The following is a 57,671-nucleotide window of genomic DNA, read 5'->3' as shown; positions in this document are numbered from 1 at the left end:
GCTTTCGGCAACCCATACACCTTGCCATCAACGATTTGTGATTGCATCGCAGAGTCGGTATATATATCTTGTGTTGCTTGGTCCACGTCCAATTCTTTCAGTAACCCTTCCGTGACGGCAGTGCCAATCTGGTCACCAGGAATGGTGATCACATCCGCGCCAGTTCCCGCTGGACCATCTAATCGTAAATCTTCGATCTGCCCTCCATAAGCTTTCTCTACAACTTTGATTGTTACATCATGTTCTGCTTCAAATTGCTTCACAGCATCTTCGATACCAGCTGATTTAGCCTGGTCTTCCCAAACCAATAAGTCATAATCGTTGTTGTTGGCCGCCTTTGTCCCAGAAGTATCTGTACTATCTCCTTGCGGTCCACATGCCCCTAGCCCCAATGCTGCTGCACTTAATAATAAAATTCCTAAACTTTTTCTTACCATATCCATCCACCTTTGCTTTATTTTATGTAACCGCTATCTTCATTTCTTATAATAAATTATTTTACTTTAATTGTAAATAGTTTTACTAGATAAATTTTATAAATTTAGTAAATTTATTTAATTAATCGCTGAATAAATCGCAAACATTGCAGGAATACCACTTAGACAAAAAGATATTTTCAACCGAACCTAAACCAAGTAAAGCTATTTAGTAAATTTCTTTACTTCCTGCGTGAAATCCTCTATACTAAGTCTCGAGGTGAAAAACCATGGTAACCATCAAAAAAATTTCGGAACACTCAGGCTATTCGCAAGCCACTGTTTCTCGGTTGTTGAACGGCGATGACTCTCTCTCTATCACACCGGAGACACGAAAGAAAATTATCCATACTGCGCTTGCTTTGGGGTATGATCGCTCAAAAATAAAAACCACTCTTGAAAAAATCGCCGTTGTATTCTGGCTTACAGAGCAAGAAGAACTACAAGATGTTTATTTTCGCCAATTAAGAATCACTTTAGAAAAATATGCCAAAATCAACAATCTAGAAATTCAATTGATTACCCATGAAGATCAGGTCTTAGAAATACTCAAACAAGTTTCAGGATTTATCGGGATCGGCTCTTTTGACAAAGAAGAGTTGCGTCGATTTAAATCTGTTTGTTCAGCTGGCGTTATTCTCGAAATCAATCCCGAGCCAGAATTGTTTGATACGGTCAAACCTGATACTGACAGAATCACAAAAAAAGCCTTAGATCTTTTTCTAGAAAAAGGCTATACCGATATTGGCTTTATTGGCGGTGCATTTTTAAACCCCAATACACATCAAGAAGAACAAGATAGTCGCGAAATTATTTTTCGTCAAAAAATGAGCACAAAAGATCTACTGAACGACAATTATATTTTCTCAGCTGGAAAGTTCACGGTTGGCCAAGGATACCAGTTGACTATCGATATGATCAATACACTAAAGGAAGAGTTGCCAGAAGCCATCTTCGTCGCCTCTGATACAATTGCCGTAGGTGTATTGCAAGCCCTGAACGAACATTCGATCACTGTACCAGATCGACTAGAATTGATAAGCGTCAATGACAATGACATCGCTAAATTTGTTTCTCCCCCTTTAACCACTTTCCGCATTGATGTGGAAGAAATCGCTAAGACATCAATTGATATGCTGGTGGATCAAATCGTCCATCCGCGAAGTATCACCAAAACAGTTTTGTTGGGTCTAGAACTAGTCGTACGTAAAAGTTTTGTGCCTGAAAATAAAGCAGATTAATTTTTCCAATATAACTAGCATGGCTCTAGAAAAAACCAGACAGTAGAGATTGTCTACCGTCCGGTTAGCGTTCTAGCCATGCTTATTTTATTATCTGTTGATCGACCGCGCGAACCTTGCTGCTGTGTGTCGCTTTCCACGAATGGTATTCGACAATACTTCGATGTTTTCAATTCCATAGATGCCCATATTTGCATCACCAATATGCTGGATATCAACGCCTAAGATCTTATTTCGCAATGCAATTTCTCGTATAGTTTCAGGATCAGCACTTTCTTGGCTTGTCCCAATTGCGCTCATCACCAACACATCATGTTGATGCGCATACCCAATAGCATCCGCTAAAACAACTTCCGAAATCCCTGGAACTGTCCCGATGGCAGGAACCAAAAGGATATCTGCGCCTGCAGAAACGATTTTCTCGACTGTTTGTTGGTCCACTACAGGTTCATTGACCCCAGCTCCATGCATCTTCCCTGCAATAATCAAGCCATCAAAATGTGTTTTGGCCGCTGCAATACTGCCGATGATTGCTTCATTTGAAACCCCCACCCCAGGATTTCCAGTCAAACAAATAAAGTCAAAGCCTAATTGATTTGCTCGCTCAAAGCTTTCTTTCGTTGCCTGTCTGCCTTCTGCGATTTCAGTTCTGTCCTCAGCCATCAGCGCATTCGGATCAATAGGTTCCAAATTCAATCCTATCGGCAAACCGACCAATTTCTTTAAATCACGAATCAAATGCTCTTTGCCTGTAGTTTTGATTTCTGAAGCGGCATTTTCATTGTACATGCCTAAAACAACTGGATTAGCGGTATCAAATCCATTTAATAAAATCATATCAGCACCATACGCCCGCGCAAATTCGCTATAGGTAATGTTGTGTTCTAAAGGCGGATGCAATACGACATTCTCTGATAAAATGATGCGTCCTTCGCTCGCTTTGATACTTTGTTTTAGTTCGTCTTTGGTCATTTTCTCAACTTCACTTGCTGTTGCACTCAATAATCGTTTTACCATGATGATCCTACTTTCTATAAGTTAATTGATTTCTTTATCTAGCTGCGCTTTATCCATGATCAGGAAGAAAGGCAAGTAACATAATACATCAACAGCGATCAAAATAATCTGCCAAATCACACCTGAAATGTGTCCCGTTGCCAAAAAACCGCTGATCAATGGTGGCGTTGTCCAAGGAACTGCTACACCGATTGTTTTATGCAATAATCCCGCGCTCATGGCAAAGTAAGCAATCACTACATTGACAACTGGTGTAAAAAGAAAAGGGATCAAAAGGGTCATATTCAACATAACCGGCAAACCAAACATGACCGGCTCACTGATATTAAAGAGATTTGGCACAGCAGCGATGGGTTTTAATGCTTTAGATTGCGCACTCTTTCCGAAGAAAATCAATGCAATCACTAAACCTAAGACTGCACCGCCACCACCAATATAAGCAAACATATCAAAGAATTGAGAAGTTAAAATATGTGGCAGTTCTTGTCCACTCTGGAAGGCAACGCGATTGGCATCCGTATTGGCCAAGAAAATAGGACCAGTAACCGAGCCAACGATATTCCCACCATGAATCCCCATAAACCAGAATAAGCTATTCAAGAATACCGTAAGAATCGCCCCAGCTAGTGTGCCGCCAATGAAACTTAAAGGCCCAGCCAAACTTGTTGCTAATAATAAATGGGCATTTTCAAATGAGGATAAATCGATCATAAATGCGACTATAAATGCAAGTAATAATATCACTGTGCCTGGAATCAATGCAGCAAAACTACGGCTAACTGCCGGAGGAACACTTTCAGGCATTTTTATGACAATGTTACGCCGGACAAAATATTGAAAGATCCAAGCAGAAATCAGTCCCACAACAATCGCAATAAAAATACCTTGACTGCCCATAAATTTAACTGGAATACCTTCGCCAGCATCAGCAATCACATTCGGAGTCAAAATCAACCAAGCTGAAATTGAAATGACACCAGCACTCGCACCATCGACATTATATTGTTTGGCCATACCGGAGGCAATCCCAAATGCAGCAATCAACCCCATAATCCCAAATGAAGAGTTGACCACGTGGTTAAACATTGCTAGGAGGCGACCATCATACAATCCTGCCAGCCAATCGGTCCAACCAGCAATTGGAAAACTACTTATAATCAGAAAAATACTGCCAATAATAATCAAAGGCATCGCAAGCGCAATACCATCACGAATCGCAATCAAACCCTTAACATTACCAATTTTTACTGCAATCGGCATCAGTCTTTTTTCCATCCAAGCTTCAATTTTTTTCATCTCTATCCCTCCATTTTCCAAACCATGCGATAGCCTACCAATTCAAGATGTATATCCTCCTTTCATCAAATTTACTTGAACACAAACCGAGTGAAGAACCTTGCAACGATCAAGATTCAATGACACACGTTGTGCATAAGAACAAGTCTATAGAAACCATTGACTTTAATCAATTTAAAAAAATAATCAAAAGGACAAATTCCTAACATTGTTCATTTTTACACATGAAAAATGAGCGAAATCCTAAATATAAGTTTGTATGAACTATATCTTACGTACTTTTTTTACAATTATTTAGGGTATTTCATTATTTTCGTCTAATCATATTTTTTAATTCACAAAAACGCTTTCATTTGTAAATTGCCTATTTTTCCAATCATGTTGACCTATTAAATTAAACCTCACACTCTCCATGAAAATTTCATAAAGAAAACATCCGTGTCGAGCAATTACAGGCAATTTATTGTCTGCACAAAAGCCAGACCTACTATTGGCAGGTCTGGCTTTTTCTGCGCTCATTCACTCAGAATGTGTGGGTTAGATAGCCATTTACTGCGCGTCATCGACTCTTCCCTTCATTGGCACTGCGAACAGCATGACCTCCCCATCAAGACAGCCCACTAGTCCTCTTCTGTCCAAGACAATCCATCTAGGATCGCCATCAATTTCTGAACATCTTGATTTAGCACTGCACTCTTCAAATACGCATATTGGATATAAAATATTTCTTTGTCCTCAGGAACCAAAGGAATCTTGACCAGCCCATCCATCTCTTGAAACGCGGGAAAATCAGTCATCAGGGTGATGCCAATATTGGACCTTACCAGCTGACCAATTGTCTGAACATCCGAAAAATAAAATTGGACTTCAGGTTTCTTTGACGACTTCTCCGCCAGATTCTGAAAAGCTAGCCCATGTGTATAACCTTTTTCCAGAAGAATAAACGGATATGCGGCTGCTTGTTCGAAGGAAATTTCTTTTTGCGCCGCTAATTGATTATCTTTTGACGCAAAAATAAAAAATTCCTGTTGATGTAGTAACTTCACATGAAGATTTGGATGAACCAGCGGATTGACGCTGCCCAGCAGGCTAAAATCGATTTTTCCAGATAATAATTTCGAAAACAACTCATTTGATCCCCCAGAAACCAAATGAAAATTAGAAATAAAACGAATGATTTCTTTATCATCTAACAGTTTCGAAAAGACTTTAGAACGAATGATGGGTGGAAAACCAATATGGGTACGGTTGTTTTTGGCATGTTCAATGGCGCGATCCAGCGTCACAAATTCATCCAAAATATAGCGCACATGGGCCTTCAAAATTTCCCCTTCATTGGTCAATGCGATGGATCGATGAGAAGCCTCCCGGGCAATCAAATCACAGCCATAGTGTTCTTCCAAGCGTTTGACAGCATAACTGACCGTTGGTTGACTCACAGAAAATTTATGTGCCACTTGCGTAAAAGACAGCAGTTCAGCTAAAGCGCTAAAGTATTCTAAATCACGTATATTCATCCTCTGATTTCTCCTTTGATTGATTGCGCTCATTCTAACATAAAAGTTGTTTTGTTATAAATAATTTTTATTATACCACCGTGAGTTGACTATAATTCTGCGGAAGGATTAAAGTAGCTAATGGAAATGAGCGCATGACCAAAAATAGACAACACGGAGGAACATAATGAACGCACATGATATTTTAAATAACCCATTTTTAAACAAAGGAACAGCTTTTACGTTAGCAGAACGTAAAGAACTAGGTTTGATTGGTTTGCTGCCACCCCATGTTCAAACCATCGAAGAACAAGCAGAACAAGCGTATTTGCAATATGTGACCAAAGATTCTGATTTAGAAAAACGTCACTTCCTGATGGAAATCTTCAATACCAATCGGACATTGTTCTACTATTTGTTCAACCAACATATTGTTGAATTCAATCCAATCGTTTACGATCCAACAATTGCGGATACGATCGAAAATTACAGCCGCTTGTTCGTTGATCCTCAATATGCTGCATACTTAGATATCAACCATCCAGAACATATCGAAGAAACACTAAAAAATGCTGCCGGCGACCGTGACATCCGCTTGATCGTTGCTACAGATGCGGAAGGCATTCTAGGTATTGGCGACTGGGGTGTGCAAGGTGTTGATATTTCTGTCGGTAAATTAATGATTTATACAGCTGCTGCTGGTATCGACCCTGCCTCTGTTTTACCTATCGTGATCGATGCAGGAACCAACAGAAAAGAATTGTTAGACGATCATTTGTATCTTGGCAACCGTCAAGAACGTGTCTATGGTGATACCTACTATCAATTTATCGATCAATTTGTACAAACTGCAGAAGCAATGTTCCCTAAACTTTACTTGCACTGGGAAGACTTTGGCCGTTCGAATGCTGCCACGATTTTGGACAAATACAAACAAACGATCCCAACATTCAACGATGACATCCAAGGTACAGGTATCGTCGTTCTCGGCGGTATCTTCGGTGCACTAGATATTACTGGCGAAAAATTGACCGATCAAGTCTACTTATGCTATGGCGGAGGTTCAGCAGGTGCCGGTATCGCTAGCCGTGTCCATGCCGAAATGGTCAGCGAAGGACTTTCAGCAGAAGAAGCCTATACCCACTTCTTTATGGTTGACAAACAAGGTCTTTTATTCGATGATATGTCCGATCTAACACCAGCCCAAAAACCATTTGCCAAAAAACGTGCAGACTTCGCAAATGCCGGTGATATGACACAATTGGTCAATGTGATCAACGTCGCAAAACCAACGATTTTAGTCGGCACATCCACCCATGCTGGTGCCTTTACCAAAGAAGTTGTGGAAGCAATGTGCGAAAACACAGCGCGTCCAGTGATTTTCCCAATCTCTAACCCAACCAAAAAATTGGAAGCAACTGCTGAACAAGTTATTGAATGGTCTGACGGTAAAGCATTTGTTGCCACTGGTGTCCCTTCAGGAACGATCCAATACAAAGGTGTTGACTACCAAATCGGTCAAGCAAACAACGCGTTGATCTACCCAGGATTAGGTTTAGGTATGTTGGCATCAGAAGCATCACTATTAACTGATGAAATGATTGGTGCCGCTGCGCATTCATTAAGTGGTTTGGTTGATTTGAACCAACCAGGTGCACCTGTATTGCCACCATTCGAGTACGTCGCTGATGTATCGATCAGAGTAGCTGAAGCAGTAGCAAATAAAGCCAAAGAACAAGGATTGGCCCAATCAGAAGAAACAGATATGGCCAAAGCTGTTCAAAATTTGAAATGGTATCCAACATACTAGGAAGGTCTGAACAATGAAAAAATTAAAAACGATGACGATTTCGGGAATTAGTCTTCCCTTGTATCTATTTTTCATGGTGGTCATATTTGGTGCCATCGCTTTAGACAAGCTGCCATTAAATATGGTTGGTATCACCATATTGCTCGTTGCTTTGGGTCATCTACTGTATTTCATCGGTGAAAAACTACCGATCATGAATTCCTATCTTGGCGGTGGATCAGTTTTCACCTTGTTAGGTGCTACTCTTTTAGCCTCCTTCAATATCGTACCCGATAAAGTCATTGACGCTGTCAGTGACTTCATGGGCAACGGTTTTGGTTTCCTTGATTTCTATATTGCCGCTTTGATCTGCGGCTCGATCTTAGGCATGAACCGCAATTTGCTGGTCAAAGCCTCAACTAAATTTATACCAGTTGCTTTGATCACAATGGTGGTTGGCTTTTTCGCGGTCGGCTTAGTGGGGATGCTCTTAGGCAATGGATTTGCTGATTCTGTGATGTATGTCTCCTTACCCATGATGTCTGGCGGTATGGGCGCAGGAATCACACCACTGTCACAAATTTATGCCGATGGCTTAGCAAACGGCAATCAAGCTGCGATATTCTCGCAATTGGCTCCGGCTGTTACCTTCGGGAATATTCTTGCCATTATTGGTGCCTTATTTATCTCAAAAGTCTTTGCCAAAACCAAATATAACGGTCATGGTACATTGATCAATGCCACCAAAGAAGAATTAGAAAAACCAAAAATCACCCTCGATGCCCAACAAATTGGGGTTGGGATGCTGTTTTCATTCTCACTATTGGTCGTTGGTGCGATTTTAAGCAACTTTTTCCCTAAAATCCATGAATATGCCTTTATGATCGTGATTGTCTTTATTTTGAAAGCATTGAACATTGTCCCTAAAAAACTGGAAGAATCCGTGGTCATGTTCAACAATGTGATCATGACCAATTTGACCCATGCTGTATTGGCTGGGATTGGTTTGGCCTTGATTGATTTGTCCACACTGGCTTCTGCCTTTACTTGGCAATTTGTCGTACTTTGTCTGACAAGTGTCGTATCCATGGGTGCTGCTAGCTGGTTCTTCGGCTGGTTATTGGGGATGTATCCTGTTGAAACATCGATTGGTGCAGGAATGATCAACAACTCCATGGGTGGAACCGGCAATATCGCTGTGTTATCCGCTTCCGAAAGAATGGAAATGATCGCATTCGCCCAAATGGCGAACCGTTTATGCGGCGCAATCGTGCTGATTCTAGGCGGGATCTTGATTCGTTTCTTTTATGCTTGATCAATTAAGACCGATCGAGATATGAACAAAGAGGTGCTGCTATCCAATAAGGATAGCAGCACCTCTTTTGTTACGTGATCTATCACATCAATCAATGCTTTTATCAAGGATCGAGCGCAACACTTTTTCTCTTAGTTCAATGGCATTGATGTTGTTCTTTTTCTCGTAACCTTGCACGAGCAGATCACAAATATACAGTTGTGAGACCTTCCCCGCCAGTGAACCACCATTCAAAAACTCATCAATGGCTGTCTGTAAAACCAAATCTGCCGAACGGCCAATTGGCGAATGGATATAGTTGGTGACGGCAATCACCTTCGCACCATTGCTCTTGGCAATAGTGATAGAGTCAAAAGTATCTTTCGTTTTACCAGATAAAGAAAAAGCAATGACTAGGTCTTTTTCTGTTAACAATGATGCCACTTGTGCCTGAAAATGGGGGTCCGTGATTGCTTTGCCTTGAATCCCTACCCGAAGAAACATACTTTCCAGATCTTGACTTGTGTTGCCACTCGCCCCAACCCCGAAGATATAGACGTGGGCAGCTTGACCGATAGATGCAATTGCCGCATCTAAAGTATCTTCTTTCAACAATCCCACTGTCGCCCGCAGTACTTCTGTAAGATTGCTTGCGATCTCATTGTAATACTTTCCCGTTAATGGCTGCGCCTGTTTTTGCGAAAAGTCCTCTTTCGCAATTTCAATTTTTAAATCAGCAAAGCCAGAAAAACCAATTTTTTGGCAAAAACGGATAATTGTTGCATCTCCCACTTTCGTATGCGCTTTGATATCACTCATAGTATTGTAAATAATTTGTTTACCGGCACTTAAAATATAGTCGGCCACTTTTTTTTCTGATTTCGTCAATAACGGATAGTGCTCTCTAATCAGATAAACAATATGCATATAAAACTCCTTCATTCCCTTTTATTCTCACTCCATTATACTCCATTAATAAAAAATAATCTCCAAAATTATCCATTTTCAGGTTTACAAGTATGAAAGCGCGTGCTATATTTATTTCGGATATATCATCCAAAATAAATTATATATTGGAGTTTTAAGGAGTATGGACAAACATGATTTTTTAGCAACTGTTTCAAAGGGTCTAATTGTTTCTTGCCAAGCACTACCCGGTGAACCATTTTATACAGAAAAAGAAAGTCTGATGCCTTATTTTGCATTAGCAGCGCAACAGGCTGGTGCAGTTGGCATCCGTGCAAATTCGGTCAGAGATATTTTAGCGATCAAAGCGCAAGTTTCATTGCCGATGATCGGTATCATCAAACGTGATTACCTTCCTGAGAAGCCTTTTATCACAGCAACGATGCGAGAAGTCGATGAACTGGTGTCGACTGGTGTCGAAGTCATTGCGCTTGACTGCACAATGCGCAAGCGTCATGACGGTTTATCGATCAACGACTTTATCGCAGCAATCAAGGACAAATATCCTGCACAATTATTCATGGCCGACATTTCCACATTTGAAGAGGGATTAAATGCCCATCAAGCTGGGATAGACTTTGTTGGCACAACCTTGAGTGGCTATACCGAAGAAAGTCCACAGCAAAATGGACCCGATATCCGGTTGATTCAACAACTGGTACAAGCAGGGATTGACGTGATTGCTGAAGGAAAGATCCATTCCCCTCAGGAAGCAAAGCAAATCAAAGATCTTGGTGTTTCAGGCATTGTTGTTGGTGGGGCTATCACTAGACCACAAGAAATCGCAAAACGCTTTATCAATCAACTGATATAGCGAAATAGGAGGAGAAAAAAATGTTTAAGAAATTTTCAAAGTTAGGGCGCGCGTTTATGCTGCCGATTGCTATTTTACCCGTTGCAGGTTTGTTGTTAGGATTAGGCGGCGCTTTAACAAATGAGAGCGCTATTCAAGCGTATCCGTTTTTATCTCAACCATGGCTGCATACGATTTTGACGATTATGAGCGTTGCAGGCAATGCTGTGTTTGCCAACTTAGCGCTGATTTTTGCGATTGGGATTGCAGTAGGTTTGGCCAATGGGGATAAAGGAACAGCTGGTCTGGCTGGTGGTGTTGCTTATTTGGTCTATACAGCAACGATCAGTGGTTTTTTGACACTTTTTTCTGCGGAAGGTGCCACCTTGGACACCGGCGTCGTAGGGTCGATTGCCATTGGCGGAACTGTCGCTTTCTTGCACAACCGCTACCGAAAAATTGAATTGCCGCAGTTTCTAGGCTTCTTTGGCGGCTCTCGTTTCATTCCTATCATTTCAAGTCTAGCTGCCATTGTGATTGGTGCTTTCTTTTATCTGATTTGGCCCCCAATTCAAAATGGCTTGGTGATTGCTGGTGAACAAATTGCGCAAATGGGCAGTTTGGGGACTTTTTTATACGGCTTCTTACTCCGTCTAACAGGTGCAGTTGGCTTGCATCATACGATTTATCCATTATTCTGGTATACCTCTTTAGGCGGAACCGAAATGGTCGCTGGCCAAACTGTATCTGGGGCGCAAAATATTTTCTTTGCACAACTGGCTGATCCAAATCATACAGGTTTGTTCACCTATGGTACGCGCTTTTTTGCTGGCAGATTTGCTACTATGATGTTCGGTTTGCCTGCAGCATGCTACGCGATGTACCGAGCAATTCCCAAAGAGAATCGCAAGAAAAATGGTGGACTGTATTTCAGTGGTGCCTTGACTTCTTTCCTTACTGGTATCACAGAACCTATCGAGTATATGTTTTTATTTGTTGCGCCATGGTTGTATGTTATTCACGCATTTTTGGACGGACTATCATTTTATTTCGCAGATTTATTGAATATTCGTGTGGGAAATTCCTTTTCTGGCGGACTGATCGACTTTCTATTGTTCGGCGTGTTGCAAGGAAATGATCAAACCAATTGGTTGAAACTCATTCCTTTTGGTCTAGTATGGGCAGTTGTCTACTTCTTTGTCTTTACCTTCTTCATCAAGAAATTTAAGGTTGCCGTACCGGGAATGCTTGAGGATGACACTGTAAGCGCTATACATGTACCAAGCCATAATTCCACGTTGCATGAAGAAGCTCTGATCATCATTGATTCCCTAGGTCAAGAACCGAACATTCAATCTGTTGAAGCCTGTGCGACTCGCTTACGGGTAGCGGTAAAGGATGGTCAAGTCGTCAATAAAGATGCCATCAAACAATTGGGTGCAACAGCAGTCTTTGAAGTAAACGGTGGGATTCAAGCAGTATTCGGCGGCAAAGCAGATCTGCTCAGTCAAGAAATCAACCAAATTCTAGGTCATGATAATTAGGAGGTTTTTGCAGTGTCATTTTTCAAAAAGAAAAAAACAGAGAAACTCTACGCCCCTTGTACAGGAAAAGTGACACCAATTTCCGATGTCAATGATCCCGTCTTTTCACAAAAAATGCTAGGTGACGGCTTTGCCGTCATTCCAGATGATTACCTGATTTATGCACCCCTTGCTGGGAAAATCACAACGATATTTCCAACCAAACATGCCATCAATATCAAAAGCAAGACAGGCATCGATTATTTGATTCACATTGGACTAGACACCGTTGAACTAAAAGGCGAACCATTCACGATCCTCGTTGAAGAAAATCAACATGTCACAACAACAGAACCATTGGTAAAAGTAGACTTTGATAAGATCGTAGCTTGTGAGAAAGATCCAACCGTCATCGTGGCTTTCATTGAACAAGCCCAAATCAGCGAGATAACAGTACAAGACAAAACTGTGGATCATGGAGAAGTTTGCGGAGAAATCAAACGCACGTAACCAACCATTTTAAACGCCAAGTGACCGTATACCTGACATGAGGCGGCTTACGGTCACTTGGCGTTTTCCATTTTTCATACACGTTCAAAATCCATTGATTCCAGTGTCGTTGGTTTGGCGCATTTTCTATCTATTTCAATATTCACCGCTTACCACTAACACCCCAGATAGATTTACGCCATCCCACCATTCACAAACACCACTTGACCATTGATCCACTTCGCTTCGATCACATGATAAACGGCTTCCGCAATATCCTTTGGTTCGCCTAAACGCTCCATCGGGTTAGCCAAACTCAACTGATGAACCAATGCATCCGATTTCCCCTCTAAGAAAAGCGGGGTAGCGGTAGGCCCTGGTGCAATCGTATTGACCCGAATCTGTTTGCCACGCATTTCTTTGGCCAATATTGGGGTCATCGTTTCAACCGCTGCTTTCGCTGCAGCATAGGCGCCATATTCGACAAATTGCAGTCTAGTAACTGAAGTAGAAAAATTGATCAAGACCCCTGCTTCAGCCAAATGGGTCGCAGCCAATTGCGCGATGACAAACGTACCGCGAACATTGGTACGCATAACTTGATCAAATGTAGCCATATCTAGATCTGCGATTGGTGATAAACGCATGATGCCTGCTGTATTCACAATGACACTTAATTTGCCTAATTGTGCTTCAACAGACGCGATGCCTTTGGCCATCTCGACCTCATTTGCCACATCGCCTTGCATCAATGCTGTTTTGACACCCATCTCTTCAATCGTGTTGACTAACTGATTGGCTTTTTCTTGGTTGCTGCCAAAGTGAATGCCTATATCAAACCCTTTCTCAGCCAGATAAACTGCAACAGCCTCACCAATCCCGCCAGTCGCCCCTAAAATCAATGCATGTTTTGTCATCTTTAATCATCCTTCCAAAAAAGTTACAAATTTTATTTTTTGTAACCACATAGTAGCACAAACTTGTTACAAAGGACAAATTTTGTAACTTACTTGAAGTTTGCTATAATCAATTGAAAGAAGAACCAACACGTAAAGGAGTATGGAGATGAAATTATCAAAAGCGTTGATCCTTGATACTGCAGAAAATCAGATTCTCAAGAACGGCTTCCAGCAAACCACGCTGTCTGATATCGCCAAATCACTTTCAGTGTCCCATGCGGCACTTTACAAGTACTATAAAAATAAAGAAGACTTATTTGAAAATCTCGCTCTGCGTTGGTTGGAGACATCGATGTCGCCTATTTTTTCTTGGGTGCCGCAAGACCATGCCGCGAATCTTCATGATTGGCTATGGCTGATCACCAATACGAAAAAAGAGCTGCATCATTCAAATCCTAAGATGTTCAGACTGTATACCGCATACATAGAGAATAATGAACGGCTAGTCACAGCCCACGTCCAAAATTTAGCAGCCAAAGCAGAAGCAATCGATCCATCTAAGGACGGTGCTGCGGTTATCACTGCTTTCACCTATTTCCATAATCCATACTTCGCGGAACGTTGGGATAAGGAAAGTTATCAAGAAGATTTTGAGGCATTATGGGCATTATTTGCCGGATGAGACTTTTAGTACCCTTCATTTGACGCAGTTTCTTTCACTTTTCCCAGAAATAAAGAACCAGCAAGACCAAAACGGTCTGCTGGTTCTTTGTTTCTATAGGACTTCTCTATAGACCAAAATTGACATTCAAGAGCACATGCTGTGCAATGTTTATCATTTCTTTTTTTGACACTTTGCCTAACACCTCGACATTGCGTCCGCCATGGGGGCTATAATCTAATGATTTTGCAAACGATGTTCATTTTTTCATGCCTTTACTATTACAAATCATAAACCAGTTCTTTTGTCACACCACCATCTGTTTCAACAGTGACGATGAACTTCAAGTTATTCGTATACCAGCCAAAACGACTAGACAAGGTTACACCAAATTGTTGGCCAGAGGCAATTTTAAATTCAACGTATTACATTCTTATAATCAGTGGAGGATTGTGTTTTTGTAAGGTATTGATAAAATAAAATTTTTACGTAGAATAAGCTGATTCCATGGTTTGCTGGAATCCGATGAAACCAAAACAAAAGAAAACGCTACATCATTTTTTTTCGCTGCATGACATCCATAACCGACATATCTTTACCAACGATACCAATCATTTTTATAATGAATTTTCATTATTTGAATAACTTTTAAATTTCATGATGTCTTCTTCCCTTAGATAAATCATCGATTATCTAGTTCTTTGGGTAATGCCTCATAATTTAGATCGCACATGACTCACATACCGACCATATGATGTTCATTATTTCTTTCCTATTTGTAACAAGCGCACTTTTGACACAAGTACTACGAATGAATGGCCCTCAATTCCCCCAACTGCTTTTTCTCACTTGCTCATGCTTCAAATAGGAGAAATAGGAGTATACATTTCAACCCCATATCTTCAAATCAGTTTTTTCAGAGTTACGTGAAAATCGCACTTATTTATTTTCAAAAAAATTTGTTATTATATTAGAAATTGAAGTAATTTGACGCATAACATGTAATTTCCAAAAGATATTGTTACTCAACATGTAAAACTACGCGATTATTTAAAATCAATGTGTCGATATCCTCAAAAGTAGGTTTAATACATAATGAAGGGTTTAATGTTTGTTCATATTTATAATATTTGAAGTAGGAGGTATCTGATCGATTGAAAAATTTCCAGTTAAATTTTGTATCTGATAAAATGACGTTGCGCCTCATTCAAATATTAAATGAGTTAGAACATCACGCAATCTGTTCCACCCAACGATTAACAATAGTTACAAAAAATACAGCGCGAACAATCATTACAGATATCAATTATCTCAGAGACTATTTAGGCAAAGTTGCACATATTATTTCTTCAAAACAAGGGTACACATTGAACATACATAATTCCGAAGAATACATTGATAAAAAAAGCAGCATTTTAGAAGATGAACCTTTGTTTGTTATTCTTGAACGCATGTTTTTTAATGAATTGTTATCAATCTATGAATGGGCAGATTATTTTCATGTGTCTGAAAGTACGATGATCAAATATCTGAAAAGCATCACGAAAGAAGTCCAAGCATTCAATATAACGCTAGATCTAAATCCCGTGAATTTAAATGGTTCAGAAGCTGACATCCGCTACTTTTATTTTGCCTTTTACTATGAGTCAGACATTACTCCCCACACCGTTTTTCCATCCATCGCTGTCCAAGAGTCTGTTCTTCAAATCAGCAATCAATTTGCAGCAACGGAAGAAACAGCATCATCCTTCGGTTTCTTTAGCTATTTGCTCTACTTATCCATTGAAAGGATTCTTTGTGGTTTGGAGGTGACCATCCATCCAGAATTAAAGGCATTGGTCCAGCAAGATCCGGAATATGTCAACATTTTACCCGCAGTCAAAACCATTGAAGAAACTTTTCAGCTTGTTGTACCAGAAGACGAAATCGTTTTCATGTATGTATCGATCCTTTGTCGCAGAAAAATCGATTTTCCTCAGCAAGAAGAATATTTTTGCTTACGATACAATAAGTGGGGGGAAATAAAAACCCTTGCCAATGAATTTCGCACAAGCATGACTGACCATTCGCTGAATAAAAAGCAAGATCTCGTACTTTTGGAGGCATTTTTTACATCTATCAAGTTGCGTTGTTTACTATCTGAAAACAGCAATAAAAATATACAAGACACCAATGACTATGCCAAGGCTATTTTTCCCCATGCTTATCAAAAAAACAGAATATTTTTACAAAACAGCCAACAATTTAGCACCTTATTTCATCACACATTATTAGATGACATTTGCACGAGTTTGACACTTTACTCAGAAACGATCAAAGAACAGTATTGGCATACGACTTTAAATATTGCTTTCGCGATTGAAGGCAATGAATATATCAATCAATATATCACCTCTTGGGTCAAAAAATATTTTGGAAAATTGCAAAATATTCATATTCTTGGACCTAGTGAGCTATGTGAATCATTTATTAAGGATAAGCAAATCGACCTCTTAGTGACAAACTATCATGAATATCTTTCGTTGCCTTTTTTAAATTTAGAATGCTTTCTACTAAAAACAGTTCCTGATTCAACGGATTGGGCAAGACTCCTACAAAGAATAAATCCAAATATCTTGCCCAATTTCCCCCGTATCGATGCCTCCATTCTAGTGACTTAATCGCATAAAAAGTATTCATTCAGTTTTAAAGATACACTATCAGATATTTCTCTATCTGATAGTGTATTTTTATTCTTTTTCTTAAATAAACAAATATAAGGGATTTCACAAAGCATTCATGCTGAATGTCCGTGAAATCCTTTTATATATTATTCGATACAATCTGGAGGGACAGCGTTAAATGAGTAATTGATCGTTGTTGTGTATCGTGCGCCTCTTGTCTTTGACCCACTAGGTATTTCTAAAGAAATACTACTGTCTTTCGTTGTCTCATCTCCAAAACTATAGTACCATGTGCCTTTGTCGCTATTCATATTCGTACTGATCAATTGAATACTATCGCCGCCTGGCATTAATTTACCACTCGTTCGTACAATACCAAAGTTGTTTTCACTGGCTGATTGTCCTGTGCTTGAATGCACGCGGCCATTTTTCCAACTTAATTGTGCGCCAGTCAATTCGTGGTTATCCGTGTCATTCGTACTTGAAAATTGATTACATTGACTTACATATAAACTCCAGCTCGATATTTCTGATGTCGCTCTAGCATCAGTTATTTGAACAAAGTTTGCTTGTGTGGCTGTTTCCTCACCTGCTTGCGTTGAAACCGGTAAGGCACCATAAGTCATTGCTTTAGAAGTTAACGGATGTTGTCCAAAGTCCCAATTTGTTGCTCTATCGATCGTAAGTTCACCTTCAACCATCTCACCGACAATCAAGGTAGCCGCCGGTGGGAACGCAGCATCTCTAAAGTCAAGTGTTTCTACAGGGTTGATATTCCCTATATCGTTGTTGGTAATTGGCGGTGCAACAACACCTGCACGCAGCGCAGAACCATGTTGATCACGCAAGAAAACTTGGATCTCATCACCAACCGATAGGGATAGGTGATCAATCGGGATCGCAAATTGATTGTCATACCCACTCACGTCGATAGCATCGATCGCGACAGGCTGTCCATTATGGGTGATGGTAATCTCGACTTCAGGATTATCCGTTGTTCCTGTTAACACCGCAGCATTTGCTGGTATCGTTGTGCCTGCAAAGGTAGCGGGTGTTGGCGGAACGATTGGAAAGACAGTGACCTTATCCACATCAAAAATATGTTCAAAGCCATCTTGAATGGCGCCAGCCATTACCTCTAAGTCGGAGACGCGGACAACATCTCCAGCTTGCAAATAATCATCCAATTCTATTTCAAATAACCCACCACGTGCTGCTTCACCGTATATGCTGATGCCAGGACGCTCATTTGTGTGTCCCTGGGTAAATGTTTCAAACGTTTGGATCGTTTCGCCATTGCGTTCGATTTCAACAGTGACTTTGACTTCATCTTGCCATGCAGGTCTAGAATCATAGATCCCAACCGGCATGTCGACTTGCCCATGGATTTTTTTATCTGCATTTGTCGGCACTCTTAGTTCAGTCAAAATCGACCAACGGGCATTATTTGAGCTCAATCGGGCATAAGAAGCCATTCCAGATTGACCAAATGCTTCAAAATCAAATCCATCTTGTGGTTCAATCGAAGAAAGCACCGCTAAATTTGAGCCTGTGAAGGTATAATCCAAATTGCTATAAGCTAAGTGAGGATCACCATCCAAATCGGCCCCTTTCTTCCACACAGCAAAATCACTCGATTTTGCTTCTAGAATAGAGCCTGCCGCATTGCTGAATACATTTCCACCGCCAACACGATTGTTTCGGTAGTTCATGAACAATGGATTGTTAAAGTAGATTTCCGTGATCTTTCCACGGAAGATCCCAGCATTTTCAGATTCGGTTCGACCAACCGCTTCAAAGTAACCAAGATTGTTGACTTCGATACGACCATCCCCACCATCTTCCCCACTGCCTGACACTGGGCCAATCGTACCAGCAACTTTGGCTTCACTCATATCAAGCGCTGGACCATAGTCGGCATAAATTCTGACTTCCGATCCAGGATCAGTCACCGTAAATCCATTTTTCGTACCAGATGTATAGTGAATCCCTTGATTGCCGCCACCAGCGTTGCCGTCATGGGGTATACCACTACCTTCATTCACAATCAAGAAGCGTCCTCCATTGCTGACTTTGACTTGATTGTCGCTGCCCCACATGCGGATCGCAGGAGCCATTTGTCCAGATCCCCCAGGATTTCCACCGTTTTTGGTAACGGACATCACACCCCCATCTATATTGAAGCGATAGCCACCGTGGGTCGTGCCTGTATTGTTTACACCAGAGCGCATAAATCTTAACGTTGCATTGGCATTACGATCATTATAATCAGTTTCCCCTGCAAGCTCTCCTGAAGCTTCCGCTTCCAATGAAAAGTTTGCGCCACTCCGTACATTCAGTTTTCCATTTAGTCCTTGCACTACCATTGCAGAGGAGGAATTCGCTGAAAACTCGACCATTGCACCATCTGAAAGATCGACAATTGGTTCTTCTACACTGATATCCTCATCTTCTTCCCCTAACTTCACAGTAGACACACCATTTAAGATGGACGCAACATAATTACTTGAAGCCGCTAAACGCGTACCCTCGTTTTTAGCTATCATTTTCACCCGATTACCGTTTAACTGGATGGCAGTTGCAGACTGTGTCGCAACACGCACATCGCCGCCTTCAGATATTTCAAATGAAGCGTCATCGCCTTGCAACCTTATCCCTCTTTTAATTCCAGAAGTGAGTTCAATATCAACACTAGAACCTTTGGATACATTGAAGGATGTTTTATCTCCTAATATATAGATGAAGTTCCTATCAGTAGAAGTATGTTCTTTTTGTACCTCTTTTGATGTTAGATCAATCGACGTTGTGCTATCACTGCTAGGTAATGTTGCAGACAGCTTGGAATGATTTGATAGATCTACGCCACTTTTCATCCCCTCTATCAAAATATTGGGTTTGTCACTTTCTGTACTAAACACAGTCATAATACTCTCATTGTCTAAAGCAAGTCTAGCCTCTAACCCTTTTAAAGAAACGGCCTGACCTGCATGATTAGATGTTGTATGCAGCTGCCCGTTATCCAGCATTATTTTTGCATGATCACTGTTAAGATCGATGGCAAAACCACTATTCGTTTCCACATTTACTGTCGCATGCTTGATCTCGATAGTGGCATTTTCTTGAATCAATTGCATGCCTTTTCCTGACCCATTCGTAACGGTTAGATTCACTTCTGATTCATTCGTGATTTCAACAGAGGCATCTTTCTTCCTAAACAACAGCAAACCATTCGCAACGTTCGTTCCTGTCAGTGCCCCCGTCATATTGACAATAGATCCATTCATAATCTTTAAACTTGACTGCTCGCCATCAAATTGATTCATCCCGTTAGTCAAATTCCCAGTATTCGTTACGCTGAGCTGACTATTATCCACGATCATTTCGGATTCATTTGAAAGGAGTATAATTCCGGCTCCAGTATCTGAGGTCAAGTCTACATGACTATTTTCAATATGAAGAATAGGCAGACTACCGGACATTGTGATGCGATCACCTGAGGTGGATTTCACAGAGACGTTTTTGGCATCTTGAATGTGGATGTCTGATTTGCGACCCAATAGATGAATCCCTCTACCGCTATTCGTAACAATCTCTACAGTAGCATCTGTCCCAAAAAGCAAAGAATTTTCGTCTTTCCCTCCATAAATAGATGTTCCTATGCCAGATTGTGTTTTTAATATACCCCCATTCGAAACGGAAAGAGAAGAAGAATCTCCATCAAAAATGATGTTATGCCTACCTGTATTGGTCGTGACAAGTTCTCCTCCATCAATCTCAATCAATGAATGCGCACCTCTCATAGCAATATTATTTCCTAAAACGGCATTCGACGTGCTTGAACCTGAACCCTCGGCCTGAATGTCAATTTTACCGCCGTTTTGAATGGCAAGTGTTGCGTTTTGCTGCGTAAATTGAACGGCGTTTTGCTGCTCAGATCGACCGTCTAATTTCATATGCAAATGCGCACCATCTTTAACAATCATCTTTGCATTTTCTCTTGTAAACGCCAAACCCGTATGTTGAACACTTGAAAGTTCCATCTTGGCATTGTTCTCCATGATAAATTCTTTGGTTGTGATGAAAGCCCCATTCAGATCCACCGTACTCGCAAACATACTTGTACCATCTGTGATTCTCGTTGTTGCTTCCGGGATTGTCGCAATTCTAAAATTTTGAATACTAGACTGAGATTTCGCTATACCAGCTAATTGAAGCTCCCAGTTTTCAGCGGCATTTTCACTGATGATATAAGCAGCCGAATCTGTTTTGTCTAGAAAGATATTTTCGAGTCTAAGTGTCTTGTTTTCTGTTGTATTCATTAAGCGTAATTGCGCGGTTCCTAAATCTAGGGTATATTGATTCTGGCCATCAATAATCAACGGCCGCTGAATATCCAAGTTTTCAGAACTAACAATGAATTGAATATTTATATCATTTTCTAAGATGATTTTTGACACACGTTGATCAGAGAGTGCTTCCATAAAATCGTGACGGTTTCCCACTGTACTCGAACTGCCATCAAACAGTACCGCATGCCGATTCGCAAGGTCTTCACTGCCCTCAACGACTGGCGCAGCATCATTTTCTGGTACTGCCTGTAGTTGTTCGCTTGAAGAATTTGTGTCTATTGAACGAACATCGACAGTGGTTTCTCCATCGCCTACTGTGATAGGAAATGACCCTTCTGCAGCAAAAACCACAGGTAAAGCAAATCTTTTTGTGGCTTCAGCTGCAGTCAACGTCCATTGATTGGTTGCTTGATCCTTGGATGCCTTTAGATTAAATGGTAAATCTTCCTCACTCATGTGTACATGTTCTGGAAGCTCAAAGGAAACTTCATTGACTTCCACCGTACTCTGAAATGGGATCGTCGTAATCTCGTTCTTCGTGACAATGAATCGATTCTGTGCAAACGAAAAAGAAGCCGCTGCCGTATCTTCGACAGGTTGCTCTTGATTCGACATAAGATTGAAAGATAACCCATTAAAATCTATCGTTTCTGCTATTGCTATTATTGGGTTCCCTAGAGAAGAAATCGCTAACACAGTGAGCGTTGCTTTCGTGACCCTTCTCCGTACTTTATGGTTCATAGGCTTACTCCTTATTATGATTTCTTTCCTCAGAAAGAGGATCATGATCGATTGCTTGACTTTGTGTTAAAAGTTTCTTGTTTTTGTAGGTATTGTAGGCAAGCCAGCTGATGATTACACCAACGGTCACACCTGCGATGATCCACCACCAATTGGTTTGTTCAATTGAGACATCTGACCGATTCAGTCTTCTCGCTTCCTCCGCAGTGACTTCAAAAGTTTCTTCCCAAGTCCACTCATTCTTTCCAGAACGTGCTGTCATATCCAGCACATAGGTACCGCTGACAAAACGCGCGCCATTCAAGGGTATTGGAAATTTGAAATTGGAATTCGGCGCCATTTGCATCTTCTCTTCAGCAGCTTCATACAATACTTCATCAGAATCTGCCAGACGAACAGACGCTTCAACCTGTAATTCATTGGTAAATGTCGGCAAGAAATTTTGAATATTGGCACTAAAGACATTTCGATAATTGAGCTGATCCGCAAATACAGTCAAGAGTTCAAGCTCCGGTGTTATCGTTTGGGTGCGAGAATTGCTTGCTACAACCCCCACAACGTATGAAAATGTATTTTTGACGACCATCCCGTTATCCGCATCGTCTTCCGGATCATCTTCCGTTTCTTCATACAATCTGATGCCCCCAACCATCAATCCAGTGACTTCTTCTTTAGGCATATGTAGCTTGACGACAACTTCTTTTTCTTCAAAGGCATCAAATGTGATGGCTTCACTTGGCGGTGCCAAAAGATCTTTCATCTCATGGACAAGGGTTGGATCTGGTTCCTTACTATCCGCACCATATTCCACCACACCATGTACATTGGTGTAGGCAGTATGAACCGTCACATTGACATCGATGGGGTGGTCTCGGACATTTCGTATCACCAAAACCAAGTCCTCTGTTTCTTCCGGCAATAGTTCCACGTCAAAATAGCTTTTGCCCTCACCAAATTGTGTTGCCGGCGGGACTGCGCGTACACTGAAATTCAGTTCCCCATTTGCAAAAACATCTGAAGAAAAACTCACTATTCCACCAATAAAGCAGACAATAAAGAGTAAAACTTTGACGAGCGGAATACGCAGTAGTTTCATCATGTAAAAAAAAATTCCCCTTTCAAAAAAAGCAACAATGCAAACGAACATTGCACTGTTGCTATGTGTTGTGATCATCGATTGTTCTTAGCACACATTAGATAGTATCTTCAACGATATTTCCTGGTGTACTTGTCAAAGTCCAGTCTAAAATTGTTTTATATGCTTCATCTGTATAGGTACGTGTGGAACCTGGTACATGTAATTGAACGGCAGGATTGGATGCATGGCCTTTAACATCGAGATCTTTATAATCAAAATTTTGTTTTGATCCCCACATCACAGTACTTAACCCAAATCCATTATCTTCAGAAGCACTCATGATCGTTCTTGTTACCTTAGGCATTAACGTGAAACCATTCTTATGAACGGTAAGCGCGTCTTCTTCATTGCTTGTATTTTGTACAGTTGCATCTTTGAAAGTGATTTGTGCACCAGTTAATACTCTGGTACCTGCCTTAAAATCTTCAGTTTGTGTGACTGACAAGCCCCAGCCCGTCAATTCAGAACGCAAATCTCTAACTTGTGCAAATTGTGGACGTGCAGCTGTGCCCGCTGCCTCATTTACCCAATCAGCATCCATATCAGGTTCTGGATAATCTTCTGAATCTGGGTCAATATCAAACCACCAAGCCGCTGCATTGTAACTTTGATTCAATGCTGAATTCGGACGGGTCCCAAAGTCATAGTTGCCTACATATGCCATGGCAAACGCACCTTGTTGGGTACCAGGAATAATCACTTCTTCTGGTCCAGGTTCTGGATCAACTGTTTCACTGTTGTCATCATCGGCCTCACGGAATTCTACTGTACCTTCTGTGTTTAATGACCGATCCTCTTCCGCAGCACGCGCTACGATACTGCCACCTACTAAACCTGCTGTTAATGCCGATACTGCTGCTAGTTTTACAAATTTCATCTCTTCATTCTCCTTTAGTTCGTTCTTATGTTTCTTTCATTGGATAACTGTAATTGGACATTGTTCTTTTTGTTCCTTAATGCCTTTCGTGTGACGAATAAAATAAAAATAATGCCGACCAACCAAAGTACATTACTGATTTGGTTCAGTTGGGGCAATTTTCCGCCAGGTTTTGTACTTGATCCACCATCAGGCTGCTTTGGCTTTTGATCATCCTTCGGCATTACAACCTGGATTGTAGGCGGTTCTGGCTTAGGATCTCCTTCATAGTCGACCTCCCCATAGAAGCTGACAATGCCATTGGTCTCTATGACCGATTCTTCCTCAGCAAAAACGGGTGTTGCACAAAAGATCACCCCAAAACATAGTAGAAGTGCATAAAACAAACACCTCAGTTTATTTTTCACATTCATATTTCCCCCTTTGACTAAACACATTCCGTAATATAATAAACCACCATTTAAAAAATAACGCAAACCGCATACGCTTTTTGTCACTGGAACAGTAGTTATACTAATTACACTTATCATTCTAGAATGTAGTGTACACCTTATCAAATAAGAAATTTCATATTTCTGTGCAATTACATGCGTTTAGCCACCTCCACTGATTTGATATAATCATAGTGAATTTTTGTAGGTAAAAACCTTTTAAAAATAACACATTAACCTAATTTCATAGTAGAGGAGTTTCACTATTGCAAAATTTTCAACTAAATTTTGTGACCAATAAAACAACTGTTCGATGGTTGAAGATGTTGAATACACTTGAAAAAAGCACAGTCTGCAGTGCGACGGAATTGGCAAAGATTTCGCATAGTACATCAAGAACGATTGGGAAAGATGTCCATCACATTCGTGATTATTTCCAAGACGCTATCCTGCTGAGATCCACTCATCATGGCTATGTTCTTATCCAACTGTCCGTGACTGCCTACGAAGAAAAAAAGGCGGCTTTGTTGTCAAACGAACCTTTATTTATTATTCTTGAAAGCATTTTTTTCTCAGAATTACATGCTTTAGATGAATGGTCAGATAAACTATATCTTTCAAAAAAAACTTTGGCAAAATATTTAAGTAATCTCCAAGATCAATTAACGCATTTCGACCTTAGGCTAAGCAAGGATCCGGTCAATATCATTGGAAACGAAGCCGATATTCGTAAATTCTTTTGTACGTTGTTTTACGAGTCAAAAATTACACCACACACCGTTTTCCCCTCACTTGCGGCCCACCAAGCTGTCAATGAAATGAGTCATTTATTCGAGAACGAAAGCTATCAGAATACGTCTTTCTCCTTGTATACCTATCTCCTCTACATTACCTTAGAACGTTATCTCCAAGGACATACGGTTGTGATCAGTAAAGAATTGCATCATGCACTGAGACATAGTGTACAATTGTTTCATTTTCAGCAAATCAACGTAGTGATCGATAAGTACTATGACTTGAAACTTTCTGAAAACGAACTGATTTTTTTGTTTGTGAGCATTATTACCCAAAGAAAATTAAGCAATGTCACGATTGAACAGAAATTCTGCTTGTCTTATAATCATTGGTCTCACATCGGTGCATTGACCAATGACTTTGCACAACTTCTTGCACTATCACCTCAGCACGATAAGCGTAGCCTTATTTTTTTGGAGTCCTTTTTTACAACGGCAAAACTCAAAGAATGCATGTCCGTTTCTGCCAATCGTAATACCGAGGATATCAACTTATTCATCCAGCAAATTTTTCCAAATGAATTTTTACGCTATCATGAATTTCTTGCAAATAACACCAATTATTTGGCTATATATTCCAAAGCGTATCTGACTGATTTTTGTTCCAACTTGGTTATTTATATTGAAACGATTCGCCTCAGATATTGGCGAAAAAAACAACATATCGCTTTTATTTTCGAAGGAAACAATAACATCACTCAATTTATTGAAGCATTGTCTGACAAATATTTCGACGTACATCATCGCATTTTTTATCCACATTCCGGTGAGGTCAATCAGTCCTATTTGATCAACAATCACATTGATTTGTTGGTCACCAATTATCCTGAGCATATGAGAGAATTTAGAGATGTCACTGACTGTCTCTTGTTCAAAACGGTTCCTGATGCGGCTGATTGGAATCGTTTGATCAAACAACTGAATCCAAAAATCATGAATCAATATCAAATCGTTGATAAAGCACATGCCGATTACTATCATTCGCCCGAATAAATATCTCAAAAAAAACGTCATTGCAATGATTGATGCAATGACGTTTTTTGAACAAGTAATAGATGCTCCTTTAACGTGATTCTGTTAATGGAAATGTGTCCGTAAATTGCTGCGCACCCATACCTGCTGAATATTCTCTATAACCCTGGAAGCCCAAGAAATTTTGTGTGAAACTGGTAAGGTTCGATTGAAGTACTTGGCTTCCGTTAGCAGCTGTCAATTGTGCTTGAAGCTGTGCGGTCCAATATTGTGATGGTGACCAACTGAAATTATTGTTGGTCCAGAAGGCATTTCTTGCCGCATTGATTTGGATATTCGTTCCCAGTGCATGCACCAATGGACTGTACATTGCACCCGTACCTGTTTGTGTCAAATGAATTTGGTATGGATTATCGATCAAGAAATAACCAGAACCCGCCATACGAATCACTGGATTAGTCCCACTGTGAGTAGCGATCAGTGAGCCATATTGTCCTACGTTCAAGCGACCGTTCGTCGTGACTTCGATTGGTGTCAACTGGCTGGTCCGAACATTCAAACTACCATAATTGACAATATTCAATTGATTGGTTTCAATTGCTTCATTTATGACAACGTTTGAACCCGAAGGAATCTGAATAGACCCTGCTGTTCGAATAAATGGATGTTGACGAGATTGTGTATTGTTATTTCCAACTACAACATTACCTGAAAAAGTTACACTAGAACCCCAATCGCCTTGAACGAAAGGTTGTTTGATTTGATTCCCATTTGTAATGATTGGCGTATTTGAATTCGACATAAAGGTGACAGAGCCACCATACCCGACATGCATTGAATGGTTGTCATTCATATTGATCGTTGAATTATTGATGAAATTGATCACCAATGGTCGATTGACCGTATTTAACTTCAGAAGCCCACTATTAAAACTGCTTGAAACATTGATCACACCGACATTCGGATTATTGACAGCTGTCCGAAAGGCAACCCATGTTTTGACTGTCGATGTAGATGTCGCCGCAACTGAAGAGCGCCCTGCTGTACCTTCCAACACTTCTTCTCCTGAATTCATTGTGATGGTATCACCGTAATCACTCAGTGTTTCCCCATCACTCAAAATAATCCCTGTGACATCTTCTACTACATTCACAGACTGTGTTTGTGTCAACTCTTGCGCCGACGCATCACCTATTGATAATGGTGCCAATAATAACATACCGCCTAAAACAACCGAACTAAGTAACCGAACATTCTTCATTTTTGATTCCTCCATTCCTTTAATAGTTTTCAGATTAAACAATTTGCGATAAGGGAACAACGTTATTTTTTCACTTTACTGTGAAATTTCCTATTCGACGACTTCTCATAAACGTCAACAATTCTATAAAAATGCACAATGCACTTGAAGAAGTTTCGCTTCATGTGTATTGTGCATGTATGAAAATGTAATGTTCTATATTATGTTTCATCGATTTTTTTAGTCTTTGGAGGAAGATTATTCAAAAGAATGGATAAAAAAGGGCATACTTAAACACTTGTCTGTTCCTTACGTTCCTTTAGGAATATTTGTTTACTGGCAGCCATGTTGCGTGCAAAAAAAATGATGGATGAATGGCCTTGTTCTTTCAAATTATATCCACACATTTCATGATTAAAAAAACCAGAATCTGTATGACTGAATTCAATGATTTTTTCATAGGAAATTGTATCAAAAAAACCGAATTTTTCTTTTTGTGTATACAAACTTTTCACTATACACAGCTTCGAGTCTAAATCGATCAATTCACAAAGGTTGTACCAAAAATTGTCCTCGCTGATTTGTTCTGTGATTTGAATAATACGCTGTTCACATGTACACCAGTACCTATATAGGCTCTCCGATTTATCTTTCAGACTAATGACATCAATTCCACTACGCATCAATAATAAATAATCTTTCGTTGATTCAACAATACATTCATTCATATAGAAACGATTCCTCTCAAAAAAATTCATCCTGCAATCCTCTATAAGTTCATCCGCCATCCTTATCTCAGATTAATTATGAATACCTCAACCTACTTCCTTCATAATTATTCCCTCTCTCCTTCATTTTTTATAAAAATAGATAGAATTCTTGTTATAAATCATAACAAGGTCAGTTATTATTTTAAAGTTTATTATTTCTCAACCCTCCGAAAAAACAGGTTGAACCTATGGTAGATAAGGATTCTAGAGATTGTCTTAAAAGCGGTAATTCGCAGTCTCATCAGAAAAACGATTGATCCCATACACCTTTGTATTGCTAAAAAAGGTAGTTTTCCCTCAATGACTAAGAAAGATCAGGAATAGATCAAACGTGCAACAGTATTTGTTTAGCCATAATCGTGTCTCTTCTCTAACCAATCTACCCACGTGAACGAGTTCATTTTTTGTGTTATTATATTGTTAAATAGAGGAGGTTTTAGCATGCCCTTGATTGCCATATTGATCGATTTCATTGGCTTATTTTTCTATTATATCCAAATACAAAACCCTGCATTTTATTTAGCTGGCTTGATCATTCAATCAGCTATTGTATGCGTATTGTTTATTCTGGCCTTTACCTATCACGGAAAGAAATACGCTTGGACACCACCGATTGGCTATCGCTATTTTTCGATTCGTTTTTCGATTTTGGTCATCTCCATACTGATTAACGGAATCGTACTATTTTTGTATATCTTGAATTATTTCGGCATCAATGATCTGATTTTCTCTCAAATTTAACTGTAAGCAATACAAATACCCGAACAAAGATCTTGAATCTACCTACATGATTAGGTAGATTCAGGATCTCGTTGTTCGGGTATGCTTATGCATGAATGGTTCAGAGAATATTAAAGACCATTGAATGTTTTGTTTCCGTACGCAAATCATAGCCGCACATCTCTTTAAAATAAGAACGATAGTCCTTTTCGATGATCTCAATCAATTCCTGGTTGGAAAAATCTTGAAAGGCACGACAATCAAGAAGCATGGTTAATTTTGCATCAATACCTAAAATTTCTGGAAAGTTGACCCAAAAATTCTCCCGCGAAATGGTTTTGATCAAATGATCCAATCTTCCTAGTTGTGCATAAAAATAATCCTGTAATTCCTCTAAATCTCCTCTATCAGCATCAATCGATTGTTGAAAATACGCAATGTACTCTTCCATTGTTGTAAATAACATACCTGTTCCTCCTTCTGATCTGACGTGATTCCTTGATCACGGATGACTAGGCATCCTCTGCTTCTTACTGCTATCCCGCTGAAATTGTTCCCGCCGAATACTGCCCACTTTTTCTGAAAAATTTGCCCAGTCGGCAGGTCTTGGCGGTGCTAACCATAGGATATGATCGATGGCCACAGATTCATAATAAGTCAGATTGGATAAAATCAGTTGTGTCTTATCATCAGGAGAATCTTGAAATTCAATGTTTAGATCGAGAATTTTTTCGATGTTGCTTTCGATCATACGATTGTAGAAAGGCCCATGAGAAAAATCTACACAGATATACAAAGGAGCCAAAATCTCTTTCAAAGGCACATGTGACACCAATAAAATCAAATAACGGAAAAACAAAAATTCTTTGTTTTCCCATATCACCTGACAACTACGATGTTCCTCAATATACTGCCGACAAAATGCTGTAAATTCAGGATACACTTCAAGAAAATAAGTCACATCCATCTGCTGATATTCATATTTCAACCGAAAAGGAATGGTCAGTAACTGATAATGAATATTTGTCACCTCATTTAGCAAGCCATATTGAATCGTCGAAGATAGCTGAAATCTTTGTTCTACAGCTAAAAAAAATTCATGATTGAACCGTTTGATATCCGCCTGATCTTGATTGATATAGGCCGCATTGTCTACCAGCCATCCCTCAACGATCAAAAACTGCAGCAGCACTTTGGCTTCAGGCAAAAGGTCCACCTTCGGAATTTTTGGGACAAGACTAGATAGCCAGGATGTGATTTCATCAAGAATCCTCTCTTGGACTGGCAATGTGAGGTCATGCGCATCGAATGTTGGCAATAGATGACCATTCAAGACACGTGTCACAACGATCCCTATATATTGGTTTCTTCTCAAGCGCATCCTGTTGGACTGTTGGGCTTTGACCCAAGGTGCCGCATCAAAGCGGTCAAATAATTGCTGCTTTTCGCCATTCTCTTTTGAAAATGGTGCACCATCTAAAGGTGGAACCTCCATAAATAAGAGAAACAAAAATTCACGTAATTTTCTTTCATCCCCTATCAGGTGAAACCTTTTGGTCACATCGATATCGTACTCTTTCAAAACAAGTTTGAATTTTTTGAATTCATTGTATGTTGGGTTACGACTGAGAAAATGTTCCGTCGCAAAATCATACAATGACGTAAGCTGTTCAAAGAAACATTCTTTTAGCATCTCAAATTTCAACGCTTGGCTCAAGTAATAAGACAGCATGGTATCTGAAGTCGCCAAACCTGACTGATTTAAGCTGATGATCATCCCATCAGTCACAATTTCAAGTTCTTCATTCAGGGCAAGGTCGTAGAAATCCGTGTTCAATTCTTCGATTGTCTTGTTGACCAAAAATTCGGACATGCTTAATTGCGTCATCAAGGATTCCTTCGTTGTTGAAAGAGATACTGTATGTTCTAAATACTGTAAAAATGCGTACTTTCGTTGATCCGCTTTATTCAAAAATGTCACATACACGTATTTTCAACTCTCTTTCGTTTGTTTGACCATAGAGTACTTTGCCTGAAAGCAAATAGCACAAACTAGAAACATAGGATAAAGTATCATCGTCATCCCCATCTGGTGTATTTTCAGGAAGAACCACGCTGACATCGATGCTGTTTTCAGCAAAAAGATCATTGATTTTGACACGTGAATGGCTTGGACGCTGATTGAGGATAGTCGGCCACTTATGTTCGTTTGTTTCTTCGGTCACATCTTCAGATGCTGGAGGTGAATCAGCCTCCGGTTCTTCTTTTGGCTCTGGTTCTGATGGTTGAATTGTCTCCGAATCCTCTTGCGCAGCTTCCGGCGGATCTGTAGGGACAATTTCCTCAGAAGGGTCTAACGGATTATAAATAGCCGCAAAAACGATTTCTTCCGTTCTGCTATCAATCAATCCAATGATCAGACACGCACCTATAACAAAGCCTATTGTTCGACGCATAATGTACGCTCCTCTATCTCTTTTGCATGGATCAGTTACTGATGTTCTCGATAGGCCATGCCGTCAATTGACATCGCCAATTGTTTTCACCTCAAAAAGAACGGGCGAATGATTTGGTTACAATTCTTGATTTTCGGACGCTCTTTTCTTTCTCCTGTACCACAACAAGAACAATACAAGAAGCAATAAGAGGACGCCAATCAATACGTAGATCCATGGATGCGTTTGTTCGATACTCACATCTGACTCATTCAAATTGCGGGCGACATCGCCAGCGATCGTAAAATCTTTCTCAAAGGTCCATTGGTACAAATAGCTTTCTTCTTCGCCTTCCTCATTCATCACTTTATACTGACCATCTTCACTTTTGCCAGCATACGCAACAGATGTCAAATGATAGTCTCCTGCCGCCAATCGTTGTCCTTCTAAAGAAATAGGATAAGAAAAATGAGAGTTGGGTGCCATTTGCATCCGAGATGTATCTGATGCATATAAGGTTTCACTTTGCCCTTTTTTGGTCACTTCATTGATCAAGCGCAAAGAATTGATGTAGGTCGCCTCTGGATTTTGTAGTGTGACATTGATGGTATTTCGGGCATTGATTTGTCCAGCTTCGACATTTAGCAAATGTAAATTGGGTGTAACAGCTTCTTCACTCTGACGCAAAAGAATGGCCACAACATAGGCATACTCATTTTTGATTGCCAACCCTTGTTCTTCACTAGCCTGTGTTTCCTCTTCTTTAATGGTTTCTTTTAAGGTCAAACCGCCAGCAATGATGCCTTTGAAAGATTCTTGCGGCATCTTGATTTTTAAAGCTACATCGACTTGAGATTGTTTCGGTATGACTACTTCTTCTGGCACCTCGACTAAATCAGCCATGTTATAGGCCAATGTATCGTCCGGTGTGATATCATTTAAGCCATATTCCACCACACCATTCAAATTTGTCGTCGCCGATGCAATAGTCGGCGTAATGGTCACCTCTTGGTCCGTATCATTGCGCAATTGAACCGCCACAGTTTGGACTGCACCAGGTGCCATTTCTAGATCAAAATAGGTTTTATTCTTATCAATTTGGTTTTCAGGAATGACTGGATTCACCGCAAAATTAAATTCGGAGGCATTTCCTGTAAGTGGACATAGCCATAAGATAGCCGTGAATAAGCTAGCGAGTACTCTTTTTGTATTTTTCATTCTTCGTGTCCTTTCATTCTATGTACCGCTATGATCCATGATCATAGCGTGGGTGTGAGATTATGGGTTAGTCGGCGTATCTGTGAGCAGCCAAGTAAATGTCGTATCATATTGGGTGGCATATTTCGTTGTTGAACCAGGCACTTCCAATGAAATACTTTCTGCGGCAGCAGCCACACTGTTTCCCCAACGCATCAGATACGTTCCTGCACCTTCACCATCTTGGGCACTCATGACGAGTGATTCCGCACCATTGGGATCCAACTGGATACTGGCTTGAATATTTGACGGTTGCGCGGATTGTGAGGCTGTCGCCACAGAACCATTGTTCAAGCGAATTTGTGCGGCTGTCAATTCTTGGTCTTCCGCTGTTTTGAACTGGCCGTTTTGTTTGACCTTTAATGTCCAACCACTTTCTGTTCCCCGATTATCGGTCACTTGAACAAAATTCGGTCCTTCTTGTTCTGCGTCATTCGCATCAAGATACTTTTGTGTTTCAGCATAATAGACTTCTGTTTTTGATGTGATTTTTTGTGTACCAAAGAACAGGCTAGATGCATAATCAATGGATAGTGGTCCATTGGTTCCAGGATTCGGCCCATTTGGATCAGTTGGATCAACTGGTGTGATTGGCTTTTCTGGATCTGGATTTGTCGGATCGACAGGATTTGTTGGATCCGTGTTTGGTTCAAATGTGATTTGTCCATTTGAACTATATGAAGCGCCATCTTCTGCTTGTGCAGCAACTGGCATCATTGTGAGTAAACCTAAAACTGTGACCATACCTACTGTTTTTTTCATGTCCATGCTCCTCATTCTTCTTCTGGTGTATCAGATAGTGTCCACGTTAATGTTGTGGCATAATTCACGGCATCTTTTGGTGTACTGCCTGGAACAGAAAGTGCCACATCCTTTGTTACATCTACTTGATAGGATTGATTGGCTTCATCTTTTTCGGTGACTGTTTCCACTGTTCCCCAAGCATTGACCCAAGTCCCAGCACCTGCATGATTTGCTGCGGTCATCACGATTGATTCCGCACCAGCTGCATCCAAAGTGATCGTTGCTGCAGCGATTGGCGCAGTCACGCCTTGGGCATTTGATTTGACTGTGGGATTCTTTAAGGTGATCACAGAACCTGTTAATTCTTTATTTAATGTCGATTCATTTTTAAACTGACCATTTTGTTTCACCGACAAACGCCAGCCAGCATTACTGCCGCGATTGTCCGAAATTTGTACATAATTGGCTGTTTTTAGTGGAGAAACTTCGCCATCTTCATCTAAATATGCTTGCGCACGTGCATAATAGACTTCATTTTTATTTGAGATTTTGTTGACGCCAAAGTCTAAACTAGAGGCATAATCGATAGACAACGGGCCATTGGTTCCAGGATTCGGTCCATCAGGATCAGTCGGATCAATGGGTTGTACAGGATTTTCCGGATCTGGATTTTCCGGATTGACTGGGTTTGTTGGATCCGTATTTGGAATAAAATCAACAGTCCCATTTGATTGATAGGCAGCAGCTTCATCGGCAACAACCTTCGTCGTGCCAATCGTTGCCGCTACTAAAGAAATCTGCAGCAGAGCAAAAGCGGTTTTTTTCATTTTTCGTACACTCCTTTTTTATTCAGTGATCGGTTATTCGTTTTCTGTATTCTCAGGTACATTGTTCAATTTCCAAGTCAACGTTGTTCTGTACTCTTTCGCTAGCTTCACAGAACGACCTGGAACATTTAATTTGACCGCTTCACTGCCTTCCGCGGCATCCGCACCAAATTTATAAATCCAAGTGCCCATGCCTTTGCCTTCCTCTGCATTGACCAAGGTGACTTCGCTGCCAGGTACAAAAGTATGGCTTGCTGTTGCAGTAGGTGCATACTGCATATCCGTAATTGATGTCATTGATCCATTGGCAATAGACAATGCTGCCCCTTCCAACGCTTCGTCATCTGCTGTTTTGAATTGACCATTTTGTACAACACTCAAAGACCACCCTTCTTGTGTGCCTCGTTTATCTGTCACTTGTACATAATTTGGTGCGTCTGGGCTGGCTGCAAATGATTGTAAATCAGCATAATAATCTTTGGTTTCAGAGGTGATCAGTTGTTTGCCAAACTGAAAACTAGAGGCGAAATCAATCGATAATGGCCCAGCGGTACCTGGATTAGGACCATCTGGATCAGTGGGATCAACCGGGTCTACAGGCTTTTCCGGATCTGTGGGATCGACCGGATTCGTCGGATTGGTATCAGCTTCAAATTTAATCGCACCATTAGAGGTATACGCAGCCACCTCTGCCCCATTTGCTGTCACTTGAAATCCTAATGCGCTGATCAATAACAAACTGCTAGTCAAAAATACTTTTTTCTTCATTTTTCTTTCTCCTTTTTATTAAAATAATTCCTACAACCAACAATGCCGCGAGTCCGGTGATAAGATACGCTTCCCCGCCATCTGAGCCAGTTTGCGGCAATCGCTGATTGTTTCCGTGTTCCCCGCCACCTCCAGGTGTTGACACTTGCGGGGGGATTTCAGGTTCTTCTGACGGGTATTCATATTCCCCGAAAAAAGCGGTCCTTCCATTGCTTTCGTATGCCCCAGCCTCTGTCGCAAAAACGCTTTGAGGCAGACAGAGCACACAGATGACAATCAATATTTGCATGATTTTTTTCATATCATCCCTGCCTTCTAAGGGTTTTCAGGTGCCGAAACCAATTGCCAACTTAATGTACCGTTATAGGCACCCACTGTTTGCTGCTGGACAGGCACAGTTAACTTGATTCCTTCGTCGTTTTCCTCGTTCCATTGCTGGTTGACCACAACGGTGCCGTTGGCTGCCATCTCGGTTTCTTCAACGATCACTTCCTCTGCATTGATGATCTGTTCTTCGCCATCTTTCACATACCGGAAGACGTCGGTCAGCTGATCCGAACCATTTGTTAATGGCTGCTGCTCCTTGACAGTCAAGCGCCATGCACTGCGTTCGGATCCCCGGGTGTCTTTCACGGCTAGATCACCTGCAATTGTCGGCCAGTAGTCTTGATTGGCAGTGGAAATTTTTTGCTTACCGAAATCAAAGCGCTCCGGCACGCTAGCCAATATCAATTCGCCTGCTATCGCCACGTTGACTGTTTTCTCTGCCAGTTGGTCTGCTATGGCATAGCGATAGCCTGTAGACACATTTTTCAACAACTCATCTTCTGTGGCTTGTTGGATCGCTGCAAAGGCCTCTGCCGAAACGTCAGGTAAGACATTCTCTCGATCATCTGCAAAAATCGTTGTCGCTTCCGTATACGCCGCCAGATCTTTTTCATCTGTCAACGATGCTGCCTCTGGCAACGTCAAGCGGACATCTTTTGCATAGACCGCAAATTGACGGTCTTGTGCGTAGACACTTTCGTTTCTCACAACCACCAAATTGACGGTGGTTTCCGCTTGATTTTCTGCACTTTCTCCTGCAGAAAACGTCAGTGCGTGCTTCCGATACACAGCTTCCCCAAGCGGTGCACTGATTTGCGCAAGGGCCTCATCCGTCAAATCGTCTGTGAAGAATGGTCGGCCACTTGCTTCGAGATAAGTTAAGGCTTCATCCTTTGTGATTGTTTCAGCTTCTTGTTCTGTGATAATAACATTACGTGCACGGACTTGTGCTTTATTGGAATAGCGGACAGTAACCGTATAACTGTATTCTCCATCTTGACTGGTCCATTCAACCGGTTTAGATGTATCCTCTTCTGCCAACACCTGGTTCTCACTATTGACTTTACTTGATTTGACGTTTCCTTCGTAAAACCATGAACCAGTGTCTGTTGTTTCTGGGGTGAAGGTCAATGTCGGCAAGTTGCTTCCGGTATAAGGGATCATTAAGCGGCCTTTTTGAACAGGCGTATTCTCTTGCTCGGTTCCCCAAGCAGTGAGTGTACGTGGTGCATTGTTTGCTTTCACACCTGATACATTGTGACTGATCGTCCCTGCGCCATTGGCTATTCCCGGATTTTCCACCTCATAGTCAATGATTGAACCCGGGATCGCTATTCCATAGCCATTCGACGCTTGCGTCACATCATTGTCGCCAATAAATGTTTTACCGGTACTTTTTTCAATACCGCTAAAGTTGACTGGTGTAATGGTACTGGCATTTGTCTTGGTTGGATTGACCGTCAAGACTTGATATGCCACCACATCACCGAACCATGTGCCGCTGCTGTTGACACGTGATGATGGATCATTGGCCGTTGTTTTCATCCATGTCAAATGATCTTTTTCTGGATTCGGTGTGTCAAAATCCGAGATATTGATGCGGCCAGTACCAGGCGGAGATTCGATCGTGCCTTCGTCCTCCACAGTCAGTTTGGCTCCTGAAATCAGATTTGAAGCAGAAGAAATGCCAATGCCTGCATCTTTTGACAGATGAATAGCGCCAAATTGATGATACGTCGTGCCATGATTGGTCGCTGTTGCTGAGCGACCGTTCTTGATATCTCCCCCATTGGCCATCAACTTGATGCCATTGGTCACAGTCAATTCGGTAAAATTGACAACGCCAAGGCCTGTGATCGACATTGGATCGGTTTGATAATGATTCGACCCGTCCACATTTTCCCCAAAATTCATACTTATCTGATTGCTGCTGTTCGCAACGATCGTATTGGTCAAATTATCCGATGCATTCCCACCGGAAATCCCATTGATGCTATTGGCTCCTTGAATACGCATCTCGACATTCCGCAAAATCTGATTGCTTGAAATATTCGAGTAATATGTGGTGTACAAGTTGCCAATACTTGAGCCTTCCGCTTGAATATTGATATAAATATTGCCACTTCGCGTATTGCTGGCAGTTCGTCCGCCATCGCCGTATACCGTAGCGCCGTTCAAGGCATCTGAGCCTGGTTTCGTGAATATATTCAAGGTAATCGTATTTGACGCATCTGTTCCAACAATATTCGTGCTATTGTATGGATTGCCGCCAGAAATATACGTCCCCGATGGCAACGCAAACGTACCCTCATAATTTCTCAAATCTAACGTTAAGCTGGCATTACCCAATAACCTTCCGTTATTCGTGACACCGCCAGAGAATCCATTGGATCCTGTCCGTGGCGTCCCTGAGAAATTACCGCCGAAGACGCGATTGTTGGAGTTGCCATTGATCGTATGAGAAGCAGCAACACCGTATGAGGCCCCTAACGACGCATTGATCACGCCGTCGTAGACGGTAACGGCGACATCACCGGTGACAAGCAAATCATCCCAGCCACCACCAGATAAGAACCAATCGACTTGTCCATTATTGACAGTGGTTTCGCCATTTCCGTACACTCTACGTCCGGTATACCCCGTGCCTTCAAGTGTATCGACGATGCCTGAATTTAATGTGTTTGAGCTATTTCCTTCAATCACACCCGAGAAAGATCCACCATAGGTCCATCGCGCGACCGTGTTATTCAAAATTGTTTTGGTATTGCCTTTGATGTAGATATCCCAAGCGGTACCTGGATAGCCACCGCCACCAACAATATCCCAACTAGTGGCATTGCCTCGTGTTTTATTCGTTGTTGAATATTCTAGATTAGACGGTCTTGACCCAGTGTAGGCAATCCCCTCGCCGCCAGGACTGCCATCTGTTGTGACTGTGCCAACTTCAATCGTTGTGTTTCCTTCGATGTAGCCGCCTCGACCAGCTGCTGTCGTATAATAATTTGCACCGTTCGAAAAAGAACCGCTGACTAAATGAGAAGTGACATTGCCATATACTTTAAAGTTTGCCGCAGCTTCAGCCAAGGCCGCACGTTGGGCAGGCGTATAATTGTCATACGTCGTCGTATTGGATGCACCTATTGAACTTTGAGAAAGGGTATTAACGTTATTCCCTCCTGCACCATTAAAATCACCAATGCCGCCCACACTTGCGCTAGGTCCAGCTTTCACCGAATTTACAATGTTGCCGGTAATGGTGCCGGTATACCGATTCCCACCTTCAAAGTCACTACGACCAGACGTATACGCACTCACATCAAGGACGGTGGTCACTGCGTCTTTAGACGCATCTGATCCAATATCTCCGTAAAAAGACCCGCCAATAAATCGATTGCCTGTACCTGACCAACCGCCTGCGCCTGAAACATTGTTGTTGACTGTTCCACCGATGCGTCCATATTGGACGCCACCGACATAAGTGTTCAATAAGAAATTGGTATTCGTCGTTTTGATCGTCGTTGACACATTTCCTGTCACATTCGCTGGATTGGATACATTGCTGCCCAAGCCACCGCCATAATAATTATCCAGTGCCCCGTTCAACCGATTGATCGTAACACTGGTGTCTCCATCAATGGTACCAATATTGGCCCCTCCGACAATCGTACGGATTCCGCCGACTGTGTTGTTAATGATGATGGAGGAGTGGCCAGTCAACGTACCACCGCTTTGATTGCCACCGTAAATATTCCATGTACTCGATCCTGTGGCATTGATCGTGATCGTTGGGTTACCAGTCACATCACCGGTATCACTTCCTCCATAAATGGAAAACCCATTGCCCGTCGATCCCCCATTTAAAGACAAACTATGCCCGTTCATATATAAGTTAGAGCCAGTGTAGTTCAAGTTGCGCACCACGATATCAGAGCCAAAGTAGGCATTCGTCCCAAAGGCAACAGTTCGACTCCCCGTCGTCAGACTTGTCGCATCCGTGATTGGGTCATCTGAGTGACCGGTCAAGATCAACCGACTTACTTTGCCCTGCAAGGCAGAAAACGTCATGTTGGTTTGATCAACTGGACTCGGGATGGTTTTTGATACCAATGAGGTTAAATTCAATGTAGTTGTACCAGAACCAAGATACAGCGCAAATTCTTGACCAGAACCATTTTGATACATATCAAACAACGCTAGCCGCACGCCATCTACAGAATTGGCATACGTTGCATAGGCCGCACCATCACCTTTTGGACTAGGTATTGCAAGCACGCTTGTTTTATCTGCTTCGGCAACGATATCTTTGATTGACGTTTCAGCCAGCGAACTATTTGCAGCGCGGGATTTGATCGCTGCTTTGAAAACTGCAGTGATCGTTAAGTCCTTTTGTATGGCCAATGCAATCAGTTCTTCAGAACTATATTTGACGTCTTCTATCGACCAGCCTTCAAAATTGTCTTCCTGCACAAATCGAGGCAAATCTTCTAAACTGAGCATTTGTCCCTTGTTCAAATTGACTTGTACTTTCGTTTTGCCATTGCTGAAAGGATGTGCATTTGTCGTTTGAAAGGAAATACTGACTTCTTCTGTTTCCACCGATGAATCAGTTGTTTCCATTGTGGAAGTTGTGGTTTCAAAACTTGATTCCTCAGATGTTGTTTCTGTCGTTGTTTCTGTCGCAGTCGAGACAGTAACCGCTTCTGGCTCCTCTTGTTCTGAAACACGCTGACTCTCTGACGGATCTGACGATGTCCCTGTTTCATGGGCAGATTCAACCGCTTGTTCACTTGATTCAGTAACACTCACTGCTTGTGCTGCTACGCTTGCATATGAAAAAAGCGGCCCCAATGTTAAAAGAAATACAAGCAATGCTGTGATGATTCGTTTCACATGATCCCTCCTATCTAACAATTATTTTTTTGGCAGCGCACACTGTGTTACGCCTATAAGTATATGAAAACGGTCATTTTTTCTTGCTTCTTTTTTTGTTTTTTTTCAAAAAAAAGAGGATAACCAATTTTGGCAAACGTACCACTTGATGATGAAAACCTATATAAAGGCTGATATAGTCGAATTTATTCATCTAAAAATGATATTTTTTTATTATAAACTGACACTTATTTGAATCTGCCACCTTCTATATATAACATGATAAAATCATAATGTTTCAAAATTAGTACAATAGGTCATTAATTTTTTTCAAAGCCTCACATCCTACGCTTTCAAACACTGAAGCAAGAAGATATAATGAGCAACAGTTCGAACAAGTAATTTCGACCTACTTTTGCACACAACCACACAATTAGAGTCAATAAAATTAAATAACACGGAGGATTTTTTTATGCATTTTGGTTCGACTTTGAAAAGGATCCGTGAAGAGAAAGGTATCAAGCAAAAAGATGTCTGTGAAGGCATCATCACGTTGAGTTACTACAGCCGGATAGAAAGAAATATCAGCGAACCGACTGTATCGATTTTTTTGGCGCTTCTCAATCAGCTGAATATGAATTTTGATGAATTTATGTTCATTCATAATAATTATCAAGAATCAGAAGACCAGCAGTTGTGGACGAAGATATCGAATCTCTTCCATACTGGAAACATCGCTGGTTTAAAACAATTAAAAGAAACCGATCAAGTCACATACAGTGAACAAGCCTATGCCTTCATGCCAAAGATCATCGACTTATTTATCTCTAGATTAGAACTACACGAAACGCCCGCAGTCGATACCTCAGAAATCATAGATATCTTGATGTCCATCGAAAATTGGACAAGTTATGAAGTGAAAATTTATACAGAAATCATGGATACCATTCCCATCGAAACATTGATCACCATCGTTAATCATTTGATTAGAAAGAAGACGATCTATACCCCTTCCAACGGATATAATTCGCCTTATAATCGAATATTGATCAATGCCATTTTGGTTTGTCTCAATACCAACTACCTTTCAGATGCTGAAAGATATCTATCTATCTTCAAACAATCATTAGAAATCAGAGATTTTTTTGGTCATAGTTTATGTCTTTATTTGGAGGGCTTATTGCGTTATCTTAGTGGGGATACTGAGGAAGGAAGGAACAAGGTCATGCAATTCTTTGATCTATGTACGTTGATTGGTTTGGAAGACTTTTCTTATAAATACAGGGTTTACTGGCAAAAAATGTCTAGCAGATATATAGAAAAAAGCTTAAAGGAATGTTGATCTTCCTTTAAGCTTTTTTAACGATATACACCATCAAGGCCAACCAACATAAGTATGCTCCTGTATATGTGATGAATGTACTATATACAGTGGTCTTTTTAAATCCATTGGTTGCGTTATTGATTGATGTGATTGCTTTATTTTTTTTACATCCAGAAATAAAATCCTAGCTTGTATTTTTTTTGGTTTAGTTATGCAGGTGCTTATTGCAAACAATAAATTAATGAAATTGACTAAAGATAATAAATAAGCCTCAAACTGACGTAATTACTTCAGTCTGAGGCTTTTCTTGGATTCACTTTTCACGATAAGCATTTAAAAATATCGATATTTCCATCATTAAAATCAAAAAAAATATGATATAATGATATAAATTATTGCTATCATTCAGGTGTAGTTGTGCTCGGTCGTGGTGTCCCCTTCAACCTTCCAATCATTTTGGGTAAAACATTGGTTGTAAGGAGGGATGCCAATGAATCACAGTGGAATGGGAAAGGTTACGTTCTGAAATAGTATGTTGCAAAATATACTAGCAATCTTGACGATCATCAACATGATCGCCGAGATTGCGAACAAAATAAAAAGCTTAAGGGAATAATCCTTTAAGCTAACCCAAAATCCACTGCCGCAGCAGTTTTGTAAGAGGTGGACCAACACCTTTTACCTACACCTGAATTATAGCAAGTTTTCAGATTCATGTCAAAGTTTTGAAAAATTTAGAAGAAATATACCTAAATTGTACATCTTGCTGAAATAGTATGTTGCAAAATATACTAGCAATCTTGACGATCATCAACATGATCGCCGAGATTGCGAACAAAATAAAAAGCTTAAAGGAATAATCCTTTAAGCTACCACATATCCACTGCCGCAGCAGTTTTGTAAGAGGTGTTACCAGCACCTTTTACCTACACTTGAATTATAGCAAGTTTTCAGATTCATGTCAAATAAACGAACAAAGCAAAAGAAATATGACCAAATGAAAGAAATAATCACCTGAGCTAACCCATAACCACTGCCAATATCATCACCGTTAGATTATACGCCATATGAGCAAAAATGGATGTCCAAATATTCTTCTTCCACAAATAAGCCATTGTCAGATATATGCCAATAACCAAAAAAGGATACAAGGCAAAGAGATTGCCACCCACATTGGCCATATGACTCAAGGCAAAGAACAGCGGACTGGCTGCCACACTCAGTCTACGCAACCACCGTTTTTTACCAAGATAGATGATGGAATATCTATAAAATAATTCTTCAAAAATAGGGGCAACGATCAATGCGAGAAAGACAAACTGAGGCGTTCTTTCTGCTACCGGATAATTGAAGACAAATGGATTGCTGTTATGAAAGAGAATGAAATTGATCAATCCAATGGTCAATATAATCCCCAATAGGACGGCAAGACATATTTTGATTTGCTCCAGCAGATGGATACTTTTTAGACTTCTCCATAAGTATTTATGGAAAAGAATGAAGCCCATGCCAACCAGCAATACCTTGGCTCCTAATTGATGGTAGCTCATTAGATATGGTGCATAATCAGAAGGAATACCTCTGATGGCGATACCACGCCACAATATATACAAAAAGATGAATAATGCTTTTTTCAACAAAACCGCCCCCTCCAAACCCTTTGCTATTCAAACGAACCGTTATCACATCCGTGACTTTTGTACGCATCTCCATCATAAACCATTGTGCCCCATGAACCAACTACAAATAGAGGAAATCCAGAGATTCCCACCTCTATTCACCACCAACAAACCTCTCCCATGCCGCCTGCAATTGCTTCCGATAATAGTAACGCTTCTGCTTACTTTCGGATCGACTGTGGTATTTCACCCACATCATTTGTTCCTTATTTGACAATTGCTGCCAAAACTGCAAGAACAAAAGATCATGCTCGATCACATGATGTGGTTCATCCATTGGCGGTTCAGTCTGTGCCAACAATACCGGTATTGCTTTGTTCTGTCGGGTTTGTTTTCGTTGCAGATCAATCACGCGCCATAGCAAAAAATGAAACAAATAGCCAATCTCGTTAGCTACGCGAAATGAGCCTTCATCCTCGTAGGTTTGTGTCCGTTGATAAAACAAGATCCGTACTTCTTGCAAATAATCCTCATAATCAGCATGACTGCGAAATACACCTGCCCGCATCAACACTTTGTGAAATAAAGCTTCATAATCCTTGATCAGTTTCTCTGCATCCATCGATCATCCATTCCTTTACGATTGTTTCCGCGCGGTACCCTAAGCGTAACAGACAAAAAGAATTTAAAATAATCTGAATTCTGCATTTTTATAATAAATTTTGATTATTTATTGCAAAATAACGTGAGGTCTTTTATAGTTAAGATAAAGTTTATTGAGGAGTGATGTCATGTGCAAAAAAATGTACTACAGTCAACTTGTTGAAGAACTGCTGCCTCACTTGCTGCTGCCACTTTCCACAGAAATTGCTGATTCCTTCGATCAATCGTTGTCACCGACACCTCAAGTTCATTTTGACCAATCGATTTCCCTGATTCTTCCCCTTGCGTATTATAACTATGAACATTGCCTAGTGATCTATGAAGACAGTATGGCATTGATTGCCCATCGCTCCTCCACCATTAGCGGAATGATATTGAGTCACTATCACCATTTCGATCAGTCTATCTACAAAGAAACCATCAATCTGCTGTTGCGGGAACATTCTGCAACGAGACATTACAAGACACCGATTGCCAACAGCGAATACAGTCTATTTCCTTTAACCAACGCCCAAAGTCCCAAAACCATTTGGCTCAATCCTGCTAGTATCCTTGACATTTCAACCCGTCCCCACGAAACCATTGTCCATCTGTTCAACAAGCTCAGCTTTCGCTCACCCATTGAGTCCCGAAGCATAAGAAACAATATGTACAACAGTTTTATGACCCACGGCATCATGAAGAGAGATTTTACCTCTACGATCGTTCAAGAAGACATGAGTCTCTATGAATATTTAAACTTGTCCTATTCTAAGGACATCGCCAGAGTGATCGAGAACATTAGCTATGCAGATATCCCAAGTAAGCGCGGCAAACTAATGGAAAAATATATTGAAATCTATCACAAACGCACTGAAAGAGATCTCGCTGGTCCCCCTCACTCACCCATTTATTCCTATGAATGCAGAACAAAGTTCCGAGGAACGCGTAAGTGAACCATAAGCACAACGCAAAAAGAACCAGATAAATTTCTGGTTCTTTTGCTTTCAATCATGGTCTTACATGATAGCGGTCGTTAACGTCTCTTCTAAATGCCTTCCGTCTTATTCTTAACAACAAACTTTCTTTCAGTCATACAAAAAAAGACCAAATCAGACATTTTTGTCCGATTTGGTCTTTTGCAAACATGTCTATAAGAGAATGAAATGGATCGGCCATCACCTAATCTCCTATGCGTAATAATAATAATTATCCGCATTCCCCTTCTTAACACCGTTATAAACCACACCGATCAAGTGCGCATTGGCTAGGGTCAACAATTTCTTCGCTTTGATCAAGCCTTGTTTGGTGGTCTTTCTTTCTCTGACGACTAACAAGGTACCATCGGTTTTAGAAGCTAAGATTTGTGCATCTGTTACTACACCGATCGGCGGCATATCGAAAATGATCAAATCGAATTGCCTAGTCAACTCCGGAATAAGATCCGTCATCCGTTGGGATTGCAACAATTCTGATGGATTTGGCGGAATCGGTCCACTAGTCAAGATGGATAGATTCTCGACACCACTTTCTTGAATATGCTGTTCCAGTTGTCCTTCACGGTCGGCGATCAAGGTGCTTAACCCACGGTGATTCGGTAAGCGAAAGGTCAACGCCACCGTCGGTTTGCGCAAATCGGCATCGACTAGCAGGACGCGTTTGCCGCTATTGGCAAAGACCACTGCTAGATTGGCGGAAGTCGTTGATTTCCCTTCTCCCGCGCCAGATGAAGTAATGACCATTGATTGTAACTCTTTATCAACAGAGGAGAAGTTGATGTTGGAACGAATCGTCCGCAATTGTTCTGCAATCACAGAATTGGTATTGGCGACAGTCATCAGAGATACTGGCGACAAATTCGTATTTTTCTTTGCCATGACAGATCCCCCTTATACCCGTTTTCTCGTGCGTCGTGACGGCGCATCGTCTTCTGCACTATGTTCTGTTCCCCTTGAAGCTTTGAATAGATCTACCTCAAAGCCTTCATGCAACTCTTTACGTGACATCTCAGTGATGGCCCCCATCACTGGCAACGCCAATGTTTCTGAGACAAACTCTTCATCCTTGACTGTTTTATCCAGCAATTCCAATAAGAAGGCCAAACCAACACCAACCATCAAGCCAATCACCAACCCAATAGCCAAGTTCAGCTTATCATTTGGCGAAATTGGTGACGACGGGATCGTTGCCTCAGACGTAACCGTGACTTTCGTTACATCTAGGACTTCGCCGGCTTTTTCTTTGAAGACATTGGCTGTTGTATTGGCAATGTCAGCCGCCACAACGGGATTGTCAGAGGTAGCGACAATCTGGAACATTTGCGAATTTTGCGATTGTTCTACTGAAATGGCCTCTTTCAGTTGTGCCACACTATACGAGTAATTCTTTTCTTCTGCTAGTTGGGCTTGTACTTCTTTGATTACCAACACACCGTTAATCATATCCTTATATGTATTGATCAACATAACATTGCCACTGATGTCAGATTGTAGATTGGTATTTTCTTCTGCTTTTGCTTGAACGATCAATTCAGCCGCAGAGGAGTACATCGGGGTGATCAGGAAAAAGGTAACCCCACCCGCGACAGCAATACCCAACAAGGTACTGACTAAAATCATGGCAAAGCGTTTTTTAAAGATGGACCATAATTCTTCTAAGCTAATAGTTTCTTCCATGAATGACTCCACTTTCCTAATGATTTATCGCATTTCTCATTTTGACACGCAATGGTTCACTGACACCCCATAAGATCACCGCAAGAACGATCATCCCTACACCGACCCAGACAAAGCGCAGAATAAAATCTGTCAAGTAACTGGTCAAGAATAGATAGATGGCTTCTGAGTTGATGGCGATGCGTTCAATATAACCGCCGGTATAGATGAGCATTGGCACCACCACCAGCATCAATCCTGCACCACCAGAGATATAGGCACCATAACGTAGGCGCCGATGCCACCATTTGCCAATGACCATCATTGTGCCGATCAGCAGCAGCAAAAAGACCACCCCTGTAACGATGAACAGCAGAATCAAGGTATCATCAAACTGCATGACTTTATGGCCATAGGTAAGCAGATAAGGCAATTTGACATATTGGTCAAAGATCGAGATGGCTGATTCTTTCATATACGTCAGATTCGCCGTCATTTCTTCAGAAATGGTGATATTCTGTTCTTCCGCATATTTGGCGACGGCTTGATCCATGTTGTCTTCGATCTGGTCGGTGCCAATCAAGTTAAAGGGCACATCTGTATAGATCCCGCGGATATAGCTATCAACATTTTGTTGCACGACTTCCGCCGGTACGACCTCTGAAAGAACCTCAGCAGGTATATTACTCGCCAAACCGATATCTGTTATATTGGTGTTGATTTCTTTGGCGATCGTTTCGGCATACTTGGTGTCATGGACTTGATCCACCATAAATTCTTGATTAAACAAGGTTGCCCGCAACACACCCAAAACCAATAAAGAAAACAAACACAATGAACAGACAAAGGCAAGTATGATTTTGGGTAGTTTTGCCACCCATTTTTGATTATTCAACTTATCCCTCCTAAGTCTGTTCATTGATGATTGGACCTGACACATATTCACATGTCACAAACATGCGCTCATCCGTCAACCCTAATTGATAACTATCAATTGGGTAACACGTATAAAGCAATAGAATCCGTTCATCACGCTGTTCGATCAATGTTTGAATGTCAGCATCCGCTTTATTTTTGACTTCCTCAGACACAACTTTAAAGACATAATTGCCATAAGTGGTCTGTATTTCTACTTCTGTGCCGTCTTGAATCCCAATCAATTTCCCAAATGTATCGGTATTATGGCCACCAATCAATGTGGTGCCCATTTCTCCTGGGAAGACAGACCCCATAAATTGTCCAGCGCCTAAACGCAAAATTTCGGCAGAATCACCAAAGTATAATGGCACATCCATCTTTAACGCATCAATTTTCACCTTCCCATATTGTGTCCCACCACGTGGATAGTCGACAGTACTAGAAGGCAATTCATTGTTTTCATCTGTATCTAATTGCTCATTATCCGCCACTTTGATTTCAGCAGCTTCAATAAATTCAAAATTAGGGGCTTCATTCAATAAAATGATATCCACCGAAGATGTAATAAATTGGATGACAGGTTTGCCAATCACATACATGAGTGAGTAGCCTATGATCAAGAAAACAATAGGGGCAATGATCATTGCCCCTATTCTCTTCAATAGTTTTCGCACATTACGCAAGTTTAGACTTTTTGCCTACTACAAACGCACCTGCTGCGAGTACTAGTAGCGCGCCTACTGTAGCAATACTTGCTACGTAAGAAACGCCAGTTTGTTTCACAGCACTTCCTGTAGTATAAACAGGATTGCTGCCGCCAGAAGTTACGCTGTCAGAACCTGCAGTATCAACGATCGACACTGAACCAGGACCGAAAGTAACACTCAATCCCAATACATCAGCTGCTGCTAAGACATAGTCTTTCAATTGTGCAACAACATCTGCTGGGAAAGCTGCCAATAATTCACGTAAGCTATTGATATTCGTTACATCAACATTTTGGGCTGCGGCTAATGCACGTGCAGCTTCGATATTTGATACAACAGCATCTACTTGAGCAGTGGTTAACTCTTTTTGCTTCAAGTAGTTTTCAGCTTGTGTTCTATCCGTAGCTGTGATATTGAACGTTTTGCCACCTACAGTAACGCCTTGGTCGAGTGCCGTCAAGATACGCTGTTCATCATTTGTGATCGCGCCTTCCGCCGCTTGAGCTGGAACCGCTAAAGAAAGAAATACCACAAACGCAACTAACACACTAACAATTTTTTTCATTCGCTGGACCTCCTTTTTTTAAAATTTGGAAAAGAGGCAAGCCTCTTATACCACATAACCTTTTTATCGGGGAATCAATGTGAAATTGATGCTGATATAAACATTTTTTCAATCAATAACAATAAAAAAATGAGAATTCAATTCCCTTGAATAAATATATCATAATAATCTCAAACCGTACAATAAAAAAAAACGAAATCTGTGATTTTATTTTTCGTCATCATTATCGTAATAAAGAAATAGTCAACATGTACTCATTTATATAAATGTTGGAAGAACAACACCTATGATATATATCAAATTGTATTTTTCACACAGATTTTTTTCCAATAAAGAAGGATAAACAAAATATTTCCAGAAATAATTTCCATGTTTTTGTTTTTTAATATTAAAGTCTAAATGAGTAAATCGCTCATTTTACATATTAAAATAACGCTAATAGAATTTTATTGGTATTGACCGATTGGATTTACTTTCTTATAAAAGCATTTTCAGTAGCTTTTTAGGAACCTTTAGATCCGCAATCTACGGAAGGGTATCTTTTAATAACGTTGCTTTTTGAATAGTATTTTCCATTGCCCTTCAAGACAAGCTTGAAAATGTATTTTAAAGTTTGTTATTCCTATAAATTGGAGATCGAACTATCATCAGATGGTTATTGCGGAGAAATAAACCAGCGTTTGCGGACAGTACTTCATTCGCCTGTTATTTTAGGAAAGACTCGTTAATTTCAGTACACCATGAAGTAAGACAATGGTCCATCTTCATTATGGCATTCATGATAGATTTTGAACTTTTTGTCAGTAATCTGGACTCTCTGATAAGTTCTAAAACCTACATTTTGATCCAGCTGGTTGCTGATCCCTTTTCCAAAAACAATAAAAAAAGAGGTAACCAGAAACTCTCAAATTTTCTCTAATAAGTTGCTGTTCCCTCTTATCATTTAAAAAACAGATTATTCATAAAAATCAGCCTTGAAATCATCTTTTCGTCATCCATTTTTTCATAGACCAACCTACTTCATTGAAGTATTTCCAATTGAGCAGATTCAATAAAAATTCTGCAAACACTTTTTGTTTCTCTTTACTTATATCTTCATATGAACCACCATTAGTAACATCTGTATATTGCTGTTGTAGTATCGCTCTTCCTTCATTATACGACCCATTTCCTATAGAAGTTACAAAATCTTTGACTTTAAATAATACTCCATGTACCAATTGATTAAACTATTGATACATGGAGTATTATTTTATATTTTAATATATAAAAACAGCGTAAGTAGAACAATACTTATAATCGTTATTATGAAGAAAAAAGTGAAATGAAATTTTATGTCTGATTGAAGTTCAATTAATTTTTTTCTTTAACAAAATTCAATCCATTAAGGAACTGCATTTGATTCCTTTCAATCTCTTTAATAATATTACTAATTGATAAATGACTTGTCTCTTCTATGAAAGCTTCACTTGCTGTATCATTAATTGAAAAATACTTTACATCAGAAGCTGAATCTTTTTGATAATAATAAGTAGCATCATTATTTGTTAAGTCGAAAGATACTGATATACTTGGTTCATTCTCTTTATATAATATTTCAAAAAAATTTTGTCTGATGTAGAAAAAGGATGATTTAATACTCGTAATTTGTCTTTTTTTTAATGTAATTACAGTATGTTCATTAGTGCTGCTATCTCCAACTAGTCCAAAAGATTGTTCATTCCAAAGATAACTATACTTTAACTGAATGAATTTTTTTGAAAGCTGTTCGTTATTATCATTTTTTATTTTAATATACTCAGTAACTGGATTTTTAAATAAAGAAAAACAAACTATAATTAGCATCACTGCTAAAATTAATACTTTATTTCTCTGCCCCATCATTTTTTTCCATATTTCAATTCCGACTCATTTTGAGGCTTTTCTCGCAAGCTTTGGATAAATTTTTCGTTAAATTCTGCTAAATCGGTAAACTCAATACTCAATCCTCTAAACAATCAATTTAATTTTATAATTTTTCTTTCAAAAAAATAGCTGTAATTATTTGTATCTAGTAATTTTGAAAAATCAGTTCTTTTTAATACCTTGTTTGTTTTTTTAACATTAAAGGTGCCATCTAAATTCAATGCTTTTGGGCCAATCCAATTTAAGGCTATCATCTTGAAACAAGTAAGTAGATGATTATGTCAAAATGTCCATAAAGATCAAATTGGATTCTTTTCTTCAAGCAATTGGTCAAGAGCAGCCTAGCTCGGATGTGATTATTCACACTATTCAAGGCACATAATATGCAAGTACTATATTCCAAGTTTTGTGAAACTATTCTCAGTTTTTTAGGTCAGTTCTTTGATAATAGTGCTGATTCAAGTCTTTCATCCCATTTTAAATACTATTATTTCAAGAAAAATATAATTCAATATATGCTATTTTTTTACCATAAACGATAGTGAAATCCAATTTGATTTCTTGTATTCATCCCTAGAACTCTTTATTACGATCAAGCAGTTCATAAGTAATATGTTTATACTTATCAGTGTGCATGTACTACACTTATCCCTTGGGCTTCCATTATTCCCATAGGGCTTGTGATGATTAATATTCGAGGTATTTTTATCAGTTACAAATAATATAGAAACCAACTGATGGAATGAAATCACTCCTGATAAATAATCATACAAATTGGATGGAGTAGTATTGTTTAAATTTTCTATTCAACTAGATACACATTAAATAAACGAGGTTTTCCATCAACAACCGTTTTCATCACATCTTTTTGCCAATAAGGTAGGATATCTTCTTCAAAAATTTCTATTACAATTTTCTTAGCCTCAGCATCATTTTTTAAGAAATTTGCATAATCTTCAATCACAATGCAAAAACATTGATTATCGATCCAGCTCAAATCAGTCATCCAATCTGTATAAGAATCCCATCCAGAACTATCAGGCAATTCAAATTTTTTTTTCATTAATTCAAGAAACTCTTTTTTTGTTTGAATATTATTGCCTTGAATATTGACAATATAGCAATTATTCTGTTTCGAATCATTTTCTAAAGTTAACCTTTCGTTTTCATTCACTCTTAAAATTTTATTTTCTATCATGATTATTCCTCTATTCTATTTAATTTTTAAAAAGTTGTTATAATGATCATTGGTATAATATATACTGCCATCACTACCCTTAACAAATCTTTCAGAATCTCTTTTCGCATTAGGTAACTTATTATTAACATCAAACTCCTCATAAGATATTTGATTGCCACCTTTGTCAGCACTCGGTAATTTTCCATCACGATTTTTATATGAACCACCAGCTTTTGTACCAGGTGTTTGTCCTTGCATATTGCCTTCCCACTCATTTTTTTCATAAGTTTTATATAAATTCTTTACATTATCTGGCAAATCATTAATCTTTTTATTAGAGACAGAAGTAACTTTAGTTTCACTGGCGTTCTCCGACGTACCTACTGTTGTTTTTCTGGAAGAGGTCATCAGACGATACGAAGCATAAGTAAATCCTAGAATTTGGATTACTTGACCTAATTCAGATTCATTTAACCATGTGTATCCATCTTCTACATACTGTGAACCTGCAACAATTCCACTTAAAACTGGATTCAACTTTTCTCCGGTTACATAATTTACACCATTTCTCCAACCATCTTTTATTTTTTCATTATATACCTCGTAGGTCATAAATTGAATTAAATCAGAATCAAGATAATTCCCTGCTTTTGATAAATATCTATATAAGCTCGGATTAGTTATACCATAACCTGTTTTTTTATCCTCTATTTGCCATGAAATTTTGGGATTTCCATCCATATCTGTATAGATTACAGCGTAGACATTATACTTTTCTAATTCTTTATTCTTGTTTTCATCAATCCCAAGCAAATTGTCTTGATAGAGTTCCCATTTTTCACTTATCGTATCTTTCCAGGATGAATCACTGGGAACTGTAAACGTTCCTGTTGCATCATTCCATGAGCTACTTGCTTGTGATAAACCTTGATCAATTGCACTTTGTAAACTTGATATTTCTGAAAAAATTGCTGGTGAACTTGCATTAAATGCTAATAATTTTTGTAATTGATCCTCTAGTTTTTGTTTAGCATCACTGTATACCCCTATTATTATTGAATTAGCAGTTAATTGAAATAGTTTTGAAATCGCAGGCATTTTTGAAGAGATTAATGCTTTACGAATATCTTCTGCTTGATTTAACAAACCACTTACTTGGCTTATTTTTTCTTCTAAGTCAGATTGCTTTAAATCCCCACTATCTACCTGAGCTATATATTCTTCTGGAAATGTTTTCACTGCATTTTCTACTGCTTCCGAAAGTAAAATACCACCTTGAGCCAATGGGTAGAGCACTGATTGGAAATATGCTTTCGCAGAATCATAAGTTTTACCACTTAAAAACGGACTTGATATCACAAAAACTGTAATTGCCTTTTGCAAATCATTATATCCTTCTATTTGTGTTTTGCACATCGTTGAAACACTTGCTGCTTGATTTTGGGAGGATGACACATACATATCAATACTCATGATTTATCATCCTCCTTCGCTAATTCTTTTCTTTTTTCGTAGAGAATATCCTCTAATTGATTAGATATTTTCTTTTTTTGCCTATGTAATTCCTGTTCATCTTCTTCTATATAGCTCATGACTTTTTGTGACTGCTGAGAAAATGCCTCAAAAAGTGTTTTATAAAAATATCCTTGTTCACTGTTATCAAATTGATAACAAAGCTTATCAAAAAAATGCCGTGCTTCATAGAAATGTTTTGCATAAGTTTCTTTGACCTGTCTTACTTGACGGGCTTCACTACTTACTGTTTCTTCCTTTAAATATAATTGCTTTTCTTCTCTTTGAATCTCATCTAAACTCCTCATTTTTTTAACACCACCCATTTGTTAAAACATTGTATTTGCAGTATTTACATCCAATGCTTGGAAATCTTCTGCCACGCTTTGTAGGTTATTTGAAGCGGTAAAAACCGCCTGTGCTATCTTTGTTGCTGTTTCCTGTGCTGTAGTAATCACCTCTTGGGCGTTACTATTCCCCGATACTGTTGTTTGTGTATCATTGGTTATACTCGTTTGTTGGATTAACTTATCTGTTGCAATTTTTAATGCCGTTGCTTTTTCGCTTGCACCAGCCAAATCACTTTGAACTGTCAAACTTTACTCCCCCTTTTGAACGCCATTCATTATATTTTGTTTTATTATCACCATCATTTCAGCAATTTTCTCATTTTTACTTGAAGAAGAAATTTTCATCCTGTTTGTGAAATACACTTCATTACATGTGAAGGATGATTCCCTATCTTTAACAGTATTATTATCCAAGTTGTTATTTAGAACATATCTAGAAGCTGTGTCCTCAACTCGTTAAGTTTCTATATTATACTTAGTTTATTTGTTTCTCTAATTGTTCAAATTAATAATATATCCTACCTATTGCTATGAATTCTCAAATCCAGTATTATATTTTCATTTTTTTATATAAAAATAAAATAAATAAAAATAAATCGTAGGTAGAATAATTTCATAATATAGCCAATATCATTTTTTAGTGGTTCTATAATTTACGGGACTGGTGTATCATAAAATGATTTACTATGTAGTTTTCCCTATACCGATAAGTAGACATTTCGACTCAACTCCTACTATTTGCTCTTTTGACGATACCCATTGATATATGTAGGTATACAGACGCTTTATTTAGAGAGCTGACGGAATTTCCCTTATATTAAGACTATCACCTCGGGTAAATTAAATAGATGATTACGTCAAAATGTCCACACTATAGCAAACCTACTGCACATATGAATGCAGGGCATGCGGACAAAAACTTGGACTGAAATAAGTTTGGAGGACGTCTCATGTACACATATGAAGAACGGAAAAAAGCTGTTGATTTATATTTTAAATATGATCAAGCATTGGCTGCTATAACTAAAAAACTTGGATATCCTTCTGTTGGTGCCCTCAGACAATGGATTAGAGAATTTCAATCTTCAGATAAGCTGCACAAAAAATATCAACGTACTTCTTGGAAATATACGCTTGTTCAAAAAGAAGTTGCTGTGAATCATTATTTAGATTATGGGCAATGTTATGCACGTACAATTCGAAAGTTTGGCTATCCAAATAAAACTACTTTACGAAAATGGGTGGAAGAATACGCTCCATCTACTCGTAAAGTTCGTCAAAATTCGATACACTATACAAAACAAGAAAAAGAAGCTGCTGTCCTAGCCCTGTGCACTCGTTCACTCTCTGCTAAATCAATCGCAAATGAATGTTACTCCTGAAATCAAATTGTTGAAAGAGGAACGAGATATCCTTCAACGTGAAGTATACAAACTGCGCTTAGAAAAAGAAATTTTAGAACAGGCGTCTGATTTAATAAAAAAAGAGCCTGGAATCTATCCAATTGTATTGACAAACAACGAGAAAACACAAGTGATTGATGCCTTATGCTCCAAATATAGCGTAATTGAGCTATTAAGAATTCTTGATTTGCTCAAAAGTAGCTATTACTATCACAGGAAACAATTAGCTATCCCAGACAAATATTTAAAAGAACGCTCCTTAATTGTGCAATTATTTCATGACAATAAAGGAAGATATGGCTATCGTCGTATTTATTGTTCGCTTAAGTTATTAGGAATTACTTTATCTGAAAAAGTGGTACGTCGCATTATGACTGAAGAGAAATTAAAGGTGAAATCACTTCGATTAAGAAAGTACAATTCTTATGGAGGAGAAATTACTCCTGCTGTTCCGAACCTTTTAAAACGTGATTTTAAAGCTGACCAACCAAACAAGAAATGGCTTACTGATATTACAGAATTTCATATTCCCTCTGGGAAGGTCTATCTTTCTCCAATGATTGATTGTTTTGATGGAGCTATCGTTAGTTGGACAATTAGCACAAAACCCAATGCAGATATGGTCAATTCAATGTTAGAGAACGCTATTGCCACATTAAATCCAAAGGATTCTCCAATTGTTCATTCTGATCGTGGCGCACATTACCGTTGGCCAGGTTGGATCAAACGAATGAAAGAAGCCTGTTTAGTCCGTTCAATGTCAAAAAAAGGATATTCTCCAGATAATTCTGCTTGTGAAGGCTTCTTTGGGCGCCTCAAGAATGAATTCTTTTATGGGCAGGATTGGAAGTCGACATCTATTGATCAATTTATCACTGATTTAGATAACTACATTCTTTGGTACAACAAAAAGCGAATCAAGTGTTCATTGGGCGGATTAAGTCCATTAGATTATCGTAAGAAATTAGGTATTTTATAAAATTTTGGTGCAGGAAAACGTCCGCACCCCCTTTCCTACATTTTAAAGGTGCCGTTGATACCAATAGCGTATCTGCCCACTCGATTTAATTCCGTGTTTATTCGTGAGATAGAGGTATCCACCCTTTCCTTCAAGATATTCATGAACGATTTTTAGCTTAAATTTAAAACTATATTTTGCCATAAAAATAGCGACCTCCAAAAGTCAGATTTTTTGGTCTAACTTTTGGAGGTCGCTTCATTCAGTGATCAACGCAACGCTATCTCCTTGCCCGCAAGCTTGTAAATCATGTGGATCCACAGTGAAAGACAGTGATGATAAAACGATAATTGTAAGAAATGGGAAGAAAAAAACTACCATACGTTTTGATGAATAAAACCATATGCCGATGGTTATGCAATTAAAAAAGCAGCGCTACAAATGTAAAAATTGTGAAATGTATTGGACTATACAACCTTACTTTGTTCTTCCAAAACAATCTATTGCCAATCATTTAAGATATAAAATTATTTCTTTACTAACAGGTAATGAGCTTTATTTGTGCAGATGGAGAGAGTGAAGAGTTGATTGATATTTTGCCAACACATAAGCTATATCTGTAGTTAATATTATCCAGTCACAAAATACACCTCTGACAAAAAAAGGGAAATCGCTATTATAGATATTACTCAGTTGAAGTTTCCAACTCTGCAAAAAATATCTTCCTGGTTTTAAAACTTTTTATTAAAGCATATGTAAGGAGGTTACAAAACATAAAGGAGCGCTCGTGTCTATACCGCAAGAAAATTTACGCGTTTGATGGATACGCTACTATGTAACCATTAACTATACACACCACCACGGAACGTGATAGATAAATAACAATCTAATATTGACGCAAATCCTTGATACACCACGAAAAAAATAATTTGGACCATGGCTAGTTAAGTTCGCTTCAATCAATTTACACAATAAAAAAATACTCATTCTTCAACTTATCTTATTACCATTAAACTTATTGGAAAAGAGCAGTTATTCAACTCTTTTTCTATGCGATATAAGCACCATTAATCGATCGTTTCAATAAAGCTTGTCACAACTTATCATTTGAAAGATACCACTTCAAATGATAATAACAGCCGTAAACCTATATTTTAAAGCATCCTCCCAGTTGATTACCCACTATTCTGGGACTATTCAACACTTGTGTTAAGATGAGTTCAACAATTTTAGAATTATTAAAAATTTGATTTGAGGTCAAATTTCAATAAAAACATCTGAAAAAAATGCCCTTCGGATCAATCAGAAAGACTAACAAATATCAAAAGGAATATATTACTACTGTACTCTTGTGGTACTATTAAAACTTATATTTAAATCACTTGAGTTCGACATTAAAAGCGGGATCGTAATAAATACTATAGCATTTACGGTTTCAACAAATCCTAGTCCATAAAAACTGACACTTTCAACACATAAAAGAACAGTTAAAGCTATAAGTGAAAAGAAATAGATGTTTTTAATATCTTTGTTCAACTTTTGACTCTTTACAACAGCATATAATGTATATACAAGAGAAGCTAGAACTAATACAAGCTCAAAAAGACCACCATTAATTAATGTTTCTACAAAAAAATTGTGAAATTGATTTACTTCTAAACCTTTATTTTTAGCAATATCCAATGCAGTATAAAATCCGGATCCCCACAAAAGATTTCCATCAGTATATATATCTAAACCCAATTTCCAGATATCAATACGTCCACTAGAGGCAGCATCGCTTCGGATAAAAAATTTATCAATAAAATCTTTTATTTCTTGATTCCTTAAAATAAAAACAACAGCTGCAACTATACCAAAAAAACTAAACATTGATATTTTTCGTCCTTTAATAATTCCTCTGAAGTGATGCCTTGTATTATGAGATATCCTGTCCTGACACACCTGCCTCTTAACATGGATAATATTTTCGATTTAGACATGACTGGATGGCTTTATGTTACATTTCAAGGACTCTTCTTGCCATTCTAGTGGCTATTTCGTGTATCTGAATTGATAGGTGAGTTGAGGTC

47 protein-coding genes and 2 pseudogenes (1 of these 49 running past the window's edge) are annotated in these 57,671 nt (G+C 39.4%); 14 read left to right on the top strand and 35 right to left on the bottom strand.

Annotation, left to right across the window (positions count from 1 at the left end):
- Window positions 1-437 carry the beginning of an extracellular solute-binding protein gene (locus tag AEQ18_RS02595; RefSeq protein ID WP_326930182.1) on the bottom strand. The gene continues 832 nt to the left of window position 1, outside the view, so the window shows 437 of its 1,269 coding nt (coding positions 1-437); the start codon lies at window positions 435-437; the stop codon falls past the left edge of the window.
- Between the two features lie 269 nt (window positions 438-706).
- Here AEQ18_RS02595 and AEQ18_RS02590 point away from each other — a divergent pair, with 269 nt between their 5' ends.
- Window positions 707-1,717, top strand: coding sequence for a LacI family DNA-binding transcriptional regulator (locus tag AEQ18_RS02590; RefSeq protein ID WP_054114810.1), 1,011 nt, complete (start codon window positions 707-709; stop codon window positions 1,715-1,717).
- A gap of 90 nt (window positions 1,718-1,807) precedes the next feature.
- Here AEQ18_RS02590 and AEQ18_RS02585 read toward each other — a convergent pair whose 3' ends face one another.
- The 3 genes from AEQ18_RS02585 to AEQ18_RS02575 form a co-directional block, all read right to left on the bottom strand.
- Window positions 1,808-2,734: a DUF7916 family protein gene (locus tag AEQ18_RS02585; RefSeq protein WP_054114809.1), complete on the bottom strand. Its 927-nt coding sequence runs from the start codon at window positions 2,732-2,734 to the stop codon at window positions 1,808-1,810.
- Window positions 2,735-2,755: 21 nt separating this feature from the next.
- Window positions 2,756-4,030 (bottom strand): PTS sugar transporter subunit IIC, encoded by a 1,275-nt coding sequence (locus AEQ18_RS02580; protein ID WP_054114808.1) that lies wholly within the window; start codon window positions 4,028-4,030, stop codon window positions 2,756-2,758.
- Between the two features lie 620 nt (window positions 4,031-4,650).
- Window positions 4,651-5,547: a LysR family transcriptional regulator gene (locus AEQ18_RS02575; protein WP_054114807.1), complete on the bottom strand. Its 897-nt coding sequence runs from the start codon at window positions 5,545-5,547 to the stop codon at window positions 4,651-4,653.
- Between the two features lie 166 nt (window positions 5,548-5,713).
- On the opposite strand from AEQ18_RS02575, the gene AEQ18_RS02570 reads away from it, so the two are divergent.
- Together AEQ18_RS02570 and AEQ18_RS02565 are read left to right on the top strand one after the other, a co-directional pair.
- Window positions 5,714-7,336 (top strand): malolactic enzyme, encoded by a 1,623-nt coding sequence (locus AEQ18_RS02570; RefSeq protein ID WP_054114806.1) that lies wholly within the window; start codon window positions 5,714-5,716, stop codon window positions 7,334-7,336.
- Between the two features lie 13 nt (window positions 7,337-7,349).
- Complete coding sequence (locus AEQ18_RS02565; RefSeq protein WP_054114805.1) at window positions 7,350-8,630, top strand: 2-hydroxycarboxylate transporter family protein; 1,281 nt, start codon at window positions 7,350-7,352, stop codon at window positions 8,628-8,630.
- An 87-nt stretch (window positions 8,631-8,717) separates the two neighbouring features.
- Here the strand turns inward: AEQ18_RS02565 and AEQ18_RS02560 are convergent, their stop codons facing one another.
- Window positions 8,718-9,536, bottom strand: a complete 819-nt coding sequence (locus AEQ18_RS02560) for a MurR/RpiR family transcriptional regulator (protein ID WP_054114804.1) — start codon at window positions 9,534-9,536, stop codon at window positions 8,718-8,720.
- A gap of 163 nt (window positions 9,537-9,699) precedes the next feature.
- Here AEQ18_RS02560 and AEQ18_RS02555 point away from each other — a divergent pair, with 163 nt between their 5' ends.
- From AEQ18_RS02555 to AEQ18_RS02545, 3 genes are read left to right on the top strand one after another with little or no spacing between them, the layout of a single operon-like run.
- The gene (locus AEQ18_RS02555) at window positions 9,700-10,389 is read left to right on the top strand and encodes an N-acetylmannosamine-6-phosphate 2-epimerase (protein ID WP_054114803.1); all 690 of its coding nucleotides are present in this window, start codon (window positions 9,700-9,702) and stop codon (window positions 10,387-10,389) included.
- Window positions 10,390-10,409: 20 nt separating this feature from the next.
- Complete coding sequence (locus AEQ18_RS02550; RefSeq protein WP_054114802.1) at window positions 10,410-11,912, top strand: PTS transporter subunit EIIC; 1,503 nt, start codon at window positions 10,410-10,412, stop codon at window positions 11,910-11,912.
- Window positions 11,913-11,924: 12 nt separating this feature from the next.
- Entirely contained in the window at window positions 11,925-12,401 is a 477-nt protein-coding gene (locus tag AEQ18_RS02545; protein ID WP_054114801.1) for a PTS sugar transporter subunit IIA, read from the top strand.
- Between the two features lie 173 nt (window positions 12,402-12,574).
- Here AEQ18_RS02545 and AEQ18_RS02540 read toward each other — a convergent pair whose 3' ends face one another.
- Window positions 12,575-13,297 (bottom strand): SDR family oxidoreductase, encoded by a 723-nt coding sequence (locus tag AEQ18_RS02540; RefSeq protein WP_054114800.1) that lies wholly within the window; start codon window positions 13,295-13,297, stop codon window positions 12,575-12,577.
- Window positions 13,298-13,445: 148 nt separating this feature from the next.
- On the opposite strand from AEQ18_RS02540, the gene AEQ18_RS02535 reads away from it, so the two are divergent.
- Together AEQ18_RS02535 and AEQ18_RS02530 are read left to right on the top strand one after the other, a co-directional pair.
- Window positions 13,446-13,961 (top strand): TetR/AcrR family transcriptional regulator, encoded by a 516-nt coding sequence (locus tag AEQ18_RS02535; protein ID WP_054114799.1) that lies wholly within the window; start codon window positions 13,446-13,448, stop codon window positions 13,959-13,961.
- A gap of 1,133 nt (window positions 13,962-15,094) precedes the next feature.
- Window positions 15,095-16,600, top strand: a complete 1,506-nt coding sequence (locus tag AEQ18_RS02530) for a helix-turn-helix domain-containing protein (protein ID WP_054114798.1) — start codon at window positions 15,095-15,097, stop codon at window positions 16,598-16,600.
- A 149-nt stretch (window positions 16,601-16,749) separates the two neighbouring features.
- Here AEQ18_RS02530 and AEQ18_RS02525 read toward each other — a convergent pair whose 3' ends face one another.
- The 4 genes from AEQ18_RS02525 to AEQ18_RS02510 all read right to left on the bottom strand — a co-directional run bounded on the left by AEQ18_RS02525 (window position 16,750) and on the right by AEQ18_RS02510 (window position 24,115).
- Window positions 16,750-21,693 carry a WxL domain-containing protein gene (locus tag AEQ18_RS02525; protein ID WP_054114797.1) on the bottom strand — a complete coding sequence of 1,648 codons (4,944 nt, stop codon included), beginning with the start codon at window positions 21,691-21,693 and terminating at the stop codon, window positions 16,750-16,752.
- Window positions 21,694-21,697: 4 nt separating this feature from the next.
- Window positions 21,698-22,792: a DUF916 and DUF3324 domain-containing protein gene (locus AEQ18_RS02520; RefSeq protein WP_054114796.1), complete on the bottom strand. Its 1,095-nt coding sequence runs from the start codon at window positions 22,790-22,792 to the stop codon at window positions 21,698-21,700.
- Window positions 22,793-22,886: 94 nt separating this feature from the next.
- A complete protein-coding gene (locus AEQ18_RS02515; RefSeq protein WP_054114795.1) occupies window positions 22,887-23,708 on the bottom strand; it encodes a WxL domain-containing protein in 822 nt (273 codons plus the stop codon).
- 14 nt (window positions 23,709-23,722) lie between these two features.
- Window positions 23,723-24,115, bottom strand: a complete 393-nt coding sequence (locus tag AEQ18_RS02510; RefSeq protein ID WP_152911867.1) for a hypothetical protein — start codon at window positions 24,113-24,115, stop codon at window positions 23,723-23,725.
- Between the two features lie 290 nt (window positions 24,116-24,405).
- Here AEQ18_RS02510 and AEQ18_RS02505 point away from each other — a divergent pair, with 290 nt between their 5' ends.
- Window positions 24,406-25,926, top strand: a complete 1,521-nt coding sequence (locus tag AEQ18_RS02505; RefSeq protein ID WP_054114793.1) for a helix-turn-helix domain-containing protein — start codon at window positions 24,406-24,408, stop codon at window positions 25,924-25,926.
- A 70-nt stretch (window positions 25,927-25,996) separates the two neighbouring features.
- On the opposite strand, the gene AEQ18_RS02500 is transcribed toward AEQ18_RS02505, so the two are convergent.
- Together AEQ18_RS02500 and AEQ18_RS02495 are read right to left on the bottom strand one after the other, a co-directional pair.
- Window positions 25,997-27,166 (bottom strand): hypothetical protein, encoded by a 1,170-nt coding sequence (locus tag AEQ18_RS02500; RefSeq protein ID WP_054114792.1) that lies wholly within the window; start codon window positions 27,164-27,166, stop codon window positions 25,997-25,999.
- A 269-nt stretch (window positions 27,167-27,435) separates the two neighbouring features.
- A complete protein-coding gene (locus AEQ18_RS02495; RefSeq protein WP_152911866.1) occupies window positions 27,436-27,873 on the bottom strand; it encodes a DUF7006 family protein in 438 nt (145 codons plus the stop codon).
- A 483-nt stretch (window positions 27,874-28,356) separates the two neighbouring features.
- Here AEQ18_RS02495 and AEQ18_RS02490 point away from each other — a divergent pair, with 483 nt between their 5' ends.
- On the top strand, window positions 28,357-28,656 hold the full coding sequence (locus tag AEQ18_RS02490) for a hypothetical protein (protein WP_054114790.1): 300 nt from the start codon (window positions 28,357-28,359) through the stop codon (window positions 28,654-28,656).
- A gap of 100 nt (window positions 28,657-28,756) precedes the next feature.
- On the opposite strand, the gene AEQ18_RS02485 is transcribed toward AEQ18_RS02490, so the two are convergent.
- From AEQ18_RS02485 to AEQ18_RS02445, 9 genes are all read right to left on the bottom strand, one after another.
- Window positions 28,757-29,101 carry a DUF7006 family protein gene (locus tag AEQ18_RS02485; RefSeq protein WP_054114789.1) on the bottom strand — a complete coding sequence of 115 codons (345 nt, stop codon included), beginning with the start codon at window positions 29,099-29,101 and terminating at the stop codon, window positions 28,757-28,759.
- A gap of 36 nt (window positions 29,102-29,137) precedes the next feature.
- Entirely contained in the window at window positions 29,138-30,616 is a 1,479-nt protein-coding gene (locus tag AEQ18_RS02480) for a helix-turn-helix domain-containing protein (protein ID WP_235505473.1), read from the bottom strand.
- Entirely contained in the window at window positions 30,600-31,091 is a 492-nt protein-coding gene (locus tag AEQ18_RS02475; protein WP_054114787.1) for a hypothetical protein, read from the bottom strand. The genes AEQ18_RS02480 and AEQ18_RS02475 overlap by 17 nt, the downstream gene beginning before the upstream one ends.
- 117 nt (window positions 31,092-31,208) lie before the next feature.
- Window positions 31,209-32,288, bottom strand: coding sequence for a DUF916 and DUF3324 domain-containing protein (locus tag AEQ18_RS02470; RefSeq protein ID WP_054114786.1), 1,080 nt, complete (start codon window positions 32,286-32,288; stop codon window positions 31,209-31,211).
- A gap of 60 nt (window positions 32,289-32,348) precedes the next feature.
- Window positions 32,349-33,089: a WxL domain-containing protein gene (locus tag AEQ18_RS02465; RefSeq protein ID WP_054114785.1), complete on the bottom strand. Its 741-nt coding sequence runs from the start codon at window positions 33,087-33,089 to the stop codon at window positions 32,349-32,351.
- A gap of 11 nt (window positions 33,090-33,100) precedes the next feature.
- Entirely contained in the window at window positions 33,101-33,898 is a 798-nt protein-coding gene (locus AEQ18_RS02460) for a WxL domain-containing protein (RefSeq protein WP_054114784.1), read from the bottom strand.
- A gap of 33 nt (window positions 33,899-33,931) precedes the next feature.
- Window positions 33,932-34,666 (bottom strand): WxL domain-containing protein, encoded by a 735-nt coding sequence (locus tag AEQ18_RS02455; RefSeq protein WP_054114783.1) that lies wholly within the window; start codon window positions 34,664-34,666, stop codon window positions 33,932-33,934.
- Window positions 34,641-34,955 carry an LPXTG cell wall anchor domain-containing protein gene (locus AEQ18_RS02450; RefSeq protein WP_235505472.1) on the bottom strand — a complete coding sequence of 105 codons (315 nt, stop codon included), beginning with the start codon at window positions 34,953-34,955 and terminating at the stop codon, window positions 34,641-34,643. Before AEQ18_RS02450 ends, AEQ18_RS02455 begins: the two co-directional genes overlap by 26 nt.
- Window positions 34,956-34,981: 26 nt before the next feature.
- Window positions 34,982-39,883, bottom strand: coding sequence for a hypothetical protein (locus tag AEQ18_RS02445; RefSeq protein WP_054114781.1), 4,902 nt, complete (start codon window positions 39,881-39,883; stop codon window positions 34,982-34,984).
- Window positions 39,884-40,334: 451 nt separating this feature from the next.
- Here AEQ18_RS02445 and AEQ18_RS02440 point away from each other — a divergent pair, with 451 nt between their 5' ends.
- Window positions 40,335-41,204 (top strand): helix-turn-helix domain-containing protein, encoded by an 870-nt coding sequence (locus AEQ18_RS02440; RefSeq protein WP_054114780.1) that lies wholly within the window; start codon window positions 40,335-40,337, stop codon window positions 41,202-41,204.
- A 1,001-nt stretch (window positions 41,205-42,205) separates the two neighbouring features.
- Here AEQ18_RS02440 and AEQ18_RS02435 read toward each other — a convergent pair.
- Both AEQ18_RS02435 and AEQ18_RS02430 read right to left on the bottom strand, forming a co-directional pair.
- A complete protein-coding gene (locus AEQ18_RS02435) occupies window positions 42,206-42,823 on the bottom strand; it encodes a CPBP family intramembrane glutamic endopeptidase (RefSeq protein WP_054114817.1) in 618 nt (205 codons plus the stop codon).
- Between the two features lie 136 nt (window positions 42,824-42,959).
- A complete protein-coding gene (locus tag AEQ18_RS02430) occupies window positions 42,960-43,427 on the bottom strand; it encodes an RNA polymerase sigma factor (protein WP_054114779.1) in 468 nt (155 codons plus the stop codon).
- Window positions 43,428-43,596: 169 nt separating this feature from the next.
- Between AEQ18_RS02430 and AEQ18_RS02425 the strand changes: the two genes are divergently transcribed.
- On the top strand, window positions 43,597-44,403 hold the full coding sequence (locus AEQ18_RS02425) for a competence protein ComK (protein WP_054114778.1): 807 nt from the start codon (window positions 43,597-43,599) through the stop codon (window positions 44,401-44,403).
- A 234-nt stretch (window positions 44,404-44,637) separates the two neighbouring features.
- On the opposite strand, the gene AEQ18_RS02420 is transcribed toward AEQ18_RS02425, so the two are convergent.
- The 11 genes from AEQ18_RS02420 to AEQ18_RS02370 form a co-directional block, all read right to left on the bottom strand.
- Window positions 44,638-45,324, bottom strand: a complete 687-nt coding sequence (locus AEQ18_RS02420; protein ID WP_054114777.1) for a CpsD/CapB family tyrosine-protein kinase — start codon at window positions 45,322-45,324, stop codon at window positions 44,638-44,640.
- 12 nt (window positions 45,325-45,336) lie between these two features.
- The gene (locus AEQ18_RS02415; RefSeq protein ID WP_054114776.1) at window positions 45,337-46,122 is read right to left on the bottom strand and encodes a YveK family protein; all 786 of its coding nucleotides are present in this window, start codon (window positions 46,120-46,122) and stop codon (window positions 45,337-45,339) included.
- Between the two features lie 16 nt (window positions 46,123-46,138).
- Window positions 46,139-46,996 carry a hypothetical protein gene (locus AEQ18_RS02410; protein WP_235505471.1) on the bottom strand — a complete coding sequence of 286 codons (858 nt, stop codon included), beginning with the start codon at window positions 46,994-46,996 and terminating at the stop codon, window positions 46,139-46,141.
- 10 nt (window positions 46,997-47,006) lie between these two features.
- Window positions 47,007-47,663, bottom strand: coding sequence for a class D sortase (locus tag AEQ18_RS02405; protein ID WP_054114774.1), 657 nt, complete (start codon window positions 47,661-47,663; stop codon window positions 47,007-47,009).
- 31 nt (window positions 47,664-47,694) lie between these two features.
- Window positions 47,695-48,291: a hypothetical protein gene (locus tag AEQ18_RS02400; protein ID WP_054114773.1), complete on the bottom strand. Its 597-nt coding sequence runs from the start codon at window positions 48,289-48,291 to the stop codon at window positions 47,695-47,697.
- Window positions 48,292-49,271: 980 nt separating this feature from the next.
- The gene (locus tag AEQ18_RS02395; RefSeq protein ID WP_054114772.1) at window positions 49,272-49,511 is read right to left on the bottom strand and encodes a hypothetical protein; all 240 of its coding nucleotides are present in this window, start codon (window positions 49,509-49,511) and stop codon (window positions 49,272-49,274) included.
- A gap of 133 nt (window positions 49,512-49,644) precedes the next feature.
- Window positions 49,645-50,172: a hypothetical protein gene (locus AEQ18_RS02390; protein ID WP_054114771.1), complete on the bottom strand. Its 528-nt coding sequence runs from the start codon at window positions 50,170-50,172 to the stop codon at window positions 49,645-49,647.
- Window positions 50,173-50,998: 826 nt separating this feature from the next.
- A complete protein-coding gene (locus tag AEQ18_RS02385; RefSeq protein ID WP_082348579.1) occupies window positions 50,999-51,394 on the bottom strand; it encodes a barstar family protein in 396 nt (131 codons plus the stop codon).
- Window positions 51,395-51,409: 15 nt separating this feature from the next.
- Entirely contained in the window at window positions 51,410-52,849 is a 1,440-nt protein-coding gene (locus AEQ18_RS02380; protein WP_054114770.1) for a ribonuclease domain-containing protein, read from the bottom strand.
- Window positions 52,846-53,214 (bottom strand): DUF3958 family protein, encoded by a 369-nt coding sequence (locus tag AEQ18_RS02375; RefSeq protein ID WP_235505470.1) that lies wholly within the window; start codon window positions 53,212-53,214, stop codon window positions 52,846-52,848. The genes AEQ18_RS02380 and AEQ18_RS02375 overlap by 4 nt, the downstream gene beginning before the upstream one ends.
- Before the next feature lie 3 nt (window positions 53,215-53,217).
- On the bottom strand, window positions 53,218-53,484 hold the full coding sequence (locus AEQ18_RS02370; protein ID WP_054114768.1) for a TIGR04197 family type VII secretion effector: 267 nt from the start codon (window positions 53,482-53,484) through the stop codon (window positions 53,218-53,220).
- Between the two features lie 704 nt (window positions 53,485-54,188).
- Between AEQ18_RS02370 and AEQ18_RS02365 the strand changes: the two are divergent.
- Together AEQ18_RS02365 and AEQ18_RS15875 are read left to right on the top strand one after the other, a co-directional pair.
- A pseudogene (locus tag AEQ18_RS02365) lies at window positions 54,189-55,620 on the top strand (IS3 family transposase).
- A 244-nt stretch (window positions 55,621-55,864) separates the two neighbouring features.
- Window positions 55,865-56,213 (top strand): annotated as a pseudogene (locus AEQ18_RS15875) (ISL3 family transposase); the annotation flags it as partial.
- 724 nt (window positions 56,214-56,937) lie between these two features.
- Here the strand turns inward: AEQ18_RS15875 and AEQ18_RS02360 are convergent.
- Complete coding sequence (locus tag AEQ18_RS02360; RefSeq protein ID WP_268760909.1) at window positions 56,938-57,543, bottom strand: O-antigen ligase family protein; 606 nt, start codon at window positions 57,541-57,543, stop codon at window positions 56,938-56,940.
- Window positions 57,544-57,671 lie beyond the last annotated feature (128 nt).

The organism is Enterococcus sp. RIT-PI-f, from assembly GCF_001297065.1.
Taxonomy (GTDB): domain Bacteria; phylum Bacillota; class Bacilli; order Lactobacillales; family Enterococcaceae; genus Enterococcus_D.
Note: the sequence above shows the minus strand (reverse complement) of the source record. Positions and strands in the feature narration are given on the sequence as shown.

Coding starts and splice junctions, on each gene's coding strand:
- AEQ18_RS02535 (WP_054114799.1), top strand. CDS start 13,446: ATGAAATTATCAAAAGCGTTGATCCTTGATACTGCAGAAAATCAGATT.
- AEQ18_RS02500 (WP_054114792.1), bottom strand. CDS start 27,166: ATGAAGAATGTTCGGTTACTTAGTTCGGTTGTTTTAGGCGGTATGTTA.
- AEQ18_RS02565 (WP_054114805.1), top strand. CDS start 7,350: ATGAAAAAATTAAAAACGATGACGATTTCGGGAATTAGTCTTCCCTTG.
- AEQ18_RS02515 (WP_054114795.1), bottom strand. CDS start 23,708: ATGAAATTTGTAAAACTAGCAGCAGTATCGGCATTAACAGCAGGTTTA.
- AEQ18_RS02465 (WP_054114785.1), bottom strand. CDS start 33,089: ATGAAAAAAACAGTAGGTATGGTCACAGTTTTAGGTTTACTCACAATG.
- AEQ18_RS02485 (WP_054114789.1), bottom strand. CDS start 29,101: ATGTTATTTACAACAATGGAAGAGTACATTGCGTATTTTCAACAATCG.
- AEQ18_RS02575 (WP_054114807.1), bottom strand. CDS start 5,547: ATGAATATACGTGATTTAGAATACTTTAGCGCTTTAGCTGAACTGCTG.
- AEQ18_RS02450 (WP_235505472.1), bottom strand. CDS start 34,955: ATGCAAATATTGATTGTCATCTGTGTGCTCTGTCTGCCTCAAAGCGTT.
- AEQ18_RS02455 (WP_054114783.1), bottom strand. CDS start 34,666: ATGAAGAAAAAAGTATTTTTGACTAGCAGTTTGTTATTGATCAGCGCA.
- AEQ18_RS02490 (WP_054114790.1), top strand. CDS start 28,357: ATGCCCTTGATTGCCATATTGATCGATTTCATTGGCTTATTTTTCTAT.
- AEQ18_RS02385 (WP_082348579.1), bottom strand. CDS start 51,394: ATGATAGAAAATAAAATTTTAAGAGTGAATGAAAACGAAAGGTTAACT.
- AEQ18_RS02495 (WP_152911866.1), bottom strand. CDS start 27,873: ATGAATGAATGTATTGTTGAATCAACGAAAGATTATTTATTATTGATG.
- AEQ18_RS02430 (WP_054114779.1), bottom strand. CDS start 43,427: ATGGATGCAGAGAAACTGATCAAGGATTATGAAGCTTTATTTCACAAA.
- AEQ18_RS02440 (WP_054114780.1), top strand. CDS start 40,335: ATGCATTTTGGTTCGACTTTGAAAAGGATCCGTGAAGAGAAAGGTATC.
- AEQ18_RS02425 (WP_054114778.1), top strand. CDS start 43,597: ATGTGCAAAAAAATGTACTACAGTCAACTTGTTGAAGAACTGCTGCCT.
- AEQ18_RS02420 (WP_054114777.1), bottom strand. CDS start 45,324: ATGGCAAAGAAAAATACGAATTTGTCGCCAGTATCTCTGATGACTGTC.
- AEQ18_RS02560 (WP_054114804.1), bottom strand. CDS start 9,536: ATGCATATTGTTTATCTGATTAGAGAGCACTATCCGTTATTGACGAAA.
- AEQ18_RS02590 (WP_054114810.1), top strand. CDS start 707: ATGGTAACCATCAAAAAAATTTCGGAACACTCAGGCTATTCGCAAGCC.
- AEQ18_RS02585 (WP_054114809.1), bottom strand. CDS start 2,734: ATGGTAAAACGATTATTGAGTGCAACAGCAAGTGAAGTTGAGAAAATG.
- AEQ18_RS02400 (WP_054114773.1), bottom strand. CDS start 48,291: ATGAAAAAAATTGTTAGTGTGTTAGTTGCGTTTGTGGTATTTCTTTCT.
- AEQ18_RS02380 (WP_054114770.1), bottom strand. CDS start 52,849: ATGAGTATTGATATGTATGTGTCATCCTCCCAAAATCAAGCAGCAAGT.
- AEQ18_RS02550 (WP_054114802.1), top strand. CDS start 10,410: ATGTTTAAGAAATTTTCAAAGTTAGGGCGCGCGTTTATGCTGCCGATT.
- AEQ18_RS02580 (WP_054114808.1), bottom strand. CDS start 4,030: ATGAAAAAAATTGAAGCTTGGATGGAAAAAAGACTGATGCCGATTGCA.
- AEQ18_RS02570 (WP_054114806.1), top strand. CDS start 5,714: ATGAACGCACATGATATTTTAAATAACCCATTTTTAAACAAAGGAACA.
- AEQ18_RS02375 (WP_235505470.1), bottom strand. CDS start 53,214: ATGGGTGGTGTTAAAAAAATGAGGAGTTTAGATGAGATTCAAAGAGAA.
- AEQ18_RS02520 (WP_054114796.1), bottom strand. CDS start 22,792: ATGATGAAACTACTGCGTATTCCGCTCGTCAAAGTTTTACTCTTTATT.
- AEQ18_RS02470 (WP_054114786.1), bottom strand. CDS start 32,288: ATGAAAAATACAAAAAGAGTACTCGCTAGCTTATTCACGGCTATCTTA.
- AEQ18_RS02540 (WP_054114800.1), bottom strand. CDS start 13,297: ATGACAAAACATGCATTGATTTTAGGGGCGACTGGCGGGATTGGTGAG.
- AEQ18_RS02475 (WP_054114787.1), bottom strand. CDS start 31,091: ATGCGTCGAACAATAGGCTTTGTTATAGGTGCGTGTCTGATCATTGGA.
- AEQ18_RS02555 (WP_054114803.1), top strand. CDS start 9,700: ATGGACAAACATGATTTTTTAGCAACTGTTTCAAAGGGTCTAATTGTT.
- AEQ18_RS02460 (WP_054114784.1), bottom strand. CDS start 33,898: ATGAAAAAAACCGCTTTTGCTCTGCTGCAGATTTCTTTAGTAGCGGCA.
- AEQ18_RS02405 (WP_054114774.1), bottom strand. CDS start 47,663: ATGATCATTGCCCCTATTGTTTTCTTGATCATAGGCTACTCACTCATG.
- AEQ18_RS02525 (WP_054114797.1), bottom strand. CDS start 21,693: ATGAACCATAAAGTACGGAGAAGGGTCACGAAAGCAACGCTCACTGTG.
- AEQ18_RS02390 (WP_054114771.1), bottom strand. CDS start 50,172: ATGGGGCAGAGAAATAAAGTATTAATTTTAGCAGTGATGCTAATTATA.
- AEQ18_RS02415 (WP_054114776.1), bottom strand. CDS start 46,122: ATGGAAGAAACTATTAGCTTAGAAGAATTATGGTCCATCTTTAAAAAA.